General features: G+C 49.9%; 20 protein-coding genes (1 of these 20 running past the window's edge). 9 read left to right on the top strand and 11 right to left on the bottom strand.

What is annotated here, in order from left to right; translation table 11 throughout:
* The 8 genes from TERTU_RS08895 to TERTU_RS08860 form a co-directional block, all read right to left on the bottom strand.
* Positions 1-17,082, bottom strand: the 5' portion of a protein-coding gene (locus tag TERTU_RS08895) for a non-ribosomal peptide synthetase (protein ID WP_015818080.1). Its footprint begins 3,360 nt before the window's first position; 17,082 of the gene's 20,442 nt are visible here — the first part of the coding sequence; it begins with the start codon at positions 17,080-17,082; its stop codon lies off the left edge, out of view.
* A gap of 108 nt (positions 17,083-17,190) precedes the next feature.
* A complete protein-coding gene (locus TERTU_RS08890) occupies positions 17,191-18,165 on the bottom strand; it encodes an outer membrane lipoprotein-sorting protein (protein WP_015819635.1) in 975 nt (324 codons plus the stop codon).
* Between the two features lie 16 nt (positions 18,166-18,181).
* Positions 18,182-20,716 (bottom strand): efflux RND transporter permease subunit, encoded by a 2,535-nt coding sequence (locus TERTU_RS08885; RefSeq protein ID WP_019601745.1) that lies wholly within the window; start codon positions 20,714-20,716, stop codon positions 18,182-18,184.
* 50 nt (positions 20,717-20,766) lie between these two features.
* Entirely contained in the window at positions 20,767-22,593 is a 1,827-nt protein-coding gene (gene fabD / locus TERTU_RS08880; RefSeq protein WP_015817512.1) for an ACP S-malonyltransferase, read from the bottom strand.
* Positions 22,594-22,637: 44 nt separating this feature from the next.
* A complete protein-coding gene (locus tag TERTU_RS08875; protein ID WP_015820683.1) occupies positions 22,638-22,898 on the bottom strand; it encodes an acyl carrier protein in 261 nt (86 codons plus the stop codon).
* 26 nt (positions 22,899-22,924) lie between these two features.
* Entirely contained in the window at positions 22,925-24,160 is a 1,236-nt protein-coding gene (locus TERTU_RS08870) for an aminotransferase class I/II-fold pyridoxal phosphate-dependent enzyme (protein WP_015820217.1), read from the bottom strand.
* A gap of 25 nt (positions 24,161-24,185) precedes the next feature.
* Complete coding sequence (locus tag TERTU_RS08865) at positions 24,186-25,181, bottom strand: NAD-dependent epimerase/dehydratase family protein (protein WP_015818670.1); 996 nt, start codon at positions 25,179-25,181, stop codon at positions 24,186-24,188.
* Between the two features lie 2 nt (positions 25,182-25,183).
* Entirely contained in the window at positions 25,184-41,098 is a 15,915-nt protein-coding gene (locus TERTU_RS08860; protein ID WP_228378294.1) for an SDR family NAD(P)-dependent oxidoreductase, read from the bottom strand.
* 932 nt (positions 41,099-42,030) lie between these two features.
* Between TERTU_RS08860 and TERTU_RS08855 the strand changes: the two genes are divergently transcribed.
* A complete protein-coding gene (locus TERTU_RS08855; RefSeq protein ID WP_015820449.1) occupies positions 42,031-42,792 on the top strand; it encodes a site-specific integrase in 762 nt (253 codons plus the stop codon).
* A 72-nt stretch (positions 42,793-42,864) separates the two neighbouring features.
* Here the strand turns inward: TERTU_RS08855 and TERTU_RS21745 are convergent, their stop codons facing one another.
* The gene (locus TERTU_RS21745) at positions 42,865-43,149 is read right to left on the bottom strand and encodes a hypothetical protein (RefSeq protein WP_143876282.1); all 285 of its coding nucleotides are present in this window, start codon (positions 43,147-43,149) and stop codon (positions 42,865-42,867) included.
* 544 nt (positions 43,150-43,693) lie between these two features.
* On the opposite strand from TERTU_RS21745, the gene TERTU_RS08850 reads away from it, so the two are divergent.
* The 7 genes from TERTU_RS08850 to TERTU_RS08820 all read left to right on the top strand — a co-directional run bounded on the left by TERTU_RS08850 (position 43,694) and on the right by TERTU_RS08820 (position 53,597).
* The gene (locus TERTU_RS08850) at positions 43,694-43,978 is read left to right on the top strand and encodes a hypothetical protein (RefSeq protein ID WP_041590149.1); all 285 of its coding nucleotides are present in this window, start codon (positions 43,694-43,696) and stop codon (positions 43,976-43,978) included.
* Between the two features lie 55 nt (positions 43,979-44,033).
* Positions 44,034-45,533: an efflux RND transporter periplasmic adaptor subunit gene (locus tag TERTU_RS08845; RefSeq protein WP_041590148.1), complete on the top strand. Its 1,500-nt coding sequence runs from the start codon at positions 44,034-44,036 to the stop codon at positions 45,531-45,533.
* On the top strand, positions 45,530-48,649 hold the full coding sequence (locus TERTU_RS08840) for an efflux RND transporter permease subunit (protein ID WP_015818370.1): 3,120 nt from the start codon (positions 45,530-45,532) through the stop codon (positions 48,647-48,649). Before TERTU_RS08845 ends, TERTU_RS08840 begins: the two co-directional genes overlap by 4 nt.
* 122 nt (positions 48,650-48,771) lie before the next feature.
* Entirely contained in the window at positions 48,772-49,083 is a 312-nt protein-coding gene (locus TERTU_RS08835) for a metalloregulator ArsR/SmtB family transcription factor (RefSeq protein ID WP_019601738.1), read from the top strand.
* An 84-nt stretch (positions 49,084-49,167) separates the two neighbouring features.
* A complete protein-coding gene (locus tag TERTU_RS08830) occupies positions 49,168-49,644 on the top strand; it encodes an arsenate reductase ArsC (RefSeq protein WP_015817443.1) in 477 nt (158 codons plus the stop codon).
* Positions 49,644-50,669 (top strand): ACR3 family arsenite efflux transporter, encoded by a 1,026-nt coding sequence (gene arsB, locus TERTU_RS08825; protein WP_015820339.1) that lies wholly within the window; start codon positions 49,644-49,646, stop codon positions 50,667-50,669. Before TERTU_RS08830 ends, arsB begins: the two co-directional genes overlap by 1 nt.
* A gap of 183 nt (positions 50,670-50,852) precedes the next feature.
* The gene (locus TERTU_RS08820) at positions 50,853-53,597 is read left to right on the top strand and encodes a M6 family metalloprotease domain-containing protein (protein ID WP_041590147.1); all 2,745 of its coding nucleotides are present in this window, start codon (positions 50,853-50,855) and stop codon (positions 53,595-53,597) included.
* Between the two features lie 61 nt (positions 53,598-53,658).
* Here TERTU_RS08820 and TERTU_RS08815 read toward each other — a convergent pair whose 3' ends face one another.
* The gene (locus TERTU_RS08815) at positions 53,659-55,077 is read right to left on the bottom strand and encodes a sodium/proline symporter (protein ID WP_015818258.1); all 1,419 of its coding nucleotides are present in this window, start codon (positions 55,075-55,077) and stop codon (positions 53,659-53,661) included.
* A 348-nt stretch (positions 55,078-55,425) separates the two neighbouring features.
* A complete protein-coding gene (locus TERTU_RS08805) occupies positions 55,426-56,094 on the bottom strand; it encodes a MaoC family dehydratase (RefSeq protein WP_015818004.1) in 669 nt (222 codons plus the stop codon).
* 301 nt (positions 56,095-56,395) lie between these two features.
* On the opposite strand from TERTU_RS08805, the gene TERTU_RS08800 reads away from it, so the two are divergent.
* Entirely contained in the window at positions 56,396-57,640 is a 1,245-nt protein-coding gene (locus tag TERTU_RS08800; RefSeq protein ID WP_015817062.1) for a tyrosine-type recombinase/integrase, read from the top strand.
* Positions 57,641-57,671: the final 31 nt, after the last annotated feature.

Below are 57,671 nucleotides of genomic sequence, written 5' to 3'. Positions count from 1 at the left end.
AATTGGCTGGAACGACACGTCGTCCGAGCACTCCGCCGGACCATAGGCGTTCATCAAAGGTACTGCAGGGTATTGTTTGAACCAGCGCTCCACCAAACCGGACACCAACGCTTCGCCCGTCGGCAATACCCAACGTAAATCCGGCAGCGGATGCGCCAAGGGCAGTAGTGCCTGCATTACTGAGGGAACCGGCTCCCACACGGTGACGTGGTTATCGGCAAGACAAGACACCAATGCCTGGGGGTCTTTAGTGGTTTCGTTAGTGACGATGACTACCGTGGCACCGAGAATCGGAGCGGTCAGAAATTGCCAAACCGAAATATCGAAACACTGAGAAGCTGTTTGTGCAATTACGTCACCGGCAGATAAACCGAGCGGCTCAACCTTGGACATCATGTTGTTCACCATTCCCAGGTGTTCAATCATGACGCCTTTCGGCTTACCTGTTGAACCGGAGGTGAAAATAACGTATGCGAGGTCATCCAGCGCAACATCCGACAGCGTAACATCTGCGTTTTCACCGCCAACACACGCCTCGTCCAGCGTAACAATAGTGTCCTTTGCCCATTTGCGTTTCAGCCAACGGGACTCCATTGCGAAGCCGTTACCGGTGATTAACAAGTTCGGTTTTGAATCCTGCAAAATTTCAAGCCAGCGCTTGGTCGGCTGGGTTGGGTCGAGCGGCAAGTAGGCTGCACCCGCGCGAAGCACACCGATAATCATGATCAGCAAATCGATACCGCGGTGATCGAGCAAGCCGACAATACTTCCCCTGCCCAGCCCTTTCGCCTGCAGAGCACGAGCCAGTACGCCGGTATGCGCTTCGAGTTCGGCAAAGGTCAATGAGCGGTCATCACAAATGGCAACGACTTTGTCTGCGGACTGTGCGGCTTGTTCGTGAAAGAGTTGCAACCAAGTTTTACTGAACAATTGTCGCTGCAGGGGCGCGTTGAACTCGGACAACAACTGCGTCTGTTCGTCGTCAGTCAACACAGGCAGCGTCAGCAGATGACTTTCCGGTTCATTGATAAGCGCCAGACTGACTTGTTCCAGAGCGCGGCTCATATAAGCCATGATTCGCTCAGCGCCGATATCCCGATCAATACTCGCGGTTAGCTCAAACGTATGGCCCTGATCACTAATGGACATGTCGAACAAATAGTTACTAATATCACCAGGGCTGGAAAGAATTCTCACACCGTCCAAAGCCTGTTGCAGATCCAGTTTCTCACCGCCCTCGTGCCGGTAATTCAACACCGCACTGAACAGCGGCGTGGAGCCGGGAAGGTCTGCGCAACGCTGAGCATCTACCAACGGCGCTTGTTCGTAGTTGAGCAACTCCACCAGAGAGTCTCGTGTTAGCTGCATAGCTTGCGCAACACTCAGCCCCGCCAATTTGAGCCGCATAGGCAACATGTTAATAAATAAACCGAAAGTGCGGTCCGAACCACTGGTGCCCTGCAAACGTCCCGATGTTACAGTGCCAAAGACGACGTCATCGCGGTTGCAACAACGTGCGAGCACTAGTCCCCACGCCAAATGGAATATCGCCGCCGGCGAGGCCGCCAAGCGGTTGGATACATCGCGAATAAGCTGCGTGGTTTTACTATCCAGGGTTCGAATAAGTTCTTCGGTTTGTTTATCTCCGCGATAAACATCCATTAAGCCAAAAGGCGCTGTTGGCTCGTCGATACCGGCTAATAACTGTGTGAAATAGGCTGTCGCATCATATTTTTCGGCGCGATACATGCTGTGAGCAACAAACTCGCGATAAGGCACCGGCGGTTTAAGTTCTGCGCCACGTCCTTCCATCAAGGCCATAATGTCCTGGAACTCAATTTCCATGGAGACCTGATCACACATTAAATGGTGCTGTTGTTGCAACACAATCCAGAGGCCGGTTTTCTCATCCTGCGCTATTGTTAAGCCGACTACTGGCGCACGCGTGAGATCAATATGGCGGCCTTCCAGCGACATCATTTCTTCAAACTGAGCTATAGCATCCCGGTCGGAATCCAGAGTTATTTCGTTTATTTTTAGTGGTGCATCGCGATAAACCACCTGTACCGAACGGGGCAGGTTTTCCCAAATAATCGCTGATCGCAGCGAATCATGGCGGTTAACCAACTGCTGCATCGCATCCAGATAGCGATCCAGGACCGCACGGGTTTCAAAGCCCACTAACACTGAAGCGAGATAGGTATCGCCGACATCGCTCACCAGGTGGTCGAATAAAATCCCTTCCTGGAGAGGAGTGAGCGGATAAATGTCTTGAATGTTACTATGTCCACCTGGCACCTGCGCGGCGATCTGGTTAATCTGCGTTTGCGACAGAGACACCAGCGGCAACATTGCGGGCACAACCTCGTTACAACCGACAGGGATCAAGTTCTCCGGTGGAACATAAGTTTCCTGTACTTCGTCGGATTGAATATGACGCGCAAGATCGGCGAGATCTTCCGCATCAAACACCCTGCGCACATCCATATTCAAGTTGTGCGCACGCAGAGCTTCAATAAGTTTCATTACCAGCAGCGAATGGCCACCAAGGTTAAAGAAATTATCCTTGCGCCCTACCCGCTCAACATTCAGCAGTGATTGCCAGGCTTCCGCCAAGATGGTCTCGACATTTCCAACGGGTGCCACGTATTCTGCAGTGCTTAAACTATTGGCGTCCGGCTGCGGCAAGGCTTTGTTGTCAACTTTGCCATTAGGCGTGAGTGGAATAGCCTGCAGTTCAATCAACCAGCTTGGCACCATATATTCAGGCAACTGGGCGCGAATTGCTTCGCGAATCTGATCTATATTGGCCTCACTGGACGGCTGCTTAACAACATAGCCCACCAGCCGTTTGTCTTGCTCTGCCACTTCGACAACCCGCACCACAGCTTCCTTAACATCAGGCAGCTGTACCAGGCGCGACTCAATCTCACCCAACTCGATGCGAAAACCACGCACTTTTACCTGGTTGTCCTTACGGCCAATAAACTCCAGGCTGCCGTCGGCATGGCGTTTTGCCAAATCACCGGTTAAGTATAAACGCGCATCCATGTCGTCCTGAGGATAAGGATTCACGCGGAAGGCCTTATCGGTAAGGTCTTGGCGATGCAGATAACCACGCCCAACAACCGGACCAGATACGGCCAGCTCACCGACAACGCCGACCGGCAAAAGGTTAAGAAAGTTATCGACAATATGCAGGCGCGCGTTAGCTACCGGGGTGCCGATTAAAACTCGCTCCACCGGACCGTACATGGGTTGCAGAGAAACATCATCTGAACATTCTGCAGGGCCATAAAGATTCAGGAGCGGAATTTCCGGGTATTTTTCAAACCAACGATCGACCAGTGCCGATTTGAGCGCTTCTCCCGTAGGAAGTACCCAGCGCATCGAGGGAAGCGGTTTGTCGAGCGGCAAAATTGCCTGAATCACCGAAGGTACCGGCTCCCAAATGGTGACCTGACACCGCTCTAAAAAGTTGACCAACGCCTGCGGATCACGCGTGGTTTCGTTGGTAAAAATAACCACTTTCGCCCCGATGATGGGCGCGGTAAGAAACTGCCATACAGAAATGTCAAAGCATTGAGAGGCGGTCTGCGCGATCACGTCATTTTCAGTCAAACCTAAAGGCTCAACTTTAGATAACATGTTATTGATCATGCCGCGATGTTCCACCATGACCCCTTTGGGCTTGCCAGTAGAACCGGACGTGAACAACACGTACGAAAGATCGTCCAGGGAAACCTCTGGCAGATCCCGATCATCCGCGTCCATACCGTAGACTTCGTGCAACTGTGCTATCTGGTCTGCTTCCCAGCTCGCGCGCAGCTGATTCGCAGACTCAGTCAGACTGTCTCCTACCAGCAATACATCCGGGCGTGAATCCTCGAGGATCTCCAACCAACGTTTTTCTGGCTGTGTCGGGTCTAGCGGTAAATAGGCCGCACCAGCGCGCAGAACGCCGACAATCATCGTCAACAAATCTAAACCTCGGTGGTCCAACAATGCCACAATATTGTCGCGACCGAGGTTGTTGCACATTAAGACGCGGGCAATGCGAGCAGAATTGGCTTCCAACTCGGCGAGCGTTAGGGTTTCGCCGTGGCACTCGGCAACGATTTTTTGTGGATTTTTTTCGACTTGTGCAGCAAACAGTGCGGGCCAGGATTCGCTGATTAATTCAGGAACCATGGGGTGGTTAAAATTGCGCAACAAGTCGGTTATTTGCAGCTCATCCATAACCGTTATGCTGTGCAATGGCGCTTGAGGTGCAGCTATCGCATTCACAATAAACCGTTCGAAATGCTTCGCCATGCGCGCGATAGTCGATTCATGGAACAGGTCCGCAGCAAAACTCCACACGGCGGTAAGGGTATCAACGCCTTCCTCGATATCAACCGACAGATCGAACTGCGCCATGGCCTGGAATGGATTTTCCATTGCACTAAGACGTGCGCCAGGAATCGCAATTTCGCGGCGATTATCAATATTTTCCAGCGCTAACATTACCTGGAACAAGGGGTTATAGCTCAGGCTGCGCTCCGGCTGCAACTCCTCGACAAGCAGATCAAATGGCATTTGCTGGTGTGCATAGGCTTGCAACGCGGTCTCTTTACACTGCTCCAACAATTGCTCGAAACTGAGTTCGGGGTTCACCTTGTTGCGCAACACCAAAGTATTAACGAAAAACCCGATGAGAGATTCCAGCCCGGGTTGCTCTCGGTTCGCGATAGGTGTGCCAATAACAATATCGTCATCATGACTGTAGCGTGCAAGCACAGCGCTGAAGCACGCCTGCAAAAACATAAACAGCGTACATTTTTGCTCTTGGGTAAATCGGCGCATCGCCAGAGTTAATTCAGGCCCAATCACCTGCAAGTGCATCCCACCCCGATAGCTCTGCTCTGCTGGGCGCGGAAAATCCAAAGGCAGCTTATGGACCTGGGGCAAATCTTCGAGCTGGTTCTCCCAATAACTCACCAACGCGTTTAAATTATCACCCGATAGAGATTCTCGCTGCCAGCTGGCATAGTCTGTATATTGAATAGGCAGGCTGGGTAACACCGCCGGTTCGTCATTGATTAGCGCGTGATACAAGGCAACAAATTCGTTGGTAATAACCGAGAAGGACCAGCCGTCTGAAGCAATGTGATGGAGGGTTAACGCAAGTACTGAGCGTTCAGGCTGCACGTGAATACAGGTTGCACGCAACATAAGCTCGTTTTCTAAATCGAAACAGGAACCCACTTCAGCCTCGAGCGTGTGGTGTAACTCCGCCTCAGCCTCGTCACTGCGAAGATGGGTTAAATCGATAATATTAATATTCAAAGAACTCGCTGGCAGCACCTTTAATTGCGGCTCGCCCTGCTCGGCCACAAACACCGTACGCAACACTTCGTGTCGTTCTACTATCGCGTCCAACGCCTTCTGCAGCACGACCGGATCCAAGGTACCATCAACCTGCAAAAAAAGTGGCTGATTGTATTGCGCGCTACCATTTTCCAGTTTATCGATAAACCATAGCCGCTGTTGTGAAAACGACGGTGGCAAATGCGACTCTCGATTTGCCAATGGAATTGTTTCTATCGCTTCAATGCCACCGGTTTCAATCAAACCGGCTAAACCGGCAATATTGCCCTTGTCAAATATATCGCGTATGGCCACTTTGACACCGAGGCGAGACGCGATTTCGGTGACGACCCGCGTAGCCAGTAGAGAGTGTCCGCCAATATCGAAGAAATTTGCTGTCACACTCAATTTTACTGGATCAATATGGAGAAGCTCAGCCCAGATTTTTGTGAGTGCAAGTTCCAATTCACTTGCGGGCGCGATATAACCGCCCTCGTAAATCGGATCGATTTCCTGCGCAAGCAACGTTTTGCTGTCGATTTTGCCGTTCGCGGTAATCGGCAAATCGTCCACAATCATAAAACCTTGCGGCACCATGTAATGCGCTAACTTCTCGCGCAATGCGCCGCGCAATTTGGCAACCAGTTCAATCGGGTCTTGTTGGCGGGCTGCGTCTGTGGGTACCACCCATGCGAGCAGCTGATTATCCGCGCCAATCGTTTTAGCTAATACGGCAACTTTATCCACTTCGGCTTGTTGTCGAAGCTGATACTCAACACCGCCGAGTTCTATTCTGAAGCCTCTGATTTTAACCTGGTGATCACGGCGGCCGGCGAATTCAATCGTACCGTCGGCCAACCAGTGACCGAGATCTCCAGTATGGTAAACACGGTTGCCTGTGCGCCATGGGTCTGCGGTAAAGCTCGCTCGCGTTAAATCGTCCCGATTCAAATAGCCCACCGCAACCCCTGCACCACCAATCACAATTTCGCCAGTTATTCCCGGCGGACAGAGCTGACCGTATTGATCAAGCACGTACATTTGGGTATTGGCTATTGGGCGGCCGATTGGCAACTTGCCCTTTTCAGCTGTCGTCGCGTCGTACCACCAGGCCGAGGACAACACTGTTGTTTCTGTTGGACCATAAGCATTGATATAACGGCAGTGCTCGCCCCACTCACGCACCTTTTCAATCGCAGGTGCAGAGCCTGCCGTAAGTAGCTTGAGAGTTTTGGGTAGCAGATTGATGTCCATTTGCTGAACATAAGGAGGTGGAAAAGCGCCGAATCCCACATGATGCCTTGCCATATACTCGGCTACCGCCTGCGGACTTTGGATTAACTCATCGCTTAACAGGTGAAGCTCTGCCCGACAAACCAGCGCACCGAAACACTCACCCACGGAGGCATCGAAGGTGAAGGGTGCAAATTGAGAAACAACATCCCCCTCACAAATAATGCCATCACGCTTGCACCAGAAGGCAAAATTAATCAGGTTTTGATGGCTAATGGCGACACCTTTCGGTTGACCCGTGGTGCCTGAGGTATAGATCACGTAAGCCTGTTGCGCTGCAAGGTCCTCGACCCCTGCTGCAGGTAGCCTGTCTTCTTGCGTGAGAGGGTGCACATCAATTTCATCGGTGAATACTGGACTAAACGGCAGATCAGAAAAGCGCTCTCGCTCGCTGCTGCGTCCCACTAGCGTACGAATAGCGGCGTCGCCACATATGAAGACGAGACGGTCACGCGGGCAATCGAGCGCAACAGGTACATAAGCTGCGCCCAATTTAATAATTGCCAGAATGCAGGCGAGCATATCCGGACTTTTTGGCAAACTGATCGCAACCCGATCGCCACTCACGACACCTTCGTTTTGCAGCCATCGAGAAAAAACATCCACTCGCGCATCCAACTCATCACCCGTTAGACGTTCGCTATCCATCACCAACACGATTTCGTCGGCTCGATCCAATAGACAGTCTTGTACGAGTTGATAGATTGACTGCCCTTCTGGCAGTGGATACTCGGTGTGGTTACAGTCGAATACAGCCCATTTTTCCTGCTCAGCATTGAGCAACGGTAAATCTTTCACACCGGTGGTATCCAACGCAGCCACCGAGTCCACAATTGAACCGGAAAGTAAGGTGCAAAAATGCTGCAGCATCGCCGCAGCAACCGTATCTGTATAAATGCCAGATTGATAAACCAGCTTAACAGTGAGTTTTTCACCGGGATAAACGACCAGGTTCAAAGCAAAGTCATTTTGCTCGATGCCCTGAATGTCGTGAATCCGCAGAGCATGAGGGTTCGACGAGTTTAATGCGGCAGGATCAAGGGGATAGTTTTCGAGTACCACCAGAGATTCGAACAAACGCAAATCGCCACGCAAACCCGCCCACTGCTGAATATCACCAAGGGAAACAAAGTGGTATTCATCCTGCGCCATTTGTATTTGTTGAATATTCCGCAGCGCTTGCGCAAGAGAATCCTCTAAACCAATTGATAGACGCATTGGCAAAGAATTAATAAACAACCCAACCATGCTCTCGACGCCGTCCAACTCCGGTGGTCGCCCGCTGATTGCATAGCCGAATACCACATCCTGTTCGCCGGTGTACTTACTGAGCAGCAGAGCCCAGGCGTTTTGAATGAACGCTGACAGGGTAACGCCAGCTTGACGCGATAACGTCTGTAACTGCGCGGTTAATACGGCGTCCATCTCCTGTACGCATACGCGCTGCTCACCTTCCGCAGACAAATCTCGCTTTGTTTGCGGTAAGTTGTCGGCAGCCTCAATGCCCGCCATTTGCTTTTTCCAGAACGCCTCGGCAGCAAACGAGTCCTGAGTGTTCAACCAGCGTACGTAATCTTTATAAGCAGGCACAGTTTTTGGTGGAACATCACCTTCTGCCAGCGCAGCATAGGTCGCAAGCATGTCTTGAATAAGTACCGACATACTCCAGCCGTCCATCAACGCATGATGATGCGTCCAGGCCAGCACGCTTTGCCCCTCCTGCTCAACCAGTAACAAACGCATAAGCGGTGCCTGCGTCACGTCCAACGCGGCGACCCGCTCCTCATGTAACAGCTGCTCAAGCTCCGCGTCAGTTCCGTTAAAAACACAATCGCGCCATGGCAATGCCACTTGTGAGCTCACTACCTGACTTAGTTGCTGCTGTCCGAGATCGACAAAACAGGTGCGGAGAATATCGTATCGCGAAACCAGAATTTCCCAGGTTTTTCGTAACCGTGCTTTATCCGGGCTCTCTAATACCATGCGCATTTGGGTGATATACGCACCCGACTGATCGCGCTGCGTATAGAGCACCAGCCCCTGCTGCATAGCGGTGATCGGGTAAATATCACTGAGAGACGGGTAACGTGCTTCCAACTGCTGAAGCTGATCTTTCGAAACTGTCGCCAGATCGAAACGAGGTTTTGGGTCATCGTCGCCGCCAACGCAATGTTCAATGATGTCCTTAAGCGACGCCTGAAATTCAGTGGTAAGTCGTTCGATAGTTTCACGATCAAACTGGCCGGAGCTGTAATCAACGTTAAAATTCAGCTGACCGTTTTTAACATAACCATTAAAACCCAACGCGTGCAGCCGGCGGCGCTTTGGACTGGTCGTTCCGCCCGCTGTACTCATCTCAAACGCCAGGCCGCTCACCGTATCGCTCGCGACCGCATCCATCTGCCCCAAATAATTAAATACCACCGGTGCCAGAGGCTGCACGTCAAGCAAATCAATGATGTCTTCGTCCTGGCAGAGTTGTGAAAGCAAACCGAACCCTATCCCTTTGTTCGGCAGGCTATCCAACTGCGCTTTGATCGCGAGTATCTGCTGGCCGATATCTGCGCGCGGCAGGTTAATAGCCAAGGGAAACAAGGTTGTGAACCAGCCGACGGTTTGGCTCAGGTCGCTGTCTTCGAATAAGTGTTCTCGACCGTGTCCTTCCATGTCGATTCGCAATGCATCAATATTCGCCCAGGCGTGCAATGCGCGCATAAACGCGGCTAACAATAAATCGTTTATTTGCGTCTGGTAACACTTATTTGCCTGGTTCAACAGCTGCGATGTTTCGTGGGTAGACCAGGAAACTTCGAAAATATTGGTCGCTTGTTCGATATCGCCACTGCTGGCGCGGTCGTAGGGGAGATTCGCCGTTGGGGCGCTTAATTGTTGCAGCCAATAATCTTTTTGGTTTTGCACCCACTGTGCGTCAGCAACCTCGTAAAGCTGCCCAGCCCACGCCTGATAGCTGGTCGCTTTTGCTGGCAACAACGCGACGCTGCCACTGCGCAATTGCTCAAGCGCTAGTTCAAAGTCTGCCTGCAGTACACGCCAGGAAACACCGTCGACAATCAAGTGGTGCATAACCCAGTAGAGCGTGCTGGTTTCGTCTTCCCTTATCCAGAGCCAGCGGCACAGATCACCCGCTTTCAGATCGAGCGATGCTTGCGCGTCTTTCAGAGCTTCATCCAATACTTGGGATTTTTCCGGTTCTGCGGAAAAACGTAAATCGAGTTCGCGTATCCAGCTGTTTGCTCGCGAGCTGTCGTCCAGCAGTTCTGTATTGTAGCGTCCAACCCAACCGGCAGGTGTCTGACGAAAACGCAAACGGAAAGCGTCGTGCCTGATTACCAGGGCTTGCAAAATCGATTGTAATTGTTCGGTCGATACGTCAGCCGGCAACACTATTTTTGCGGCCTGGTTGTAATGATGTAAGTCCGTAGTATCGCCAGACAGGAACTGAAGATGGATCGGCAGCAAGCGCTGCTCACCTTTCACAGGTTCTTGATCACGAGAAGAGACGTCGCTTGTCGGATGCCCGGATTCTCCCTCAAGGTGAGCAGCCAACTCGCGGATAGTTTTATGCTCAAACAAACTGCGGGTGGATATGCGCAGATTTTGTTTGACTGCGCGGGATACGACCTGGATGGCGACAATGGAATCTCCGCCAATAGTATAAAAATTATCGGTAACCCCGAAAGACTCAGTCTTGAGTACATCCTTCCAAATTTTCCAAAGCGCGGCTTCTGTATCATTTGTGGGTGCTTCTACGGCTGCAGCACTTTGGGTGTAATCGGGTTCTGGCAGTCGGGCGCGATCAATTTTTCCATTCGCATTCAGCGGCATACCTGTCAGCACGACAATGTGTTCTGGAACCATATAATCCGTCAATTCCGCAGCCAATTTATGCTTGAGATCTGTAACAAAAGCTTCTTCGGTGCGTTTATCTGCCTCGGTATCTTGCACAATATATGCAACAAGCCGTTTCTGGTTGCCATAATCTTTTGCCAGGACTATGGCTTGCTTAACCGCAGCAACTTGCAGAATGACGGCTTCTATTTCGCCAAGTTCGACACGAAAACCACGAATTTTTATTTGAAAATCTATCCGCCCATGAAAGTCGATTAAACCATTGGAACGCCAGCTTACCAGGTCGCCCGTGCGATAGAGCACATCGTCATCAGCGATAAAGGGGTTGATGAAAAAGCGCTCCTGAGTAAGATCGGGTCGATTGTAGTAACCGCGTGCAACACCGTGCCCTCCAACACATAGCTCACCCTTGACACCAACCGGTAAAGGCTGGCCATCGGGATTTAATACGTAGCAGGTGGAATTGGTGATAGGACGCCCAATCGGAATAATTTCGCTGTCCGCTTCCGAAAGGAAATGATAAGTGGAAAACGAGGTATTCTCTGTCGGCCCATACCCGTTAATAAATTCAAGACCTGGCGAATGCAGGCGTGCCAGATTTATATGGTATGGAGATAGCGCATCGCCGCCGATCATAATACGTTTTACCGGGGCAAAGAGATCGGGTTTTTCCTGTACCAATTGATTGAATAGTGGGGCAACCACCCACAGGAAGCTAACCGATTTTTCACGAATCTCGTGGGCCAACGCTTCCGGATCAAGCAATGTATCTTCGTCGATCACCGCGAGCGTTAAACCATTAAGCAAAGCGCTCCAAAGCTCGTAGGTTGTTACATCGAACCCCGGCGCACTGGTAATGAGAATACAATCAGAAGGCGCAAACTTTACGTCCTGCGCGTTTTTAACTAACCGCACAATAGAACGCTGCTCAATCATTACCCCTTTGGGCTTACCGGTTGAACCAGAGGTGTACATGACATAAGCAAGCTGGCGAGTTTGGTGATTCGAGCGATCCAACTCAGGCAAGGCATCGGTTGCCAGCTCCATCGCACCCCATATCGGCAAACATTCAGCCGCTATTGCACTCGGAACAACATCGGCATACTCGGGTTTTTGCAGTAGAACCAACTTACAACCCAACTCGTCGAGCATATGGGTAACTCGGTCCTCTGGATACTTCGGATCAATAGGCACATACGCGGCACCTGCGCGAATAACCGCGAGAATGCCATAGACCATTTCCAGAGAACGCTCCGCCACCAAGCCAACAACAGTTTCCGGGCCTGCGCCTTTGGATTGTAAAACACGCGCTAATCTTGCGGTTTGTTCTTCGAGCTGAGCGTAGCTCACCCGCTGATCTTTAAAGGCCAATGCAACCTTCTCGGGGTTGGCATTCACAGCCTGCTCAAAATGTTCACCGAGCAACACTTCAGCAGGATAGTCCACCGCTGTATTATTCCAGCTCACCAGCGCATCGCGATCTGCCTGTGGAAGCGGATTTACATCGGCCCAGTGGCGTTCTACGTTATCGGCCAGTTCGAGCAACAGAGTTTGGTAAATTTCAACCCACTGCTCGATTTGAGATTGCGAATACTTCGCGGTATCGTAACCCAGGCGCAAACCAAAGGTTTTATCGCCATCTTTTGACGTTTTCTCAATCAAACCAAAAATAAAACTGTAATTCGTGGACTCATAGCCGCCCACAAGGGTTGGCTTGATTGAGGCAGAGCTACTGCCATAGTCGCTGCTTTCGATATTAAACAAGCACTCAAAAAGCTCGCCATTAACAGCATTTTTAGCAGACTGATAGATTTTACTCAGTGGGTAGGCGGCAGATTCCTTAAGCGTTAGCAACTGTTGTTGTACCCGTGCGCTGATGCTAGCGATACTCTCGTCTTTGCTAAAATCGAATACCAGCGGTAGCGTATTTACACAACAGCCGGTTATCTGATCCACGCCGATTACCGTATCCGGACGTCCACTTTGAATCACACCACAACGCACCTGATGACCACCACCGATATAACGCAGTAAACCGGTAAACGCGGTCAGGAAAAAGCTGTTCGGTGTAACACCTAACTGCTGAGCCGCCGCTCGCGCCTTTGACGATGCTTGGTCAGATAAGTCGCGCAATAGCAGGCCGACCTCGCCGGTAGCTGTCTGTGCTGCCGAACTGGCAACAGGCAATTTACAGTAGTTTTCAGACCAGCTTACGGAGTCCCAATAGTCGTTCCATTTTTCTGAACGAGTGATTCGAGCCTGCTCGTCGATGATTTCCCGCATCCCGGCAACAGGTGTTGCTGGCAACGCGACATCAACACCCGATGCCGCCTGGTAAAAAGTATTGAGCGATTCCATGAGTAGCTCTATCGTCCAGCCATCGTGAATAATATGATGGATCGAGAGCACCAACGAAAAGCTGTCGCTAGCATCGTCGAACACCGTAACGTTATACGGCGGGAGATCCGTGAACTCAACCTGCTGCTGTCGGTCCTGTGCAATAAATGCATCTACCGCGGCAACTCGTTCACCCTCATTGACTCGTATCACTTGAACCTGTGGGCTCACATCAGACAATACCAACTGCCCTACACAATCCGTGTCCCACTGTTTGATAACAGTTCGCAGGCATTCGCTATGAGCAACCCAACGGGCGACCGCAGCTTCAAATACAGCCTTGTCGAAGCGGTGGGGAAACCGGTAATGCATCCACACCTGGTAGATATCCTTATGACGGTACAAGGTTTCCTGCATAGCCGTTAAGGGTAGCGCGTGAAGGAGAGTCGAGGGCAAGGCCGCAACCTGCTCATTCGTTAACGGCAACCCGGGGAAATCCGACCGAGTCCAACGGCGCTGAGAATCGGAACAACAATGCGCAATGATTTTGGCAAGATTGCGGCTCAATGCGTTTTTAAACTGCTCTATCTGTTGCGCTTTCCATATATTTTTATCGACGTATAGCGCCATTACCAGCTCACTATTACGGATCTGGCTTTCTACCGAAAGTCGATAAGGATTTTGGTTGCCCTCGCCCATCTCAATTGCAGTAATAGGCACTGGCTGCCAGGGCGCATTAGTCCCTTGAGCAACACCGGAAAAGTTGAACATAATTTCCGGGCCAGTGTAACCCTCGAACAACGCCAGGGAATCAGGCGTATTCAACTGGTATTGCAGTGCGTAAAAATCGCGGCCACGGTTTGGCACTTCCGCTCGGGTATCTTTAAGCAAACACAGAAAATCACCGAGCGCTTTAGTGTCCAGTGACGTGCTGTCGGGAACATTCAAATAAAGAGGATGAACACTGGTAAACCAACCAACGGTGCGATCTAAACCTTGCTCGCCGGCGAACTCTTCATCGCGACCATGCCACTCCAGGGCGAGGCCCACTGTACGCATGTTAAACGCCTCTGCCGTCGCCAAATACACCGCTGCCATTAGCAGCTCTTCTGGTGACTGGCGGTAGCAGGTAGGCGCTACTTCAAGAAGCTGTGCAGTAAGAGATTTATCAAATACACAATCGACCACGTCCAGCGAGTAGCTGGCACGCGCGGCCAAGGGCAGTTTCTCTGCATTTTTTGCTGTGTTAATCATCGGCTCCCAAAAGCCGAGCAATTCGTGACCGGAAGATTGCAGATTCCTATACGATTTTCGCGCCCATGAGAAATAACTCAGGCTTTTACCTGGAAGTACATTTTTAACGTCTCGTTCAGGCGCCGTGTAGAGTTCATACAAATCGTTAAGTAGCACAGCATGGCTTATAGTATCCATTACCAGGTGATGAAGCACGAACAATACTCGCGAACGTAAACCGGATTGCAACACGGCCATCCGAAATAACGGCCCTTTCTGAATATCCAAGTCTTCCGTCAGTGTAATTTGCTGTTCATTGGTACGTAATTCGATTTCCGACTCATCTACGGCAAGCTCTTTGATACTTATAAGGTGAGAGACATCGCCAAGCGAAGTCTGAGACCACGCTTTATCGTCTTCCCCTTTGTGAAAAGCAGTGCGCAGTGCATCATGGTAGTCAACCAACTTAACCAGTGCGCCGTGCATACGTTCAGCATCGATAACTTCCGTACTATCAAATACAAGAGACTGGCAAAATCCCCGGGTATTCTCGAGATTTTGTGCAAAGAACCAGCTTTGGATCGGCGTAAGGGGTGCACTCCCCGTCTCCTGCTCGTAAGTTCGGTTAATATTTTTACCACGTGCAGCAACAGCCGCAACGAATTCACTGAAGACTGGAAATTGAATGAGTAGTGAGGAACTGATGTTGAAACCCAGGTTTCTCAAACTGGACACGACGACCAATGCGGTCAATGAGTCACCGCCAAGGTGGAGAAAATTGTCATCTCGGGCGATACAAGGACGTTGAAGTACGTTGCGCCAAATACCAGCAACACTATTTTCCAGGTCGTTAGCGTATTCAACGGAAACTGTATCCACACCCGAGATACTCGAGACTTCAGCACGCAACAGTTTGTAATTTATCTTACCGTTGACCGTAAGTGGGAAAGATGCCTTCCAGATAATTCTATTCGGCATCGCCCACTCGGGAATATAACGAATAATATCTTTTCGTACTTTGTCTTCCGCTTGCTCTTCCCCAGTTAAAAATAATACCAGCTGTAAGCCTTGTCCTGTTTTGTACACCACGACCGCAGCGCCGTTGACATAATCTATCGCATGTACAGCGGCTTCGATCTCGCCAGGCTCCAAACGATGCCCACGCAACTTTATCTGGTCGTCGATTCTGCCTTTGAATATCAGATGCTTATCAACGTCAAACGCAGCCAAGTCGCCGCTCTTGTACCAGCGCCCATGCTCGTCCGTATAGAACTTCTCCGCCGTCAATTCCTCGCGGTTTACATAACCTTCGGCAACACCTGCGCCACCTATGACCAGTTCGCCCGTAACACCAACCGGTACGGCGCGACCATACTGGTTAACAACCTTAACCAGAGTATTGGAAATCGGTTTACCCATAGTAATAGGCGCATTCGCAGCGGGAATCTCGTCGGCCTCCCACACCGTTGAGAGTACCGTGGTCTCAGTTGGGCCATATGCATTCATATAATGCACATGCGGCATCCACTTACTGAGAATATCGTGGTTCGGTGCAGACCCCGCAGTGGCAAGCCTCTCGAGGGTCGGTAATTTAGCGGGATCCAGGTGTTGCAGGTACTGGGGCGGAAATACAGCGAAGGTACAACCGTTTTCGGTCAAATATGCCTGTAAATCTTCCGGCGAGTTAATCAATTCCTTTGACAATACCAAAAGTGTATTGCCATTTAAAATAGAGGTGTGAATTTCCGCCACGGAAGCATCAAACGAAAACGGAGCAAATTGTGGAGAAACCCCATTTCCAGGTAGATAGTTTTCGCGCTCAAAATGCAAAATAAAATTAAGCAAATTTGCATGAGTACAACGCACACCTTTTGGCAAGCCAGTAGAGCCCGACGTAAAAATGATATACGCAGGGTCCATAGACTGAACACGACCAGCATACTTGAATTCATCTGGCCGATAGTTTTTCAGCGCGCTTAGAGAGTAAACCGGAACATCAACCACCTTTTCAGCAACTTCAGGCAGAATAGTGTCGCAAGATAAAACGCATTTAAAACCAGCATCGCGGTTCATTGACGAAATGCGATCTCGTGGCAAAGTGTAGTCGAGTGGGATAAATACAGCCCCGAGTTTTAACACGGCATACTGCGCAGCAACCATTTGCTTTGATCGCGGAAACGCCAAAGCCACATTATCTCCAGCTCCAACCCCCATTTCTTGAAGCAGAAGCGCTATCTGGCTGGAGCGCTGATCTAAATCGAGATAGGTGTAAGCACCGTCAACATCGATAACAGCCAAACTGTTACCGTATTCCGCACAGCATTGGTAAAACCGAGTAACAAGATCTCCCGCAAGCGTTGTAGTCTCACCGCGCACCAGACCAACCGGCAAGGTTGTTTCTGCTGGAAAGTCGATTTGGCTAATACTCAACTCTGAATTTTTATGCGCAAGATGGATAATCTCCTGCCAGAAGGTCGCAATAGCTTTGACGTAATCGACAGTGAAGCGAGACCCATTTGCTTCGATGGTCCAGCCATCGGTAGTTTGTCGAAGTAAAAAGTCACACTCTACCTGAACATTACATCCAGCCAACACAACACAATGCTTTTCGTAAAGGCAACGCATTTCCTCTGGTAGAGATTCCAACGGCTGGAACAAGCTGGGCGTTTCCAACTGATGTGCAATAAACGTGTGGTATTCACTGAAACAGCCCTCGTCATCGAACTGCGACAACAACGGCAGCACATCAGCACTATCACCACCCACCACCAGCGATACGACAGGGTGTTTGTCGTACTGCAACCAATTTAGCACCATATGCCAGGCCGTTAGACATACGGAAGTGCTCAACCCGCTTATTCCGACAACATTTACCATACGTTTGGTTGAATTCGCATCGCCACTGGCTAGCGCATCCTGCAGTGGGCACACAGCATTATCACTCGCTATTGTGCTCAGCAATGATTCGATAGTTTCCGCTGGTGAGGTAATTTCCGACATACCTTATTATTCCTACGTTGTCCTGAAGTGGCGATAATTCTAGTTGTGTTGGTTATTTGCTTTTTTGCTAACAGTTAGAAAGAGCACATGTTTCTACAATTCATGGCATTATGGATTCATGCCCAATTTTGCCTCGGAATTTTTTTGTACACTTTCGTCAATATCATTGAGAAAGCGGTTTCTATAGACAGCATCACTCAAAACTCGACGCGTCAAATACTCATCATCGATTTCAATATTGTAATTAACGTCGTCATAGTGGAGCATCGATATACGCTGACTCTTTAGATTCCGCATAGTGCGCTGACGCGCTGTCCAGATGCCGTCTATCTCCTCTACATTAGACACATAGCTGACCTTCATCAGCTCGCCACTGAGGCTGTAGAAGTTTTCTTTCAGCACAATGAGGCGCTCGCTGTCTATCCACTTAACGCGCTTAAGGTAGTTGGTTTTCTTTGCCCGTTCATCATCCGGGTGTTGTTCAACGACTGTTACGTCACGACCACCAATTTTGGCAGTTTTAAGAATGCGATACTCGTAGTCGGCAACTTTCTCTCGCTCAACATCTTCCAGCGCGAATTCACTGCCGAACAACGATCCTTTTTTCGGCGCGTCTGCAGAGGACGACATTCGCTTAACCTGATCGAGCTCAGGCAAATACAACCACTGATCCGTATCCTGCCCGGAATTAGTGTAGTCGTATTGCAATATTCCAATTCCGAACTCCGCAATCGGCTCCACGATCAACAGTAAGCCTTTACTGTCGCGGAGATTTTCACCGTAATTCTTAGTGAGGGACTTAACTTTCTTTTTACGAATGTCTGACGCACAGGACAATTTTTTATTTTTTATTTGATAAGGACATGTCATCAGAGAAAGCGTACTAATCTCCGTTTTCCCCATATACCGATCCAGAACTTGTGACACGAGCTCTTTCGCCGGGTCAATTTGCTCTGCAACCGACGCCTTTACTTTTGCGTCAACCTCTACATCTGGCGCAGACGTGGCAGCTGCTTCGGCGAAGGTCTGCACTGCTACAATCCAAGCTACTGCCAATATCAAAACAGAATAAATTTTACGCATACTTGCTCTCCAAAAATTAATGGCTCACCGCTTGCGCGGAAGCTGCCTGAGTCTGGGCAACCGGCTTTTTATAGCGCACAACATAAAGGCATATCGAAGGTATTAGTAGAACATCCGCGACGAAAGCGCTTAAGATAGCTAGCGCACTCAAATAACCAAAAGCCTGAAATGAAGCGTCTGAGCTGTACATCATTGTCAGCAAACCGCCGGAAAGTACGATAGAGGTAAACGCTAGCGGCTGAATAACTTCGCGTAACGCTTCCCGTACAGCGATGTGCATGTCTGACGTTTTTGACAAACACATCCGCAATTTATTTATTAGGTGAATAGAGTCGTCCACAGCGATACCGAGAATAATCGGCGCCACGATCATAGTGAACTGATTCAGATCGATCCCCAGCCAGCCCATTGCACCAAAGGTGAGACCAATAGGAACCACACTCGAGACCAGCGCCAATACACTGAGATAGAACGAACGAAAGACGAACAGGAGCATAATTGCAACCATACCCAGCGTAGTCAGAAAGCTGGTGAGCTGCGAATGCGCAATGCGATCAAATAGATGCATAAAGGTAACCACACCGCCCGCGTTCACCAGCTCCATTTCTGGATAGGTTTGGGCTAACGGGCTAAAGGTTTCGGCGAACCAGCGGTTACTTTCAGCAATTAAATCGACGTAAGCTGTAGACCCGGCGTTGCGTACCATGAAAGCAATTCGCGTTGCATCGAACTCGTCGGACACCAACTTACGGCGTTCCTCTGGCGACACATTATTAAACAGAAACAACAGCTGGCTGACTTCTCCCGAGGTTTCTGGCATTGCATAGTGAGCCGGATCATCGCTATGTAATTGCTGATTAACCCGCTTCATCACATCGGCGATAGAAATTCCAGTGACGACAAGATCGGGGAACTCTGACTCGATCTTTCGTTGAAATTCATCGATCCTAAGTAAAACATCTGCATCGTAAAGCGCGTTTTCTTCGTTCAGATCGATCATAAAATCAATATTCTGAGTACCACCCATGTTCTGATCAGCAACATCAAACGCTTTGCGAATATAGGAATCTGGCTTGTACCCTTCAATGACATTGGTATCCACTTTTAGATGAACAAATCCAACACCAAATAATACGCAGCCTATGGCGAAACCCGCGATAATTTTTCCGGGGTGACTATCGACCAGCCGGAAGACCGGCGCAGAAAAGTCTCGCTGTGCGCCATTGACAGAATCCAATTTAGGCGCACCAGGTGCCCAGCAGCGAAGCATCAATGGCAGGAGCGTAATGGTTACGAAAAATGCACACAAAATACCTACTGCGCAGAAGAACCCGAAGTTTGCGATCGGCACAGACGGTTTCGCTATCCAAAGCGAGCCAAACCCGACCACTGTCGTTATGGTTGTAAAAAAACAAGAAAGCCCCGCTTTTCGGAACGCATTCGAAAGCGCCACTGGCTTCTGTTCACCCTCCTTACGCTGAAAATTAAACGTGGATATAAGGTGTACGGCATCGGCCACGCTGATAAGCACAATGAGCAATATCATTGGATCGCTTAAGCTAGAACTGGGAACGCCAGACCAACCTATAAATCCAACCGTAAACAACACCGACAGAACAACGATCACGATAGGCCAGACCACGCCGGCCATATGACGAAACACAATCAACAGCAAAATGAAAATCAGTAAAAACAAGCCCGAGAAGATGACCGGCATTTCTGCATCCAGCACATCCATCTGAAAATAGATAATTTCGGGAAGACCGGCGTAATACACGTTAAAGGCATCGTCTACACCTGCAGATTTAACCTTGGCACGAATAGACTCCATGTATTTGTAATATTCGTCGTAATCCTTTTCCGCCTCCTCGAATGTCTCTTCTGCCGACGGCGAACTTTCGTCGACTTCCCAAGCCATATCCAGCATCAGCTCATCAGAACCCGCAAGGTTATGCTCTCCCGCGCTTTTAGCTTTAAGAGTTTCGCCAAAATCGGTTTTTATAGAGATAGCCGCGTATTTGGCGTTGTCGGATATGAACGCCAAACGCAACTCTGGATTTTCAAGCGCCGAAGCCTTTAATGCAGCGCGCTTCTCGGCTGACACAGGGATAGTCGGGCCAATGAACTCACGAACAAACAGGTTATTCCCTTCAACTTCTGTGACCTGGACATTCACCAACGAGATCACTTCGCGTGTGTGGCGCAGAGGTGTATCCGGGTTGTTTTGAATATCGACGCCGTATGCGGCCAGTTCGTTGTGCAGTGCAAGAAGCGCCGAGAGGGATTCGGCAGTAAATATATCACCGTCCTTTGCTTCGACAACGATATAAACATCTTCATTGCTACCAAATGTGGTATCGAACTTGCGCTGATTTTTAAATATATCGGAATCCTTGCCAAACCAAGCTTTGAGACTATCGTCCTTCTCAACTTTACCGGCACCAACAAAACATACTGCCACCAACAGGCCGTAGCACAACAACACCAGCCAACGAAACTTCCATATGGCGCCAGGCAAGGCCGCAAAAAACTGTTCAAAGATGTTTTTCATCACTGCATCTCAACGCGTGGGTTTAGGGCGCAGCAATGCGCCCGGCAAATCTAGTCAGATAAACCTGAAATTAACTTTTTCATTGTTTCGGCATTGTTACCAAATTGGTTTACCGCGTAATGGTGTTTATCGCTCTTGCCAAAACTCCGCTCCAGAAATGACGCTAGGGAGGCGGTTGGGGAAAGATCGACAAACCGGTAGTCATTGTCCTTTTTTAGATTCTCCGCGGTACTATGGAAATCTACCGTCTCTCGAATGGAGTCCCAGAGGTGATTTTTATCAATAGTCGTTACGCGACCGGCTTTAGCTGGCGAATATATTTTTAATTTGGGTTCCGCAACTGAAATACCCTCAGCAAATTCATTAAAGGGTGATTTAATAGTGTCGATTTGATGGGAATGGAAGGAGTGAGCCACAGGCAGCAATAGCGACAGAATATCGCGTTCAGCAAGTCGCTTTTTAATTTTGATTATAGCCGCACGATCTCCACTTATAATGAAGTTATCGTTGTAGTTGATACAGCTGACCGTACCGCCTTCGTAATCCGATGCACAGGCCTCGAAGTCGGAGATATCAGTGAGTACTGCCAACATGCTGCCATTGGTAGCATGTGTTTTTAACAGGCGCGCCTGCTCGCAAACCAGTGTTAACGCGTCTGTTAGATCGAGCGATCCAGCAATAGTCGCCGCAACATATTCACCCAAACTGTAGCCCATAACGGCAGCCGGTGTTATCCCCTGCGCTTCCAGGGTTTTGGTGAGGCAATACCCGAAGCTATAGATTGCAGGATGCGTTAACAAAATGTCTTCCAGATCAACTTCATCCGGATCTTTCTCATAAAATTCGTGTGCGATTGAAATATTTAGTTTTTCCTGCGCAATCTGATCACAAATTTTCATTTGTTCTCTAAACACAGGATTTTGCTCGTAAAGCTCATGTCCCATACGAACATAATGAAACCCCTGACCACCGTACATAAATAAAAGGTTGTCGCTTTTAGGCGCGGGCTCAACGATGGGTGTTTCTTTTGCCAAATCGTCCCGAATGATATTTATCATCTTGGTAAGGACAACACCCGGTCCGACTTCCTCGATATTATCGAACCCTGCTGAAAGCAGGCTTAAAATTGTATCGTGCCAGCGGACAGCCCCCGTGATTTGGTCGGCAAGATAGTTTTCAAAGCGTGAAGTAGGATAAAAATCTGCGGTCAGGTTTGCTATTACCGGAATTTCCAGCTCTCTAAACTGGAAGCCCCGCAAATAAAATTCAAATTGCGTACGTGCTTCGGCCATATAAGACGAGTGAAACGCTGCGCTCACTTTAAGCGGGACAACCTTCGCACCGGCCTGCTCAAACACGCTGAAGGCACTGTTTAGCGCAGCTGTATCCCCAGATAAAATTGTCTGGCGCGCAGAGTTAAGATTGGCAACTTGTATTTTACTGGAATCCAGTCCATCCAGAATTTTATTCACCAAGTGAATATCGATACCAAGTACGGCTAACATTCCTCCTTGATCAGCCTGTGACATCAATTCGCCACGTTTTTTAACCAGCTTTAAGCCAGTGGCAAAATCGAACGCGCCCGCTGCCAAGAGCGCGTTATATTCACCAAGACTGTGGCCGGCTACAACGTCAGGCCGCTGTGCGCCGTCTTCCAGCTTCGCCGCATAGGCTAAAGCATTGACAGTGTAGAGTGCAGGCTGCGTATAGCTGGTGTTGTTGAGCTTTTTGTGCGGATCTTCAAGGCATAATTCCGCAATGGAGTAGCCTAAAATAGTGTCCGCGATATGTACCAACTCGGGAAATCGATCAAAATAATCAGCTCCCATACCTACAAACTGGGACCCTTGGCCTGGAAATACATAGGCGTTTTTCATTGGGTTTCTCCTGTCAATGTGGCGACAAAGGCGCACGCAATCAATTAAGCGGTTTCCAAAGCGAGCTTGGCTTCCAGAACATTGATTACATCCTGTACAGTATAAATATCGCGCTTTTCCGGGTCTGGCACAGTTACTCCGACAGCTTTTTCCAGGTCGTACCAAATTTCCAGCATTTCGCGTGAATCAATACCGAGATCGCCGCCAAGATGAAAATCAGGTGCGATGATATCCGCGGAAAATGCAGTCTTTTTAATGTTGTTGACCACCGAAAAAAACGTGTCCATTAAGTTAGTTTGAGTCATTGCTCTATCTCCAAATTTTCAAAGCATTAAAGCGAACGATTAGTAGCATCGATCATCTGAACAACACGATCCATTTCTTCATGGGTGTGAGTGGACATAATCGACAACCGCAAACGCTCAGCGCCAGGAGGTACCATCGGGTATTCCATAATGTTGGCGAATAATCCCTGACGGTACAGTTCTTTATTCAACCGATGGACATGCCCATCTTTGTCAAAGAAGACTGGAATGATGCCGGAGTCACCGCGCAAAATTCGAAAACCTGCGTTTTCCAATGCATCTTGCATATAGCGAACATTCGCACGCAGGTTCTGTACGTGGTGTGGTTCGTTGTCAAGGAGGTCTAGTGCCGCATCAATGGCCGCAATCGTCGGCTGGGCAAGTCCAGAGGTAAACAAATAAGGGTAGGAAAAATTACGCAGCAAGAAAATTAATTCTTTACTGCCCGAGACGAAAGCGCCCTGTGCACCCAACGCTTTACTACAAGTCGACATTCTTAAATCGACCTGGCCGATCAAATTAAGATGTTCAAGCGTACCTTTGCCAGTCTCTCCGACGGTACCCACACCATGCGCATCGTCCAGAATAGTAATGACATCGTTGTTGCGACAGATTTGAATATAGCGCTCAAGCTCGATAATAGATCCGTCTACGGAACGCACACCTTCAACGGTGGAAAATATTTGCTTGCCTTCCCCATCCCGGGCTCGAATACGTTGGATAATTCTTTCGAAATCCTCGAGATTTTCCGGGTCAAATGAATAAAAAGGCACGCCCGCCATTTTTATTGCATTGATAACACTCGCGTGACTGTTCTTATCGTAAACAATAACGTCATTGCGATTCATCAGACCGGTGACCCAGCATAGGTTCGCCATATATCCGCCAGGAAGCAGTACTGCGTCATCGTGGCCGGCAAGTTTTGCCAAGCGCAGCTCAAGATCTTTGTGCTGACGCGTGTAACCGGAAAAAGCAGGCGACCCGCCAGAACCGATACCGTACTGGTCCACGGCTTCTTTAACTTTCTGTTTGATATATGGATTATTAGAGAATCCGAGATAGCTGTTCGAGCCGAAAACCAGTACTTCACGAAATTCGTCTGAATGCAGATCTTTGTACTGCATGGTTTTATCGACAGGGCCAGAACCTTGTCGGCCCATCATATAACCGTTATCCAGCTCTTTCAGGTAAAACTCGTATTGCTGTTTCAAACGTTCTTTGAACGGCATGCGCTCAAGTTCGATTAAACCTCGAGAATCCATTGTTTCCCCCTTGGAAAATTCAGATTTATGCGGCCTTTGCAGGCACCATTCCTGTTGATTGATACCACTGAATGCAGGCGCTTAACATGTCTTCCAGAGATGCTTCCCGGTAATCCAATTCGTTAACGGCCTTGCTAGAGTCAAAATAATAATGCCCCCCAAACACGCGCATTCGATAGGCTTCCACAGCGGGTTTGGTATTGATAAGGTAGGGGAAGTTTTCACTCGCCCATGCTTTAAAATATTTGAGCCAATAATTACCACCGGGCCGATCAGACACTTTGCCGAGCAGGCTTTCGATGGTTTCTATATACTGCTTGAACGAGACATCCTCACCAGCAAGGATATATTTCTCGCCAGCGCGTCCCATGGTAAGTGCATTGACGTGCGCTCTGCCTACCTCGCCCGCATGGCAAAAACTGCCCCCACCTGGCGGGACAAATGGAAGCTGATTAAACGCTACCGCTAGCACAATGCGGCCCCATTGCAGGTTGTAGTCGAAAGGGCCAACCACTTCGGCTGGGTTTAGAATAATGGTATCCAAGCCTTTATCGGCAGCCTCCAACAATATGTTCTCTGCCATTTGCTTAGAGATTCCGTAAGGGTTACGCGCCCTAAACCCAGTTAGAGGCACACTCTCATCCGCACGGCGCTGGCCATTGCTACACCCAACTGTCGACGTTGTACTTGTGTATACAAATCGAGTTACACCGTTGGCCAATGCCGCGTCACTGAGGCGACGTGTGCAATCGGCATTGACCGCAATGAGTTTTTCCAATTCCGAACGCTTACAACCCGTAACACCCGCGGTATGAATAACGGCATCAACCTGGCTGGTGATTTCATTTAAAAAATGGTTATCTTCCAAGCTACCGATAACTTTCGTTACGTCAAACTGCTCCAGATATCCCGTATTGGAATTTTTCCGGACCAAACAAAACACTTCGTGCCCTGCCTGCACCAGAGCACTGACAATATTAAGCCCGACGAACCCATTACCACCGGTGACAAAAACCTTCATTCCTACCGATCTCCTTCAGAATCCAATACACGAAGTAAATTCTTCGACTTATTTTCTGTGGGCAATTGCATGGGTAGCGCCGCTGGATTGCGATCAGGTGCAGAAGCCAACCCGGCCATAAAACCCGTAACATAGTGAGCAATATTTTCAGCGGAGCTTTCCAGATAGCCTGCCTGCTGGGTGTGTATTTGCAATTCCACATTATTGTCAGAAACTGTTACATCTATTGCAGCGGCCAATTTAAGTTCGGTTAAAAGTGCCTTAACCATCTCACGCTTTCCAAAGGAAACCATCGATGTACACAAGCTATGGTATTTATGCTCACCCAGACTCAACGTTAATGCATCGCTCGCCACATGCTTGATCATACGTTCTGTTTGGATCGATCTAAGCCACTCATGGGCACGTTGTCGCACTACGCAACCGACTCGGAAGGGCAATAGAAAATTAACGCCATTGGACTGACTGCTTTGTGCAAACTGACACACCTTTTGTTTTCCCGCTCTAGAGAGAAATAAACTCCAGCCAGCGAGAACAAGTGTTTCCAGTTCTATTTCGTACTTATGTGAGAACGCCTGTAACAGCGACAACTGCTCATCAGACAACGTCAATGAAAAGCTTTCCGTTACCGGCTCGACGTTGTTTTTATCGAATTCAATAAACTGGAAAGAACTAATTGCATCCGCCCAGTAATCCGACTTCCAATTGTCATTCGCAAAAATTTGATCGCCCCACTCTTCTTCTTTGCCGACGAGCAGAGACGCAATATCAATAGTAGATTTATCAACGTTAAACCAGGTACCGGTAATAACATTTTCATCCTCTGGCAAGCCGGATTCTTCAGACACATCCAACTCCGCAAATGGCAAAGTACCCGTCAATAGCGATATGGAGGTATTTTCCCGGTGCCACGGATAACCTGGAATTGAGACACGTACGGGTTTTTGTCCCTGGTAGAGCTTGCGCCAATCTATGCTCGCGCCCATCGTCCATAACGCCGCCAAAGTTGGATAATTTTTTTCGTTCAGAAGACTATCCAGATAGGTATTGCCAGACTGATTTGCGACAAGAGCGGCAATAGATGCTGCTTTTTTATTACCTGGCTCGCCTGCAACAACACCTGACTGCTCCAATGAGGGGTTTTCCAGCCAAGCAGCAGCTTTTTGATGAAACATAACCAGCGAATCCACTACAAACACCAGTCGATGCCGCATCGCAACGCGGCCTACTTGTGTGCTGTAGGCGAAGCTGGCGATATTGATGTCGATGTTCTCCTCAGCGAAAACACGCAGTTTCTCCACGTAATCGCGAAGCTGCTCCTGCGTTGCAGCAGACACAAGCACAGGATAGCTGGAGCCATTTTGTGTCGTTTCGCCGACAACCTCGGGTGCAGAGCCAACAACCAGAAATGCATTTGAACCGCCCATTCCGAAGGAATTTATGCCAGCGTAGTAGACGCTATCCTTCGCCCAGGACTTCAATTCACGCGGTAACACGAAGGGAGAGTTTTCTTCCTCATAAACAGTATTCGTCTGCTTGAGATTGGCGCATGGGGGAATGGATTGGTGTTGCATACTGAGCAACACTTTTATTAGTGAACATACAGCAGATGCAGCTTCCATATGGCCCAGGTTAGCTTTAGTACCCAGTGCGCAGAAGTTGCGTTTTTGCGACGTCTGTTGCAGCGCCATTTCCATCGCTTTTAGCTCAATCGGGTCGCCCAGCTCAGTGCCCGTGCCATGACATTCGATGTAAGAAATGTTGTCACCACTCAAGCCGGCAATACGAATCGCTTCTGCGGCAGTGTTTGCCATATCACGCAGATTCGGTAAAAACTGCCCGGCGCCTACCCCGGCATGGCTTACTTGGCTGCTCTTCAGTACACCGTATATATAGTCCCCGTCAGCGGCAGCATCCTCCAGTCTCTTGAGTAGCACTACACCGGCACCTTCACTCGGCACCAGGCCATTGGCATGTTCGTCAAAAGCCGCCTCTCTACCGGTGGGTGAGAGCACTTTCATATCTTGCAACATAAGGTATTTACTGGGGTGCAAGCTCACGTTAACACCACCAGCAATTGCGTACCGACATTCCTGCACGAGCAAAGCGTTGCGCGCTAAATGAATGGCCGTAGCCGACGAAGAGCACGCAGTTTGAATCGACATGCTCGGACCATGAAAATCGAAAAAATACGATAGTCGATTCGACAATTCACTTCCCACTGCACCTGGGCCAAAGTAGCGCTGTTTGCTATTCCAACCATCCGCAACAACGCGGGAAAAATCGTCGCTCATCGAACCAACAAACACGCCGACGCGGTCGATGTTGAGTGTATCTGGTGTGTAAGCGGCGTCTTCGAGTGCCGCCCATGTCGACTCCAACATTAACTTAATTTGCGGGTCAAGTTTGCAAGCATCATCCAAAGGGATCTTGAAAAATTCGTGATCAAATTCATCGAGACCATCAATGAAACTGCCCCATTTACTAACCGCTTTATTAACCACCTTGTCGACTCGCGACGCGTAATAGGCTGATGCAGGCCAGCGGGATTCTGGTATCGCGCTAATGGTGCTCTTACCGGACGCGAGCACTTGCCAAAACTCGGCTAATGTTTCAGCACCAGGAAAGCGGGCTCCGATGCCGATGATCGCAATATCACCACTCACACCAGCCCGTCCGCCATTGCCGAGCAAACCGCTCTTCACTGGCATCTTCACGGAGAACTTAGCCGCAGGGGGCAAAATTGCTCGCATGGTCGATGACGGCTTCGCGGCAGTGCTCGCGGGCACAGGAGCAGCGTGCGCTGTCGACTCGCTACTCTCTGGCAAGCCCAATAGGTTGGTGAGCTCAGTGCTATAATTTTTTTCGAGGAATTCCGCTAGTTTCGCCAGGGTGTCGTGCTCGAACAATACGGTTTTCGGCAACTTATTAAATTGCTTTTGCAAATTATTTTGCAATTCCATGAGCATGACTGAGTCCATACCAAAGCCTTCAAAACGGGTATGGTTGTCAACTTTTTCAACGGCGATTCGAGTTACGGTAACCACGTGATCACGCAGAAAATCAAACAACGCGCTTCCAGGACTTCCAGACATAGACGCTCCATCAGGTGTGGCAATCTGTGGTTTGGGATTGTCGGCGGGCGCGGTCAGCAAAGTCATTGCCGCGGCAGGTTCTCTATCAGTCGAAATTAGAGTTTCAGTTACCGCTTTGCTATGCACCTCTGGCAGCGCATCCGCCACCCTTAGATACTGTTGTAATTTCTGGATTTCTCCGGAAGCGACTAAGAGGTTCGCGTGTGGCAGGCTGAGCATTGATTCGAAGGCTTCCAGCCCCTGTTGCTCATCCAGAGGTTGTATGCCGCTAAAGTCGAAAAACGCACGTTGCTCCTCAGGAATTTCCATTCCACCCTCATTCCACAACGGCCAATTGATTGACAACCCGCGATCGCTCGCTCGTTGCGCACGTAACGCGATATAGGCGTCAAGGAATCTGTTCGCACAGGCATAGCTACCTGAGCCAAGATCCCCAACAAGCGCGGAAATGGAAGAAAACACGACGAAGAATTTCAAGCTTTCGCCAGCTGTAGCCTGGTCCAACGCAATGGTGCCTGCAATCTTAGGCTCCATAATTCGAGCAAAGTCAGACATTGACTGCTGAAGTAGATTTTTTGAATCTGCGACCCCAGCACTGTGAATTACACCGTCGAGCTTGCCGTAGGTTTTAACGCAATGATCAACCAGCCTTTTCGTCGCATGCGGATCACTTATATCAGCAGGGAAATAGGTTGCGCTGGCACCGAGCTGCTGCAATTCAACCAGCGATTTCAGCGCATTGTCATTCATGGCGGAACGACCCGTGAGTACAATGTTCGCACCATAATGTTTTGCTAAATAACGCGCGAATAGCAATCCGAGTTTACCCAACCCTCCGGTTATTAAATAGCAGCCGCCTTGTTCGAGTGGCAGGTTTCGTTGAGAGCTAGGCGACGCTGAGTACAATCGGCGCACGCGTCGCTCCCCCTGAAGATACTGGACTTCATCGGCATTATTCGCTGTATAGCCCGCCTCCTGGATATAAAAGAGTGAAGGTTGCAGGCCAGAAGCATCAGTCTCAGCACCCACCGTAACCAACCGGAAGCGGTGATTTACCGACAAGAGTGATTTAGCAAAGCCTGCGGCTGCTTCGCCTATGCAGGTGGCGACATCGTTTCGGATACTGTAGCAAACGACAATTTTGCAGCTGCGCAGCGGATGCACCTTTTCTAGGACTTGTATCAAAAGCGCAAGGCGCAACAGCGGGGCTTGGACTGAATCATCCGACTCAAGCCCATCTGCATTAAACAAAATCGCCGTCGGTAATCCACGATAATTTTCCAACTGGTTCAGCACATCGGTAATTGACTCTTCGTCACATGCCGCAAACCAGTTATCCTGATCGTTATCCATTTCGGTGATCCCGGAAAACGCCAAATGCGTAAAAGTACCGGAATATGCCGACGTCAATTCACCAGCCTGACCCGCCTCAAAACCAACGGAAAGAAGGGACTCAACGGTTGAATTGAGCTGTGCATCCAAAGGCGCAGGTTGCCAGCGATATTCAAAAATACTGGTTGAGCTGGAAGAACCTTTCACGAATGAGCGAGCGGTGAAATTATGTAGCTTCACCAGCACTTTGCCCGCTTCGTCGGTAACGACTATTTGATACTTTTTCATCTCAGCGCCGGGCTGAGAGTCGTCCGCGAGTGTTGCGTACGCAAAACATTTTTGTGGCAAAGGGTGGCGCACGTCCACCTGCTCAACACCAAAAGGTACTATTGGATGGGAAGGCATCTGTCCTGCAGGAAAATCTGCGGCAAGCCCGGTTCTTACTGCCGCATCCATCAAACAGGGATGCAACACAAAATCGACCAACGATCCTTTAAAGGCGTCAGGTAAAACTAATTCTGCAAGTGCTTGCCTGTCGCCGATGCGGTACCGTTTTTGGGTAACGCGATAACTGTCACCATAAGCGAAACCCATCTCGGCAAATTCGCTATAAATAGCATCGTGGTGCTCTTCTAAATGAGCAGCATTTTTTAACGCGGTGAGGTCCAGCCATTCATCTTCCAAAACCACGTTCGCTTCGACAAAGCTCACTTCGCCATCGCAATACACGTGTGTGTTATCAGCGGCATTCGCGATCGTGAAATTCAACGAGTCATCGCCTGCTGTCATCACAATGTCTACGTCTTCCGCTTTTCCACGGATTTCGATGGGCTGTGCCCATAATAAATTTTGAATAGTCGCGACCCGGTACTCGCCTCCCATGCTCTGCTCCGCGCAGGCACGCGCAATTTCCAGGTAGGCAACCCCTGGCAGTATCACCCGCGGTTCACCGGTATTTACAATGTGATCGGAGAGATAAAACTCGGTCCCCAAAAACGTTTTCTTAAAACGCTGTGTAAACAGCGTTGAACAGTTTTTGTCGACCAAAGGATGTAAGCCTGCGTCATTGCTGACCTCACTATTAGCGACTTCGACCCATACCCTCTGATCGAGAAATGGCTTCGCAGGGAACGAAACCTTGCGCAGGTAGCGCGTACCCAGTGTAGAGACTTCAGGGAAAAGATGAACAGTTAGCGATTGCCAATCCACATCTAACGAAGACACCCAGGCCATCGCTAATCGGTCAACCTGCGACTTGGCAATAATGCTGTCCAGCAGTTCGCGGCGCTCGTCAGCATCAATTATTTTATTCAAGTCCTGTCCGTGCAGGGCGTTTTGTGTTTTTAGCGCCTTGTGCTCTTGCTCGTTCAGGAAACAATTTAACGCATCCAGCAACTCGCTCCAGGAATGAGTAACCACCACCAGACGTACGGCCAGTTGGTCGCGACCGATTTGAGAGCTGTACGCTAAACGATGCAAAAATTCCGGAGTTCGATCATTTTGCTTCGCCAGCCAGCTCACAACTGTATTGGCATAAGCTTGCAGACGCGGATAATCGTCCGCAGACAACAGGAATAGGACAGGCCTATCAGCATTTTGCAGGCTAACAGGTTCATGAATAAATTCTTCAACCAACACGTGCGCATTTGAGCCGCCCGCGCCAAATGAACTGATCCCAGCGCGACGCGGAACAACGCCATCGCTCTCCCACGGCAGCAATTCTTGTGGCACCTCCAGCGGAGTTCCAGAAAAATTAATATTTTTATTCAGCTCAGATGAATGCAGTGAAGGCGCAATCTTGTTGTGTTTGAACTGCAACAGTATTTTTGTGAGTGCAGCAATGCCGGCAGCTGATTCGAGGTGCCCGATATTACTTTTAACGGAGCCAAGTATACATCGGTAACTGTCCGGAATATTCCCACCCGCATGATCCTTCAGTGCACGCGTTAACCCCGCCACCTCAATGGGATCGCCCAGTGACGTACCTGTACCGTGCGCTTCGATATAAGAAATTGAGGAAATATCCCAATTAGCTTGAGCTAGGGCGGATTTAATAACGGCCGTCTGGGCTTTCTGGCTGGGAACGGTATAGCCATTTGTTTTTCCACCGTGATTGAGTGCTGTCGCATGGATCACACCATAGACCTGATCGCCTGCTTCAATCGCTTTGCTTAATGGTTTAAGCAGAACAGCGCCAACACCTTCACCTGGAACATAGCCTGTGCCCCCTTCACCAAAAGAGCGGCAGCGACCATCACTCGACAGGAATTGCTCCTGGGCAAGCAACTCGTATTTTAACTTGTGCGTTGCCAGGTTAACGCCACCGGCGATGGCTATATCACAGGCGTTGTTGTGAATGTGTTGACATGCCACTTGTAGTGCCGTGAGCGACGAAGAGCACATAGTGTCCAGCGCCATGCTCGGGCCGTGTAAATCAAAGGTATAAGAAACGCGGTTCGCAATTGACGAGAACGATGACGCCGGCTTGCCATATTGCAACTGCTGTTCAGAAACGTCCGTGTGTTCGTATAGCCCCCACATCACGCCAACGAAAACACCAACGGTATATTGCGATAGATTTGCCCGTGGAATGCCTGCATCCTCAAGACACTGCCAGGAGGTCTCCAGAAATAAACGTTCCTGCGGATCCATTTTCTCAGCTTCACGCTGAGTAATTCTGAAAAAGTCTGGATCGAACTGATCTACCGCACCGAGGAAGCCACCCCATTTGCTGTATACCTTGCCTTTTTCTGTGCGGTCTTCACTGAAGTGCGCATTAAAATCCCAACGATCTCTCGGCACTTCGACGATACAATCGCGACCTTCTGCCAGATTGCGCCAATAGTCGTCCAAGTTGTCGGCTTGGGGATAACGGCCAGATAAGCCGATGATGGCAATATTTTCCTGAACCGCAACACCGCCAAACCGATGTCCGCCACGACCACGTCGCTGCGGCGTTCTTGGTTGTTGAGGCAACTTGGCGGCCGGCTGGAGATTATCCTGGCCTGGCGACATGGGATCGTCAGATTCAGAGTCCGGCAATACACCGCCTACTGCGGTAATACAGTTTCTGAGCGTAGAAAATTTAAATATTTTATGCTGGGGAGCATCGGGGAAGAGCGCTTCAAGACCTGCATCAATACGCATGGCTGCAACCGCATCCAGACCAAGGTCGCGAAGCGGTGTGTCAAGCACAGTGTCTGTTACTGTGCAGCCAAGCTCTCCCGCGAAGAGTTTTAGCAACGACTCAGCACGTAATATCGCTTGCTCGAATTGATTGCCAGCGCCCCCGTCAACCTCTTCCGCAACCGGTGTAGAAACCGCCTCGGTCGCGACCACTGGCGACGCTACAACCACGGCCTGGGGGATCTGAGTTCCGGTTCCGGGTGAGAGCTTGGCGCTAATATCCGCAGCGTGGTTTTCCGTAAAATACTCAGCGATTCCCGCCAAATCCTGGAATTCGTAGAACAGTGTCTTGGGCACGTCTTCGCCAAACACCGCTTCCATTTTTTCATTCATCGACATGATGAGAACAGAGTCGACACCATACTTTTCCAGCGGGGTGTCTATATCAATATCCGGCTCTGGCATTTTCGTAGTTTCCGCCAACGCCTTGCGGAGGAAATCCGTCACGATGGACAGGGCATCTCCAGCATTAGGAGAAACTTCTCCATTGGCAACCTCTGCGGACTGGACACTGACAGACGCCTGCACCGCTGAGGGTACGGGCGTAGCGATTGTCGGAGCCGAACCGGAAAAATGCTCGCTGTAGTTTTCTTCGAAAAACTCTTTGAGTTCGCTGATACGCTGATATTCAAAAAACAACGTTTGAGGAATATCATCGCCGAATTTTTCACGCAAGCGCTCATTCATCGACATGATCATTACCGAGTCTATGCCATATTTTTCCAGCATGTCATCAGGGTCGATCTGCGATTCCGACATTTGAGTCGCGCCGGCGACCAAGGTGGTGAGAAACGCGACCAGATCAGGCTTATCACTAACTTGTGGTGTAGCGACAATGGGAGCTTGATGTACAACCGGCGCAGGCTCAGGCTTTTTGAGCGCAGCCATGGTGCTGGCATTTTTTCGCGCAGATGAAGGCTTGGTTTTAGTACCCGCAAGCCGGGCAACGTTTTGCACCGTAAAACCTTTCAAACAAACTAGTAACTCACCGCGGGCATCCCGTATATCTACATCGTAGCTTCGGCGATGATCTTGCAAACTGCCCTGCTGCAAACGGGCGTGAACACGGCACAATCCGGTTACAGGTTTTCGTAGAATAATTTGCTCTACCGCGACAGGCAGCGGCATACCCTTGCCAATAGCGAACCCCCCAACCGCGATAGCGACTCGAATTGCACCGTCCATTAATGCGGGTGTTAGCGTGTAAACGCCGACGGCTTCCGCTTTGGGAACAACGGTACCGAGCACTTCGGTTGCAGAATAATGCAGCGTTTCTATGACCTGAAAACTGGCTCCAAAATTAAAGCCCAACTGAGCAAATGCGGTATTAATATCCGCATACTCTATTTTAGTGCCGCGTGCTTCGAGCGCGCTGTAGTCAGGCTTATCTATTGCCGCATCAAACTTGCGTGCTTCGGATGCATCGCACAAACCAGCAATTAACAGGCGGCCGGTACACACTATTTCCCGTTCGTCGTCGCCAGTGAATATTTCAAACTCGACTCCGTGGTTATCGATGTAGAGGCCGGTTTTAACAATAACCGTCTCATCAGTATCGACGATAATTGGCTTAAGCCACTGGACGTTACTGAATCCTAGGATTTCACTATCAGTTGCCTGTTGCGCCGCTTCTAATACCATTTCGAGATAGGCCACGCCCGGCAATACACTGCTATCGCCCACCTTGTGATCGCGCAAATAGCTGGCTGATGGCTGCAACCACTTTTCAAATAGCTGTTCATCAAAAGTCGATATATTTCTATCGATCAATGGCGACAAACAGGCGACCGACGACGTAGTGCCATCGAAGGGAGCATGTTCTATCCAATAGCTGGATTTTTCAAACGTGTACCCGGGCAACGAAATTCGCTTAACCAGATTCGGGTATAATCCGGACCAATTAATTTCATTGCCGGTTAGCCATTGGCGTGTAAGGGAGATTAAATTGCGGTTGTTAATTGCATCGCTGGCCGAAAGTGAATCCAGCTCTCCTTGCCAGGCAAATTTTCGATCTCGTTTTCCCCACCACGAGCCAGGCGCTTCTCGGTTTGCCGAAAACGCGTTCAGCTTCTCCGAAAGATCAGCAATAGTGGTTGCAATAAATGCTAATCCATAATCAAGATCGAGTCGCCCCATGTGAAGCGTGTGGGCAATTTGTTCGAGTGTAAAGCCCGGCTCGTTCGCAACTCTTTCTGCAAGTTCAGCGGTGAGCATTCGCAGTGTTTTTTCGTTGCGGGCAGAAACCATTATCAGCTGGGGTTTATTGTCTACCGTAAAGCTGCGCTGCTCGACGTATTCCTGCAATATCAAATGGCCATTCGCACCACCGGCGCCAAAGGAGCTAAGCGCTGCGAGACGAGGCTCACCATTGGGGCTCTCCCAGTCGCCGAGTGTTTGTTGTACAACGAACGGGCTGGTCTCGATTTTTGCGTATGGATTTAATTCCGCCGAGTGCAATGAAGGCGCGATTTTTTTGTGCTGTAGCTGCAACAGTATTTTGATAAGACCGGTGACCCCAGCCGCCGCTTCTGCGTGGCCAAGATTCGATTTTGCCGACCCCAAAGCGCAATACTGTGTGTCAGTCTGTTCAAACGCCTTGGTTAAACCTGCCACCTCAATCGGATCACCAAGACTGGTGCCGGTACCATGGGCCTCGACATAACTGATTTGACGAGGATTAATGCCAGCGGATTGAATTGCATCTTTAATCAAGGCCGCCTGACGATTCGGGTTTGGCACCGTAAAGCCACTGGTGCGGCCACCGTGGTTAATCGCTGTGCTTTTTATAATTGCATAGATGTTATCTCCATCGCGGAGAGCGTCGACCTTGCGCTTGAGAATAACCGCACCGACCGCCTCCGCAGGCACATAACCATCACCGCCTACACCGAAACTGCGACAGCGACCATCGCTCGACATAAAACGTCGGTTGGACAGCAGCGTATATTTTGCAGGGTGGAGTGAGAGGTTCACACCACCAGCAACACCTGCGTCGATCTCACCCTTGTGCAGCGCATCAATCGCCAAATGAATTGCAGTTAACGAAGAGGAACAGGCGGTATCTATCGTGATGCTGGGCCCGGAAAAATTAAACTGATAAGAAATACGGTTGGCGACCGCCCAGTAATAGGAATGCGGCGTGGCGCGCTCGCTCGGTGCGTTGTCTTCAATCCCATACAGGTTGTAGTCGCCCCACATAATGCCAGCGTAAACACCTACCGGGCTGTCGTATATACCGCGTGCGGGTGCCAGCAATTCAGGTCGGTAACCCGAATCCGCAATCGCCTGGGCGACAGTTTCCAAAAACAGCCGCTCATGCGGATCCATTTCTGCGGCTTCTTTTGGTGAAATGCTGAAAAATAGTGGATCGAATTCATCGACTTTGTTGATAAAGCCGCCCCACTTGCTATACGTGAAACCGTTTTGCGGCGTACCTTCTAAAAAGAAGCGCTCCATATTCCAGCCACGTTCCGCTGGAATTTCAGTGACACAATCGACACCCGCCTTGAGGTTCTCCCAAAATTTGGCAGGGTTTTCGGCCTGAGGAAACCGCCCAGACATACCGACGATAGCCACATCGCGATCTTGCGGTGTGGAAGGTGCCGCGCCACTGGATAAGTGTTGTGATGCAAATCGTGATTTTACTGGCGGTACTTTCGCTAGAGCTGCAACCTGCTGCGTTGGCGCTGTCGTTGGGGCTGAAGTCTCGCCGCCAAACTGCGCCCCGTATTCCGCAAGAATAAAATCAGACAAATCATTTAGATTTTGGTATTCGAAAAATAAGGTGCGCGGCAGTCCTGCAAAGGTTTTTTCCAATGCGTTAACCATATCGATCATCACAACCGAGTCGAAACCAAACGCTTGGAAACTACTATTGAGATCAAAACGATCTTCGGGCAGTTTTAGCTCCGCTGCGAAAACTTTACGCAAGAAACCAAAAACATCTTCTTTACTTGCTGTACCCTGAGCGCCGGACACGGTTTTGGCTTGGGTCGTGGCAATTGCGCTCTGATGTGCGTTTTTAACCCCAAGCACTTCACATACTCGGGATTGATCACCTTCGAGCACGGCCATTTGCGGTATTGCATTGGTAACTGCAAAATCGAGCGCAGCGAGTCCTGACGGGTTGGAAAGCGGTGTGATACCAAAATTTTTGAAAAGGATTTCTTCTTCCTTTTCACCGAGCTGCATTCCACCATCTTTCCAGTAAGGCCAGTTAAGTGAAACAGCAATGCCGGACCGCTCGCCATTGACGGACATGCGGTTGCGATAGCGACTGAAGCAATCCTCAAATGCGTTGCCGTACCCGTAATCGCACTGCCCGAGATTCCCAAAGATTCCGGTAACCGATGAAAACAGAACAAAGACGTCCAGCGGCTGATCTTTGGTGGCCAGATCCAGCGCTAATGTACCCCGCACCTTTGGCCCAAGCACTCGTTGAAACGCATCCAACGATTTTTTAATGATGAAATTATCTTCAATGACGCCGGCGGAATGAATAATTCCGTTAACGCCATGGCCATCGGCGTTGATTGATTCGACCCAACGACAAACTGCGTCAAAATCTGCCGCATCCCCCTGCAGATAACTCACCTCAGCGCCATCTGTGCATTTTTCCCGCAGCCCATCCAAACGGCCGTCTTTTAGTGGCGAGCGCCCGGTGAGATAAACCTTTGCGCTATAAGTTTCCAACAAATAACCCGCAACCAGCAGCCCCAAAGCCCCCAGCCCACCGGTTATGATATACGCCCCCCCCTTCTTAAAGCCGATGTGAGATGGCTCCGCACTAAGCTTGTCGAGTGATGCGTATTCGTTAAAGCGATAAAATTCTCGCGCAAACCGCTGGTTTTGCGCGTACGCGAGATCAACGCGTTGATCGTCCACATACAGCTCATTAACGATTTGCTGCTGGATACTTTTGTCTGTGAAATCCAATGATTCCAGCAACACAGTCCGACCGCTGTAGGTGGGCTTCTCAAGGCGTATGGTCTTATAGAAGCCGCTCAACCCTTGGACCAACGGGCTGCCGTCTCGGTAGTTCCCTGCAGCGACACTGACAAAGCGCAACTTACGAACCGGCTTAAATGCCGCCTTAACCACGCAAAAGAGAGTTTCCGCTAATAACGTGGCGTCATTCAAACTCGCGGCGGAGAAATCCGACACGGCGGTAACGTGATGCAGGAACAGTACTCTTTCTGGCAATAAGGATTGCGCTTTTAAGCTCGCAAACACCTGCTCCAATTGATCTAGCTGAGTACCCTGCGCAGTGAAATGATTATTGGGTAAGGTGGCAAAATCAGCGCCCAGACCGAGAGATGCCCAGCGAACACCATCAAACAGTGAGGACTCACGCAGCTGTGCAAGCGCGGTTTCACACTCGGCGTGTTCAGCAACCAATAACACAACCGACTTATCAGCGTTCACTGAAGGCGTGTCGACCAGATCCCAGTAAGGCGCATAGTAGCTGTCATTGTCAGAAACCAGATTCGGTTCGGCCAGACTGTGTGCAACCGACTCCAGCGCCGGGGCATCACCGTCAGCCGCACTCGGTGCTGTCGATCTAACGAGCTCGCGACAATTCAGACCGCTAATCCGCACTACTGGTAATACACTTCCAGCCCCAGGTTCTTCGTTGAAAAGCGCTATGTCGACTTTAATTGTATTTGTAGCTTCACCTGCAGCGTGGGCTTCCACTAAAGCAAAGCACCGACTCTCAAGCCTGCCATTGAGCACCAATTCGTCAATGGCAAACGGGAGTACAGTACTCTCAGCGGCCTTGTCGCCTCCCAAACCAGAGAGAAGAGAAACTGCAGCCTGAAGTGCCCCGTCCAATAAGGATGGGTGCAAACGAAATTGTTGCGCTGTTTTTTCTGCTGCCGGAGGCAGAACCAATTCAACAAGTGCTGCGCCGTCATTTACGCGATAGCTGGCGATAGATTGATGGGTAATACCGTAGCCAAATCCACAGTCGGTCAAAAACTGGTAAACCGCATCTGACTCAATGGGGGAAACAGAAGCGAAGTTTTCATCAACCTCAAGCTGCTCATTGACTTGCTCGATAATTGCAGCTTCGCCTTCGCAGTTGGTGTCGACCACCCCAGACTCGAATCCGCTGACGACTTCAAAGCTGACACTTGTTAGAGGTTCTGGAACACGAAACCCTGGCGGTGTAGGAAACAATTTAAACTGCACACTAGCCGCTAGGTCGTTGCTGATAAACGGGCGCAGAAATACGACATCGCGCAACTCAATGCTCAGTTGCTGGGTATCTAAGTCCAGCTCGGACGCGCGTACGAGTGTGTCGCATGCCATTTCCAGATAGGCAGCGGCGGGAAGTATTTTCTTTCCTTGTACCTGGTGATCCCGGAGGAAAAATTCACGCCCCGTGAACAAACTTGTATAACGCTGCTCATCAAGGTTAGAAGTGTTTTCGTGCACAAGCGGATGCAGCATTGCACCTGCTCGCGACACCTGGCTTTCGCCCTCCCCCAACCAATAGGATTGCTGATCAAAAGCATAGGTTGGCAACGCGGTGCGGACCCATTTGGCACGCTCGTGTAGTTTTGAAAACGCAATATTTGCACCGCGCAAATACACATCTCGCAACGCGCTTAAGCTTTCCGCAGGAACAGATTTTTTGCTGGAGGATGCAATGTTTGCAATAAGCTCAATCGACTCTTCGGTCGCCTTTGCTATTGCTTGTGCATCATCTAGATTAATTATCGAAGTACAGTTGTCGCCACCGCCCAAATCATCAGTCAATGCAGCGAGTAGCGCATCCAGATCGTCAACAATATAGGCACTGCGAATAGTGTGGTGATCACGACCAACAGACAAAGTCGCCGCGATATCTAGTAACCGGTATTCGTTTTCGCAACTCGCCAGCCATTGCTTAAGTTGGCGCTTAATTCCTTCGAGACTCGACTGGCTTTTAGCGGAAAGCACTATAAGCTGGGGGCTGCTGGCCAACTTACGCATCGGCTTCAATTTCGGCGGCTGCTCGAGCACTATATGCGCATTGGTGCCACCAAAACCAAACGAGGATACGCCCGCGCGCAACGGCGATTTCGCATTTTTTCTATCGCTGTGTGACCAGGGTTGCTGATCCTGCAGAATTTTGAATGGCGAGCCCGATAAATCAATTCGCGGATTTAACGAAGTATAATTGTGCAGCGGCGCTAAAGTCTCATGCTTGAAAGAAGCAAGCACTTTGAGAATGCCAGCAATACCTGCAGCCGCCTCAAGATGACCAATATTTGTTTTTACTGCGCCAAGAAAACATGTGAGATTTTCAAGCGCCAGACCCTGCTCAGCGGCTAGTGTCTGGTATGCTTTGCGCAAGCCCTCGATCTCAATTGGGTCGCCTTTCGGTGTGCCGGTGCCATGGGTTTCGATATAGTTAACTGTGTCCAACGGTACCTGCGCACGCCTGTGAGCAGCGCAAATTACCTCGGCTTGTGCGTCCGGGCTCGGGTAAGTCAAAGTGTAGGTTTCACCGCAGTGGTTGACCGCGCTGCCTTTGATAACGCCGTGGATACGGTCACCATCTGCAATAGCCTTCTCCACTGGCTTAAGCAATAAAAAAGCCGCTCCTTCGCCACGCACATAGCCATCGGCAGACGCATCAAACGTATTACATCGGCCTGTAGGAGAAAGCATTCCCATTTTAGAAAAGGATATATGGCGAGTGGGCGTGAGAATAAAATTAACACCGCCAGCAATCGCCATTTCGCAATCGCCAAATTCGATTGCCTGAATTGCGCTGTGAATCGCGTTGAGAGACCCCGAGCAAGCGGTATCGATCGGAAAGCTCGGGCCCTTGAAATCGAAAAAATGGGAAATACGGTTGGCCAATATTGTGGAAGCGGTGCCAGTGGAATGATGGGCCTCTACGCTTAAATCCTGACTTTCCTGTAGCTCTTTATAATCATGATTAAAGACGCCACAAAAAACGCCCGTGCTTGAGCCACGAAGGCTTGTCGCGGCGATTCCTGCGTCTTCTAGGCAGGCCCACGCCAACTCAAGCGCCACGCGCTGTTGTGGGTCCATGGTGGCGACCACTTTCGGCAACAAGCCAAAAAATTGCGCATCGAATTTATCGACGCCATCCACGAACCCAGCCCACTTACTCAGGCTCTTGTTGCGCTCTTTTTTGGGGTCACCCCAGTAGGCTTTCCAATCCCAACGAAACGCGGGTATCTCGCTTATAGATGCCTTTTTGGCGATCAGATTTTCCCAAAATTGTTCCAACGTTTCGGCTTGGGGAAGCTTGCACGCCACACCGATAATTGCGATATCCATCATAGCCCCTGGTGATTTACACACTGTTTTTTACGACCGACTTAATCTAGGCAAATTTCAGTTTTTATATTAAAAACAACTTTTTACAGGCAATAGAAAGCCTCACCGCAGCCATGAACTGCAGCCAAACCTTCACCGATTACCTTCTTGAAATTCGAGTCGCGGCATTTACCGCCAACCAGCTAGAGAAATGGCAGACAGCCTCACGAGCTGGCAAATAACCAATATGGGAATTCCGGTACGCGGGACTAGAATCCTCGCGACAAAATTACCGGCAGCCATAATTTATATTGGTTTTTTAGAGTCGTTCTTATCCTTAGCTTTCCTTACTTCACATCCATCTGAACATCAGAGATACGCGCACCCCCTGAAAGCGAGGCGCATGCTAACGGGATATTATTACCGTTCAATGAAGAATCCGCTGGGCAGCTTATGCCCACAAACAGACTTACTATCAACGGTATCCCAGCCACCCCAGCACCAATAAACTTAACAATTGAAATATAAAATGGTGCCGTTATTACTGAACAAAAAACCGCATGTAGCATTAGGTGCGCACCTTACACCAGCCGAAGATAAATTTCCAAAAAATAAAAAAACTTTTTTTTAGAACGCAACTCGAAAACATCGACAGCTTCACAAATTTATACACCCTCACCCACAAGAAAAACTTAACAACACTCTCATTCACAATTAAACTGCCTGCCCCAACAAAACCGATAAAAATGAAAAATTAATGCAACACGAATCACCTATAGTTTGCGCACCTTTAAAATCAAGCGAGCCAAAAAATGTTTTACGCGCCACTCGCTTGAATCAGCGTCAGAGGTATCTATGCGCACATCAAGGTCGCTCCACGATAGAGCCGAATTTTTTCCGTATTTAATCCGTATAAATTAACACGACGGATTAAAAGAAAGATAACAGAGGACCCTATGCACAACCCTGGACGCGCTAAAGTTTTATCCCCCTCCGAACAAGAACACTTGTTCGAAACAATTGCCAAACACCGTCACCCAGAGAAAAACCTGGCGATTATGCTGCTAAGTTTTAAAATTGGATTGCGCCCAACAGAAATCGCGCTACTTAAAGTAAAAGATGCAGTTACATTAGGTAACGGGAGCCGTGAATTTTCGCTTAATGAAAATCTGCTGCTGGATAACGCCAGAATAGAAGCTCACAAGAAAAGCAAAAAATCCAAACTCAAAAGGCAAAACCTCAGTTTTGCGCCAGATGATTTTCACGAAATCGTCAAGCAAATCGAGAACAGAGTGCGACTCGGCGAGAAAATAAAGCCGGAAGATTTTTACCCTGCAAAAGCAGAAAATTCCGAAAACGAACGTCACATTAAGCTCGACAACGAGCAGCTGGTTCGCGCGCTGCAAGACTACATTAAATTGCGCCTGGACAAGGGGGAAAATATCACATCCGACTGTCCACTTTTCATCTCGCAAAAAGGCGGTACCTATTCACCAAATACACTGCAAGAGCACATGGCTTTAATGTTGCGAGACTGGGCAGGAATAGCAAACGCGAGTGCGCATAGCGGTAGAAATACTTACGAGTACTACAAACGACTTCCACCTGTTAGCGCACAGAGCGAGAGAAATTCAGTAATCAGCTGGAGTGAAAAGCCCACTTTCGCAGTCGAGCAAGAGCGCGTGGCGGTACTAGAGGAAGTAGAAGTTTGCGACTAGGCCGTCGAAAACAGGCAGGTTGCCCCCTTTAGATTATGGAGGTGCAACCTGCCGCAGAACGATGAGTCGGAACTAGTGCAAATCTAACTCATCGATGGGGAAGTACTTAGTACGTGTCTTGGCTTGTTGTTCGCCTGCTGCTTCATATCTCACATAGACGACAGGCTTTTCACGAGTGGAATGACTGACGCTAAAATCAGCCCAAACAACCTTTAAACATCCGGTGTAGCGCCGTACTTTATTAACGGCAGAACGCAGATGTTCATAGTAAGCCTCATGACTTTCACCTAGTTGCGTACGTTCGGGAATGGCACCTTTTTCTACAGGAGCCATTTTTGCTGTTGATCGAGTTTCCATAATTTAGCCCATTCTGATCGGTGACATTTAAAAGACTTTAGTAAACAACTCGGCCTTCGGATACCAACAGGCTCTTACAAAGCGTTTTGTATTGCGGTTGATCAATGGAGACGCCTCAACTGCTAGACGAAGATGGCTCAGAGGGCGATGTCGTGCTTTGATTATCGAATAACGCTTATTACCGCCAAAAAAGAAGTAAAATACGCCAACCGAGTAATTAAGCTTGCCAATTGCGCCTAGCGAACATCACTGCAAAGAAGCCACTTGCGTCACATTTAGATTGCAAAAAAATGAAAAGTTTCGCAAGTTGTATACATTCAGCAATATTTATAGTCCCCCAAAGTTTCATTAATGTCGATCAAGCTGCCATTTATAGATGGTGTTTAAGGCTTGCAGTTTTCGCTACGCGCGGTATCCTTCACGCTAAACCGACTCATCTTTGGCATGTATTACAAATTCCAACTGACCGATGAAATTCGCCACTCTCGCTTTGGTAGCTTTTTACGTACTCCAAACCCTTTGGGTTGGAGCGGGCGCGTGTCCGATGAAAGCAACCGCCGAAGCCGCCATTGTGTCGTCTGCTCCAAGCTGCCACAGCCAGATGGGCACGACTGAGCCGAACCTGAACGAACATCATACTGACGACGATAGCGACTGCTGCAAAGGGCACAACCACTGCCCAATGCCCAGCTGTCATGTGATGCCTCTACTCTCTACCGCACCCGCCACCTACCTGGACGACCAACTAACCGAGTGCGCGCTTGTTAGCGGGACAAAACCCATAGTAACTCGCTCAGAAAATCCATTTCGCCCTCCGATTTTCGCCTGAAACACCCTAATTGCGTCTGTAGAACGCACACACTGCAGCAATCAATAACTTATTGATGCAGCTTTCGGGTATCCATTTTCAGGATCATCAAGTCATGACAAAAGCACTTGCACTAATTTTAGCCGGCGCGCTCGCTGGCCTGTTAGGTGGTATCGCCATAGCACCTAAGATCACTAATCAAGACAACGCAACCGACCTGCCAGCAGGAAGTGATACACCCCTGTATTGGGTCGCCCCGATGGATCCAAATTATCGGCGCGATTCGCCGGGAAAATCTCCGATGGGGATGGACCTTGTTCCCGTCTACGCGGAACAAGACGAGCCCGGCCTGGTGAGCATATCCCCAGAAGTCGTCAATTCGCTGGGCGTGACCACCGCAGTCGCCGAACGCCGTGAATTGCCCGCAGATATTTATACCTATGGTGAGCTGCGCTACAACGAAGAGCGCTTAATACATATTCACCCCCGGGTTGCCGGCTGGGTGGACAAACTCTATATCCGTGCCGCCGGGGAAGCCGTCGCCGCAAACAAACCGCTTTACTCGCTATATTCTCCCCAGCTAGTCAACGCCCAGGAAGAGTATGTGCTGGCCCTTCGCCGCAAAGATAGCAATCTCACGCGGGCTTCTGAAGAAAGACTGCGCGCGCTGAAAGTGGACGAGCGTTTTATTCAGCAGTTGAGAAAATCAAAGGAGGTACGCCAGACCGTTACTTTCTATGCGCCTGTTGATGGTGTCGTCAATAAGCTGGCAATTCGTGAGGGGTTTTATGTACAGCCCGGCACCACCATGATGAGCATCGGCCAGCTTAATGATATTTGGCTGGAAGCAGAGATTTTCGCGCAGCAGGCCGCGCTTGTCGAAACAGGGCAAGCGGTGGACATTACCATAGCCGCATTTCCAAACCTGTCCTGGACCGGGGAAATCAGCTACGTTTACCCCGAAATCGACCCTCAGAACCGCACGCTTCGCGCGCGTATCGAACTACCCAATACGCGGCGCCTACTCAAACCCGGCATGTATGCGAACTTACACATTCGGGGTACGACCGACACGGCAACACTCACGGTTCCAAACAATGCGGTGATTCGCACTGGCCACCAAAATCGCGTGGTGTTAGCGCTCGGTGACGGGCGCTACAAATCCATCACTGTGTCACTCGGGCGAATCACTGACGAGTTTACGGAAATTACCCATGGGTTAGATGACGGCGACAAAGTTGTTACAGCGGCGCAATTCCTCCTGGATTCCGAGTCTAGTAAAAACTCCGATTTTAAACGCATGCACCAGGACAACGAGCCACCCAGAGCAGTGAGTGTAGCGGCGACAGTCGAAAGTGTTATGGCCGATATGGGAATGCTCAAAGTGACTCATGACCCCATTCCCGACTGGGATTGGCCAGTGATGACGATGATGTTTCCCGTCACCGCAGACACGGATTTATCCACACTGGAGCAAGGGCAGCGCATCCAAATTCAAATTCGTCAAACCGGGGATACAGATTGGGAAATAACCGCGATCAGTTTGGTTGACCACCTGCACGGGGTGACGCCATGATTAATCAAATAATTCATTGGTCTGTATTAAATCGAGGGCTGGTGTTGTTACTCGCCCTATTTTTAACGGGGCTAGGCCTCTATGCTGTGCGCCATACCCCCGTCGATGCGATTCCTGATTTGTCTGACGTACAGGTGATTGTAAAAACCCGGTACCCGGGACAATCACCCCAAGTGGTTCAAGACCAAGTCACCTACCCTCTCAGCACCGCACTCCTCTCTGTGCCCGGAGCCAAAACCGTTCGTGGTTTCTCGTTTTTCGGCGACTCCTATATTTACGTGATATTCGAGGATAAAACAGACTTGTACTGGGCTCGTAGTCGAGTTCAAGAGTATTTAAGCCAGGCGGCGCCACAGCTCCCTGCGGGCGCAACACCGGCCCTCGGACCGGACGCAACCGGCGTCGGGTGGGTCTATATCTACGCACTGCGTGATCCCCATGGCAACCATACCCTGGGCGAACTGCGCAGCCTGCAAGACTGGTTTTTGAAATATGAGTTACAAACCACGCCAGGCGTCAGTGAAGTGGCAACCGTTGGTGGTATGGTCAAGCAATACCAAGTAACTGTCGACCCACAAAAGCTACGAGCTCACCGAATTCCGATTGCACACATTGCCAACGCGCTCCGGCAGGCGAATCAGGAGGTTGGCGCCTCGGTACTGGAGCTGTCGGAAGCGGAATATATGGTAAGGGCAACTGGCTATCTCAAAAACATAGAGGATATTGGCTTGATCCCGTTAGGCGTAAACGAACGTGGCGTACCGCTACTGTTGCGTGATGTCGCCACCATTGGAATTGGCCCGGAAATGCGACGGGGGCTCGCTGAGTTAAATGGGGAAGGCGAATCCGTCGGCGGTATCATTGTTATGCGATCCGGTGAAAACGCCAAGGCCACTATCGCCGCGGTTAAATCCCGTTTGCGTTCACTTGAAAAAAGCCTGCCTGAAGGTGTGGAAGTCGTAACCGTCTACGACCGCTCACAACTTATCGAAAACGCGATCCGCAATCTCTGGCAAAAGCTGGGAGAAGAATTCCTGGTGGTGGCCATTGTATGCATTGTCTTTTTACTACATATCCGGTCTGCGCTGGTGGCTATTGTTACTCTGCCCCTCGGCGTGCTCTGCGCATTTATCGTCATGTATTTTCAAGGAATCAACGCGAACATCATGTCGCTCGGCGGCATCGCTATCGCCATTGGAGCGATGATTGACGGCGCAATTGTGATGATTGAAAACATGCACAAGCACATGGAGCGCACAACGATCGACGCCAGCAACCGATGGCAGATCGTGACTAAGGCCGCCTCGGAGGTGGGGGCGCCCCTCTTTTTTAGCCTGCTAATTATTACCGTCAGCTTTGTGCCGGTGTTTTCTCTGGAAGCCCAGGAAGGACGTATGTTCAGCCCACTTGCGTTTACCAAAACATACGCCATGGCTGCAGCGGCCATCCTCGCCATCACCTTGGTTCCAGTGCTGATGGGTTATTTCGTCCGTGGCCGAATTTTGGCTGAATCACGCAACCCTTTAAACCGCTGGATGGTCAACAGTTACCGCGCGATATTAAGCATTGCACTACGCGGGCCGATACTCGTTATCGCGCTTGGGCTTTTACTTACGCTCAGCGCCATCTGGCCACTCAACCGAATTGGCAGTGAGTTTATTCCGCCTCTGGATGAGGGGGATTTAATGTATATGCCGACGACCTATCCCGCCATATCAATCGGTGAGGCTCGACAAATACTGCAACAAACGGACAAGCTGATTTCTGGAATGCCCGAAGTCGCAACGGTATTCGGAAAAATCGGTCGCGCAGAAACTGCGACCGATCCCGCCCCATTGACAATGATCGAAACCTTCATTCAGCTCAAACCAAGAAGCGAATGGCGACAGGGCATGACCACGGAAAAGCTGAAACAGGAATTGGATCGCCGAGTAAAACTTCCCGGAATTACCAACGCCTGGGTGATGCCAATTAAAACCCGCATCGATATGTTAGCGACCGGTATCAAAACGCCGCTCGGAATTAAAATAACCGGGCCAGACCTAACCGTGATTCAGTCCATAGGTGAACGTATAGAGCAGCTGCTACAACAGCTCCCCGATACCACCTCCGTTTATAGCGAAAGAACGTCCGGCGCACGCTACATCGATATCGATATCAATAGGGCAGAAGCTGCGCGGTTTGGGATGAGCATCCAGGAGGTCCAGCAAAACCTCGGGTTTGCCGTCGGCGGTCAGTCGGTGACCCAAACTGTGGAGGGTCAGGAACGATATCTGGTTAATTTACGTTACCCACAGGACTATCGAGACACACCGGAAAAATTGCAGGCGCTGCCACTGGTAACGACGTCTCGCCAGCAAATCACCTTGGCTGACGTTGCAACAATTCATATTACAGACGGCCCAGGTGTGATAAAGAGTGAAAACGCCCGCCTCACAGGCTGGACTTTCATAGACACCAGCAGCAAAGACATAGCCGCCTACGTGCGAACCGCAGAAGCATTGTTAACAAGCGAACTCGATTTACCGCCCGGGTACGCGCTACGCTGGTCTGGGCAGTACGAATATATGCAACGCGCCAAACAAAAACTGCAATATGTTTTGCCGCTTACCCTGGGGCTGATCTTTACGTTCCTGTTTTTCAGCTTTCGAAAAATTGGCGACGTTCTCATGATAATGGGGAGCTTACCGCTGGCGCTGACGGGCAGTATCTGGTTGCTGTACCTGCTCGATTTCAACTTCTCTGTTGCCACTGCAGTGGGAATGATCGCACTTGCCGGGGTCGCAGTGGAGATTGGCGTAATCATGCTCGTGTACCTTAACCAGGCGATGCAGCAACAAGGCGAAGAGGAGAAAACCGACGTAAGCCTGCGGGAGCGTATTATCGATGGTGCTGCACGGCGTGTAAGGCCAGTCATCATGACCACGGGAGCGACTATCGCAGGCTTACTGCCCATCATGCACAGTGGCGGTACGGGATCAGAAGTGATGCAACGCCTCGCTGCGCCTATGGTCGGTGGCATGGTCAGCGCACTGCTGCTGACATTGATTGTGATCCCCGCCCTGTTCTATCTGATTAAAAAACAACAATTACCGCCCTCTCGCTCTGCGATATAACCTGCTAACCGGGTGCTACAACACCGTAGCGCCCTTTGCCTTAAAATCACTTCAGCCGTCGTTGCTTCAGTCAATGAACATTGCTATATTCGCATATCCATATATGCAGACACCACCTAACGATGGACCCCAGTGTTTTTTTTAAATGCCTCGCTGACAACACCCGTCTAAAGCTTTGTTGCCTGATCTACGAAGAACAGGAACTGTGTGTGTGCGACCTGATAGCCGCCCTCAATGAGGCCCAGCCAAAAATTTCGCGCCATCTGGCACAGCTTCGCAACTGCCGAATCCTCGTCGATGAGCGCCGCAGTCAGTGGGTGTATTACCAAATTAATCCAGAACTTCCGGAATGGGCACGGGGCGTACTTAACAACGCCGTAGTTGCCCTCGACAAAGATCTTGAACAGCTTAAAAAATCCCTGGCAGGCTGTTAATTTATTTATCGCTTAGCCACAAAAACAAGTGGACTGCCGATAAACAGCTGACCTGGGCCACGGGCAGACGATCAGGAGAAATTAATGAACATCTTATTTATATGCACTCACAACCGCTGCCGCAGTATTCTCAGTGAGGCCATAGCCAACCACTTAGCAGGGGGCAAATTAACAGCTTATAGTGCTGGAAGTCAGCCCGTGGGTGAAGTGCATCCGCTCTCACTGCGATATTTAGCGGAAAAGGGTATTAGCACGGAGGGGCTTCACAGCCAGTCGTGGAATGATTTTGCCGCCCAACGTCTCGACATTGTGGTAACGGTGTGCGATAGCGCAGCAAGTGAACCATGCCCGGTTTGGTTTGGCGACTGTGTTACCGTTCATTGGGGGCTGCCCGACCCCAGTAAAATCGAAGCGGATGAAGCGACCGTCCGCGCAGCATTCCTCGCCGTGATGCAAACCATAGAAAACCGAATTAACGCATTGCTTGCACTGAATCTCGCTGATCGCCCGCGCGCAAGCTGGTCCACTGAATTACTAAAAATTGGCGAGGATGTTCACTAATGGGATCGTTTGAACGCTACCTCAGCCTATGGGTGGGCCTGTGTATTTGCGCAGGAATATTACTCGGCAACCTGTTTCCCACACTGTTTTCCGCCGTCGCAGAGTTGGAAATTGCCAGCGTTAATATCCCGGTTGCCGTTTTCATTTGGGTGATGATTTATCCAATGATGGTTCAAGTCGACTTTTCTGCGATCAAGGATATAGGGAAAAAGCCGCGCGGCCTGATACTCACACTGGTAATAAACTGGGCGATAAAACCCTTTACTATGGCGGCTTTAGGCTGGCTTTTCTTTCGCGTACTTTTTGCTGATTGGGTCGCGCCCGAAACGGCGACAGAATATATTGCCGGGATGATTCTGCTCGGCGTCGCGCCCTGTACGGCCATGGTATTTGTCTGGAGTCATCTCACCCGCGGCGACGCCAACTACACTTTAGTGCAAGTGTCGGCGAACGACATTATCATGATCTTTGCGTTCGCACCTATTGCAGCGTTTTTACTTGGCGTAAGTGATGTATCGGTACCTTGGACCACACTGTTGGTCTCGGTGCTGCTGTATGTAGTTTTGCCACTGGTTGCAGGTATTTTCACTCGCTTCTGGCTGAGCAAAAATCACAATGCAGACGGACTCGCCCATTTTCTAGAAAAGCTCAAACCCGTGTCGATTACTGGCTTGCTGGCAACAGTGGTATTGCTGTTTGGATTCCAGGCAAGAACGATCATTGCACAACCATTGTCGATTCTCATGATCGCAATCCCACTGTTAATTCAGACCTACGGAATATTTGCTTTGGCCTACGGTGCAGCACGAGCGTTAAAACTGCCCCATACAATCGCGGCGCCCGCCTGCATGATCGGCACGTCCAATTTTTTCGAACTCGCGGTTGCCGTTGCTATTTCTCTCTTCGGTTTGCAGTCAGGCGCTGCGCTAGCGACAGTCGTTGGCGTGCTCGTAGAAGTACCTGTTATGTTGTCGCTGGTTGCGTTGGCAAATCGCACACGCCACTGGTTTCCAGAAGCAAATTAACAGCACGGAGTGTCACCACCCAAACAATTTTAACCACACAGCTTTGATCGCGCCGACATTCAACTTTAGGTGTCGCAATAACCTTGTCCAAAGAAGTGTTAGCGGTACATATACCAATTCGCGTACACTTTAGATATTCATTTTTATCCGCGAGGTTGGTCTATGCAGTGGCGTTGGAGTTGTATGTTGGTCTGTTTAATTCTAGTTGGGTGTGGTACTCAACCAAGCGAGCAGACCGATCCCAGCCTGACGATGATGCAAAATCTCGCCGCGTTTAAACTGGATGAACTAGGTAATCCTCAGATCAAAACAGACTCGGTTCACCCTGTTTACAGTTCCGTAGACAAACCTCACAAACTTCTGATTATTCCTGTCGCCTATAGCAATTTGGGGTTTGACCGGTTTGCCGGAGAGCCGAACGCAGCACAAAAAAATCGCGACTACTTCCAGCAGTTGCTGTTCGCAGATGACTTGCGTCAGCCTCGCGAAAAAACCATGACTCATTATTTTTATCACCAATCGCAAGGCCAGTACTATTTAACTGGTGAAGTACTGAACCCGGTGGTGGTCGATCACCCTTCAGACTACTACGGCAAGCCCATTCAAAACTCTGACGGCCAGTGGCGCAACGACGTGCGCGCGGAATCACTGGTCGAAGATGCGCTCGCGCAAGCCGTTGTGAGCAATCCGAATTTCCCGTGGAGTGATTTCGACATCTGGGACCCAGAAGACTACGACGGCGATCAGATTTTTGACGAACCCGATGGCTATATCGATCATTTTGTTTTGGTGTTTGCAGGTAAAGGCCAGTCATCCTGCCAGGGGCTGTATTCACTCGACGAAAAACTGACAACCAATGCACCGAGTGATCGCTATAACGCACTCGCTCCAAATGAACAGGAATGCGCCCAGCGCATTTGGCCACACCGCTTCTCCCTGACTAAAAATAATGGCAAAGGGCCCAAGGTTGGAGGCCTCGATAACCGTCGCGGCGGTATCCCCTTAAATGAACATTTATGGGTGTACGACTACAACATGCAATCCGAGTACACCTCCGTTTCGACTTTCATCCACGAGTTCGGCCACTCTCTGGGCTTGCCCGATATTTACGCCAGAGAAACCAGTAACTCAACGGCAAGCTGGGATTTAATGAGTTCAACGGTGGGCCCTGTTCCACAGGAAATGAGCACGTGGTCGCGGATGGTGTTAGGTTGGTCCAAACCCTGTATTGTGATGCCGCCCGAGGCAGGCGGTGCTCAGACACAATCCCTGTACCTTAAAACCATGAACGACTGGCAAAGCGGAGGCAGCAAAGCCTGCGACGCAGCGATGGTTGTGTTGCCTCCCAAAATTCGTCGCTTGCGTATGGGGCCATTGCAAGATGCACAAGGTAGCTGGGCTGCCTATACCGGGCAAGGTAACAGCCTGAATCATTTTCTGGAACGGGAGTTTGACCTCAGCCTGGCAACCTCTCCGGACATTGCCCTCAGTTTTGATACCTGGTTTAAAATCGAAGCGGATTGGGATTACCTGTACGTTGAGATTTCCGATGATGGAGAAAACTTTTTACGCTTAATGCCGACAGACAAATCCAGTGCGCTTGATCGCCACAGTGTAATGTCGTCCAAACGGGGGCACGATGGCATCGGTACTATTCCCGGTTTTACAGGGTTAAGCGGTGACTACGACGGCGATGGAAAAGTTGAAACTGCGCAAAACTGCGATCCATCAGCCCGCCGAAAACCCGCAGAAGAGCAGATAAAAGCTGATGCGATAGAACCCTGTGATCACGCGCAATGGGTGACTGCACAATTCGACCTCAGCCCATTTAAGGGCAAAACAATTCAATTGCGATTTCACTACTATTCCGATATGGCTGCCGTGGAGGACGGAGCGCTTATCGACAATATCGCAATTCCCGCAATCGGTTTCACAGAAGATTTTGAAGATCATCTACTTGATGGCTGGAAATCCACAGGCTTCTCCTTGAGTGGCGGTAGTCACGATATCCGCGTCCCACATTACTATTTGCTGGAGTATCGAGACCCGGAAGAGCGCTTCGCGAATGGTGTTAACTACGATCAAAACATTAATGAACCAGGCTTCACTTTCTTTCCTGGTGACCACCAAAATGATTTGCGGGCGCTGGATTTTCGCTATCGATCGGGCGTGCTGGTGTGGTACTACAATGGCTCGTATTTATGGAGCCAAAACGAGCCGTCACAATTTGGCCCTGGGAATGGATTTCTTCTGCTGGTAGACGCCAACCCACAGGAATTTCGTCTGCCGTCTGTACCCGACGACTACTATAAAACGGATGGGTCCTGGCACTACTACCAGTTCGACAAGGGCGCACAAGGCATTCTTAAACAAAGTTTTATCGAAGTAATGTGCAACACCAGACGCCCTGCTTACTACCCGGTCGATTTAACGAAAAAAGACAAGTCGCGCTGTGATGCCCCCGTACCGCCTGCTGAAGCACTAACCTATGATGGCCGTCAGTTGTTGTACAGCTACACCCTGATTAACGAAGTTTTGCCCGGCAAGGAACGAGAAGCCTACGAGGGGATGGGGGGATTGTTTCACTACAAAATCAAAAACGGCGAAATTCAATATCGCTTGTACGACCGCATGTTACGCAACGCGCACTCTGCGGACGCGCCTTTCGCGATCACCCCCTTCGCGGGTGGTATCCGCTATTTCCACGCGGAAAACTCACACATGGTGCCCGTGGCCGAAGACAACTTCGCCCCCGTAAACCACTTCGATGACACCAGTGCAGCAGGTTATTTAAACCCGCACTTGCCCTTTGGCAGTGCGGCGGTGCCCGCCAGCGGTTTTAGCTTTAACCTACTTCCGCCAGACAATAACGCCGACGCGAAAACCAAAGTTAAGCTGGATATTAAATGGCAGCCAGTTGTTGATTGAAACTGTAGAACAGACGTCGCTACGCACAATCAATCAATCAATCAATCAAGCAGCCTATCAATCAGGATTCTGATTGGCTCACACTCAACCTGAGCGCACGCTCCGGCACAGCATAAAGAGTGATGAGCCCAGCGGCGATGCCAGCCACACCTTCAAAAATAATATTGTGGAACCCAAAGTGGCGCCACAATAACGCCGTGGTAAAACCAACAGTGATAGCGATTATTGCAAGTATTTGGGAGGGCCGTCGCCCAAGGCTCTGCGCTATAAGCAGCGGCGCAAACGCACTGCCAAGGCCAGACCACGCCATTATCACCATACTGAAAACACTCTGATTGTTCGCCAGCGCAATCAAAAGCGCGATACCGGTAATCAACACGGTCGCTAGTTTCAAAATCCATGGTTGTTCGAGTGAGTGCGGAATAATGTCGTGTGTGATAGCCGCTGAACAGCTTAACAACAGCGAATCGGCGGTGGACATAGTTGCCGCAAAAATACCCGCGAGAATCATTCCCACAAAAAACGGTGAAAGCAGCTCCTGTGCAAGCGTGGGCAGTGCGAGTTCCGCATCGAATGACCCAACCTCAGGCAGGTATACCCTGGATAGCATGCCAACACCATTGGCCATCGCCCAAAATACGACAAACCAGGTGTAATACCATACCCGCGCCTGAACCATCTTCTGACTGTGCTCCAGCGCCATAAACCGCACCATCACATGGGGCTGTCCAATAACAGAGGCTCCCGCCACGAACCAGCCAAAGGTGAACAATATCCAACCGGTAATTCCCGGTACGGGTAAATCGCCCGGAAGCACATTTAGAAAACCGTCGATCTGCCCCAGTGCATCAAGGGTGCCGCCGATACCCCCAAGGCTGGCAATCGCGACAGCCAACAACAGAGCCATGGCGCCGATCATAACAATCGATTGAGCTGCATCGGTCCAGATTGATGCCCGAATGCCACCCGCGAGACAATAGAGCGCCACGACCACCGCCCCCACAACGGCGCCCGACCATATTGGCCATGAAAGCAGTACGTGTAGCGCTTTACTTCCTGCTACTAACTGGGCCGCAGCGTACGTCAGCAAAAACAGCAGAGAAATCACGCCTATCAAACGCTGCAGGCCGTCGCGGCTTTCGCCGTACCAGTTCGCGAGTACACCCGCGTAGCTCACCTCACTGTTGTTTTCAGTCGCTTTGTGCAACCGCTTGTGAACAAACAAAGAAGCAACAAAGTCACCGCATATCCACCCCAGCATCAGCCAGATAGATGAGAGACCGGCGATATAGGTATAACCGATAAGACCGATAAACATGTAACCACTATTATTCGTGGCGACAGCGGACAGTCCCACCAGCCAAGGAGCAATCGATGAACTGGCTAAATAATAATCTTTTTTAGTGCCCTGACTTTTCAACCAGGATGAAATACCAACGGCGGTAAAAAAAGCGAGAAAAAGTAGAAAGGAAAATATCATGGGCGCGACAATCGTAGATGGTTGGTTAGACACGCAACTCGGCGTAGTCGGCAATGACACCGCTATGGGTTACATAGCGGCAGCGAAACGGCGAGAGCGCACTTGTGCCAAGTGTTACAAGTTAACATTGGCAGAAGGTGTTCGCCTAAAAAGCACTTTTTGGGGGTTCGGACAGCAAACGCCATCCGGCAAGGCTGGAAGTAGAGTGCGGACTACCAACAGTAGGCGACTACCCTACCATTGATTGGCGACTATGTGAAATCACGCTAGTAAAGGACAACACGAGGCACATAAATTCTCGAATGAAAAACCTGCCGGCGCAATCCGACATCAGACTGGAATTAGAACCTACAGATAAACGCGGGTAAGAAGTTCGACGCGACAGGCTTCTTTACGACCCAGTTCAATTTCGACAATCACTTCTTCCGTCAAATCGATACTGCGTTTGTTCAATTCATATTTTCGCAAATATGTTCGAGAACGAAGACGGCTGCCCGATTTTACGGGAGTTATGAAGCGAAGGTCGTTCATACCACAATTCACCACCATGCGGCTATTCGGGTAATGCACCTTGGCATACTCCTCAAGGCCACGCATTTTCGGCAGCAACGACACAATTAAGAAGCCGTGGGCAATGGTTGATTTGAAAGGGGATTCACGCTCAGCACGCACAGGATCAGTATGAATCCATTGCGTATCGCCTGTTGCTTGAGCGAAGCTGTCGATCATCGATTGATCGACCAAGTGCCACTCGCCCAAGTGTACTTCCTGCCCTAACTTCCGGCGAAGACTGGAAGCAAGCTCAACAACGGCGGGTAACGGGACGACGGCAGGGTGAAGTTCTTCGTTAGCAACTGCGATAAATCGCGAAAAGAACGCGCTGGCAAACGAATTGGATACGGATTGGTTGAAAGTTTCTTTAAGCTCTCTCACCTGAGGCTCGAGTCGACGGATAAACTCACCGTTGCTGAGCTGCAATTGTTGGCCCTTTTCTTTCAACAACTCAACAATATTCACAAGTTTTATCCCCAAATACGACTACCTGACCATTCTGCCACTTTATACGTTAGCAAAACGGCATTAGATCTATACAAAATAACTAGACAGGAGGGGTTGGTAAAAAGCAATAAGCGAGAGAACCTAGCTCGATCAACCCAACAGAAGAATAATAAGCAGGGATTATACTGTGTGCGCTGGTGATAAGCGAAATTATTTTATGCCCCGGAACCAGGAAACACGCGGTAAACCCTTTCTATCTGGTTGTTTTAAGGAGATTTTTCGCTAAAATTGTCGTTCGTTATAACGAGGTGATTCTACATTGAACACGCCTGTCCCGATCTTCGATGGACCCGAGTTCCAGGAAAATCCTTTTCACAGAAAGCACTTCGCTACCTCTGCTTTCTTCCCTACTGACGCGACGGTATACCAATCTGAGCTCGATTATGAGTTTGCACTCAAATTTTTATTCAGCTACACCGGAAGCAGTGCAACCTTTAACTCATACCGCAGAGAGCTTGAAAGATTGTTGCAATGGGCGTGGTTTATCCAGAAAAAAACTGTCATCAACCTTCGACGTGAAGACATTGAAGCGTTTATAGAATTTGCGCGCCATCCACCAGACAGCTGGATAGGCATTAAAAACGTTGCGCGTTTCAAAAGCCGAGACGGCTTGCGGATCGCCAACGATGACTGGCGTCCCTATGTAGTGAGCCAAACCAAAGAGCTGGCCCGCGCCGGTATCAGCCCTCAAATTGAAAACTACCAGCTTTCCCAGTCCGCACTAAAAGCGACCTTCTCTGTGTTGTCATCGTTTTATGGCTACATGATTCAGGAGGGCGTGTGCGAAGCCAATCCAGTGGCGTTAATTCGCCAAAAAAGTAAATTTCTACAACGCGAACAAACCCATAAGCCCATCCGTCGGATCTCAAACTTGCAGTGGCAGTTCCTCCAGGAACTGGCCGCAGACCTGGCAGACAAACATCCCGAAAAATACGAGCGCAGCCTCTTTATACTGAATTGTCTACTCGGTATGTATTTGCGTATTTCTGAGGTTGTCGCAGATGAACGTGCCACCCCAACAATGGGTGACTTTCGCCGTGATATGGACGGGAATTGGTGGTTTCATGTGACCGGCAAGGGTAATAAAAACCGGATTGTGACTGTATCCGACGAGATGATGGATGCGCTTAAGCGCTACCGTAAATATCTATCTCTGCCCCCCCTGCCAGTTGCTGGCGAACGCACGCCCCTGGTAGCGAAGACACTGGGGCGTGGCGCAATTACCAGCACGCGCCAAATCCGCGCACTGCTGCAAGAGATGTTTGATCTTGCCTACGAAAAAATGGCGCAGGAAGGCTTCGCCGACGATGCCCAGGACCTGCGCTCGGCGACAGCTCACTGGTTGCGCCATACGGGCATCTCAGAAGATGTCAAAACCCGCCCCCGTGAGCACGTTCGTGACGACGCAGGCCATGCCAGCATGGCGACCACCGACAAATATATAGATAGTGATCTTCGCGAACGTCACGCTTCGGGTCGCAGGAAAAAACTGCGCGATATATAAGCGGCGCGCACTAGCTCACACTGCTGGCACC

The organism is Teredinibacter turnerae T7901, assembly GCF_000023025.1.
Lineage (GTDB): Bacteria > Pseudomonadota > Gammaproteobacteria > Pseudomonadales > Cellvibrionaceae > Teredinibacter > Teredinibacter turnerae_B.
The sequence above is the reverse complement of the archived record's forward strand: the minus strand, read 5'-3'. Positions and strand labels throughout refer to the sequence as shown.

Excerpts from the sequence above, each read along its gene's own strand:
- TERTU_RS08890 (WP_015819635.1), bottom strand. The coding sequence starts at position 18,165 with ATGCGTAAAATTTATTCTGTTTTGATATTGGCAGTAGCTTGGATTGTA.
- TERTU_RS08885 (WP_019601745.1), bottom strand. The coding sequence starts at position 20,716 with ATGAAAAACATCTTTGAACAGTTTTTTGCGGCCTTGCCTGGCGCCATA.
- fabD (WP_015817512.1), bottom strand. The coding sequence starts at position 22,593 with ATGAAAAACGCCTATGTATTTCCAGGCCAAGGGTCCCAGTTTGTAGGT.
- TERTU_RS08875 (WP_015820683.1), bottom strand. The coding sequence starts at position 22,898 with ATGACTCAAACTAACTTAATGGACACGTTTTTTTCGGTGGTCAACAAC.
- TERTU_RS08870 (WP_015820217.1), bottom strand. The coding sequence starts at position 24,160 with ATGGATTCTCGAGGTTTAATCGAACTTGAGCGCATGCCGTTCAAAGAA.
- TERTU_RS08865 (WP_015818670.1), bottom strand. The coding sequence starts at position 25,181 with ATGAAGGTTTTTGTCACCGGTGGTAATGGGTTCGTCGGGCTTAATATT.
- TERTU_RS08860 (WP_228378294.1), bottom strand. The coding sequence starts at position 41,098 with ATGATGGATATCGCAATTATCGGTGTGGCGTGCAAGCTTCCCCAAGCC.
- TERTU_RS08855 (WP_015820449.1), top strand. The coding sequence starts at position 42,031 with ATGCACAACCCTGGACGCGCTAAAGTTTTATCCCCCTCCGAACAAGAA.
- TERTU_RS21745 (WP_143876282.1), bottom strand. The coding sequence starts at position 43,149 with ATGGAAACTCGATCAACAGCAAAAATGGCTCCTGTAGAAAAAGGTGCC.
- TERTU_RS08850 (WP_041590149.1), top strand. The coding sequence starts at position 43,694 with ATGAAAGCAACCGCCGAAGCCGCCATTGTGTCGTCTGCTCCAAGCTGC.
- TERTU_RS08845 (WP_041590148.1), top strand. The coding sequence starts at position 44,034 with ATGCAGCTTTCGGGTATCCATTTTCAGGATCATCAAGTCATGACAAAA.
- TERTU_RS08840 (WP_015818370.1), top strand. The coding sequence starts at position 45,530 with ATGATTAATCAAATAATTCATTGGTCTGTATTAAATCGAGGGCTGGTG.
- TERTU_RS08835 (WP_019601738.1), top strand. The coding sequence starts at position 48,772 with ATGGACCCCAGTGTTTTTTTTAAATGCCTCGCTGACAACACCCGTCTA.
- TERTU_RS08830 (WP_015817443.1), top strand. The coding sequence starts at position 49,168 with ATGAACATCTTATTTATATGCACTCACAACCGCTGCCGCAGTATTCTC.
- arsB (WP_015820339.1), top strand. The coding sequence starts at position 49,644 with ATGGGATCGTTTGAACGCTACCTCAGCCTATGGGTGGGCCTGTGTATT.
- TERTU_RS08820 (WP_041590147.1), top strand. The coding sequence starts at position 50,853 with ATGTTGGTCTGTTTAATTCTAGTTGGGTGTGGTACTCAACCAAGCGAG.
- TERTU_RS08815 (WP_015818258.1), bottom strand. The coding sequence starts at position 55,077 with ATGATATTTTCCTTTCTACTTTTTCTCGCTTTTTTTACCGCCGTTGGT.